The organism is Streptomyces sp. NPDC101219 (assembly GCF_044767675.1).
Lineage (GTDB): Bacteria > Actinomycetota > Actinomycetes > Streptomycetales > Streptomycetaceae > Streptomyces.
In genome coordinates, this window is sequence record NZ_JBIWOK010000006.1 from 410380 (window position 1) to 467247 (window position 56868).

Consider the following 56868-nt stretch of genomic DNA (forward strand, 5'->3'; position numbering starts at 1 on the left):
TCTCCCGGGTCGACGCCTCCCGGCACACCATGCAGGTGCGGCGGGACGGCGACCTGCTCGCCACGGTCCCGGTGACCGCCGGGGCGCCGAAGACCACCACCTACAACGGCACGATGGTCATCACCGAGATGCTCGAGGTCACCCGCATGGACAGCCGCACCGTCGGCTTCGGCGGCGAGTACGACATCCCCGACGTGCCGCACGCCATCCGCCTCACCGAGTCGGGCACCTTCCTGCACGGCAACTACTGGGCCGACCCGGACGTCTTCGGCACCACCAACGTCAGCCACGGCTGCATCGGGCTGCGCGACGTCAAGGGCGGCGGCGCGGACACCCCGGCGGGCTGGTTCTTCGACCGCAGCCTCATCGGTGACGTCGTCGAGGTGGTCAACAGCAAGGACAAGAAGGTCGCCGCCGACAACGGCCTCGGCGGCTGGAACATGGACTGGGAGGAGTGGCGCGCGGGCAGCGCGGTGAAGTGATCCCCGGCCCGCTCCCGGCCCACCCCCGCCCCGGCCCGTCCCCGGCCGCCCGGTCCCGACTGTCCCCCCGACAGTTGAAGTTGGGACTGAACGGTGACATTCGCACCCCGCCCAACGCCCCTGGCCTGGGGTTACTATGCGCCGGAGCGCGCGAGGGGCGCGCGGGGGCGCGGGTCCGGCCAGGCCCGCCGAGGGGAGAACAACGTGAACGTGGGGCCGATATCGGGGGCGTCGGTGGGCGCGGGGCGACGGGCCGGCAGAAAACTGGCCGCACTGGCACTCGGAGTGGTGCTGGCGGTCACGGCCTGCGGCGGCGGAGGCTCCGACCAGGCGGCCGGCGCGGGCGACGCGAAGGGCAAGGACTCCACCGCGGCCCGCAGCAAGCAGTCCGAGGCCGTGGTGAGCATCGCCCCCGAGGACGGTGCCGAGGACGTGAAGACCAGCGGCGCGCTGAAGGTCGGGGCCACCAAGGGCAAGCTGACGGAGGTCGTCGTCCGGGACGCCGACGGCGGCAAGATCGAGGGCGAGATATCCGCCGACGGCAGCACCTGGACGCCGTCCACCCACCTGGCCGGCTCCACCAAGTACACCGTGCACGCCGTGGCGAAGGACTCCGAGGGCCGCACCGCCGCCGAGGACGCCGACTTCACCACCCTCACGCCGAAGAACACCTTCATCGGCAACTTCACTCCCGAGGACGGCGCCAAGGTCGGCGTCGGCATGCCGTTCTCGCTGCGCTTCACCCGGGGCATCACCAACCCCGAGGACGTCGAGAAGGCCATCCGCATCACCACCGAGCCGGCCGTCGAGGTCGCGGGCCACTGGTTCGGCAACGACCGCCTCGACTTCCGTCCGGAGCACTACTGGAAGGCCGGCACCAAGGTCACCGTCGACCTCAACCTCGACGGCGTCGAAGGCCGTCCGGGGGTGTACGGCAAGCAGTCCAAGAAGGTCTCCTTCACCATCGGCCGCAGCCAGGTGTCCGTCGTCGACGCCAAGAAGCACACCATGAAGGTGAAGCGGGACGGCAAGGTCATCAAGACCATCCCCGTCACCACCGGCGCCCCCGGCACCGAGACCTGGAACGGCCAGATGGTCATCACCGAGCGGCTCAAGGTCACCCGGATGAACGGCGATACGGTCGGCTTCGGCGGCGAGTACGACATCAAGGACGTCCCGCACGCCATGCGCCTGAGCACCTCCGGCACGTTCATCCACGGCAACTACTGGGGCGGCAGCGCCTTCGGCAACTACAACGCCAGCCACGGCTGCATCGGGCTGCGCGACACCCGCGGCGGCTGGGACAAGAAGGCCCCGGGCGCCTGGTTCTACGAGAACTCGATGATCGGTGACGTGGTCGTCGTCAAGAACTCCAACGACGCCACCATCGCCCCGGACAACGGCCTCAACGGCTGGAACATGTCCTGGGAGAAGTGGAAGGCGTAGCCCGTAGCCTTCCCTCGTTCCGCGCGGCCCCGGTGCGAGCCACGGCACCGGGGCCGCGCCGTGCCGTGCGGGACACGGGCCCGGCGGGGTGTGCCCCCGGGCCAGCGGTGCCCCGGGCCCGGTGTGGCCGACCGCACCCGCCCCGGTCGCCGTTGGTCCCCGTGCTGTGCTGTCCCGGGGGCCGACCCCCGGACCCCCGGCCCGGTGTGGCCGACCGCACCCGCCCCGGTCGCCGTTGGTCCCCGTGCTGTGCTGTCCCGGGGGCCGACCCCCGGACCCCCGGCCCGGTGTGACCGACCGCACCCACCCCAGTCGCCGTTAGTCCCCGTTAACCTGCTGGCATGACCGTACATCTCGAAGTCGCGGACGGCGTCGGCACCCTGCGTCTGGACCGCCCGCCGATGAACGCGCTGGACGTGGCCACGCAGGACCGTCTGAAGGAACTCGCCGAGGAGGCCACGCGCCGCGACGACGTGCGCGCCGTGGTGATCTACGGCGGGGAGAAGGTGTTCGCGGCCGGCGCGGACATCAAGGAGATGCAGGCCATGGACCACACCGCGATGATCCTGCGCGCCCGCGGCCTGCAGGACTCCTTCACGGCCGTGGCCCGCATCCCCAAGCCGGTGGTCGCCGCGGTCACCGGCTACGCGCTGGGCGGCGGCTGCGAGCTCGCGCTCTGCGCGGACTACCGCATCGCCGGGGACAACGCCAAGCTGGGCCAGCCCGAGATCCTGCTCGGCCTCATCCCGGGCGCGGGCGGCACCCAGCGCCTCTCCCGCCTCATCGGGCCGTCCCGTGCGAAGGACCTCATCTTCACGGGCCGTCAGGTGAGGGCCGACGAGGCGCTGACGCTCGGCCTGGTGGACCGGGTGGTGCCCGCCGCCGAGGTCTACGAGCAGGCGCACGCGTGGGCTGCGAAGCTGGCCAAGGGCCCGGCGCTGGCGCTGCGTGCGGCCAAGGAGTCCGTCGACACCGGCCTGGAGACGGACATCGACACCGGCCTCGCCGTCGAACGGAACTGGTTCGCGGGCCTGTTCGCCACAGAGGACCGCGAGCGCGGCATGCGCAGCTTCGTGGAGGAGGGTCCCGGCAAGGCGAAGTTCCTGTGAAACCTCGCCCCGGGCCTTGCAATTGACACGATGTCTGATCCGGCCCCCCCGGCGGGACGGTTTGTGGGAGCCTTGGTGCACCCTAAGCCTGTCGCGTCGAGGGGGCCCGTCGATTGCCACACAGCGAGCCGTTTCCGCAGGTAGAAGCCGGTGGGAACGATCCCGAACTGCCGGTGGCATATGACGGCGGACGATTGCACTCAGGGGGCGTACGGGGGGCGTATTCCCCCGTACCGGCCCCTGGGGTGCCGGCAGGCGGCCATGATGGGGGCATGGCGGGGCTGGAGGGTCTGGGACAGCCGCGGGGAGACGGACACGCGACCGCGTCGCGCTGGTCGCCGACGGTCGAGGACGAACGAGCCCTGCGCGCACTGGAGTTGTACGGCGATCCGACGGAGTCCGAGGTGTCGCTGCCGTCGCTCCCCGAGTCCGCCGCCATCGCCCGCAGGATCACCCAGGTGGTGATCCTGCGTCACTGGGGCCTGACCGCACGCACCACCGAGGACGCCGTGTTATTGGTGTCCGAACTCGTCGGCAACGCCGTCCGCCACACCGGCGCCCGCGTGTTCGGACTGCGGATGCACCGCCGCCGAGGCCGGATCCGCGTCGAGGTGCGCGACCCCTCCCGCGGCCTGCCCTGCCTGATGCCGGTGCAGGAGCTGGACACCAGCGGGCGCGGCCTGTTCCTGGTCGACAAACTGGCCGACCGCTGGGGCGTCGACCTGCTGCCCCGCGGCAAGACCACCTGGTTCGAGATGCGGGTCGCGGAGCGCTGAGTACCGCCGTCCGCCGCCGGTACGGCACCGGTCCCCGCGGGCGCTAATCTGACCTGCGTCATCAGGACTCCGGGGGAGCCCGCGGAGCACCGAGAGAACACGACGAAGAGGGGCGGTCCGGTGGCGGACATCGAGGAAGCACGCAAGCAGTTCGAGCGGATCGACACGAACGGCGACGGGTTCATCACCGCCGCCGAGTTCAAGACGGCGCTCGCCCAGGGCGGAGACTGGAACGTCACCGAGGAGGTCGCCGAGGCGATCATCGCCTCCCGCGACCTGAACGGGGACAAGCTCCTGTCGTTCGACGAGTTCTGGATCCACCTCAGCAAGTGAGGCCCGCCGGGGCCCGGTCCACGCGCGCACCACGGCGGACCGGGCCCCGACGCGTGCCCGGACCGTGGCCCCGAACTCCGGGGCCGACGCCGGGCACCGGCCCGGCCTCCGCGGCGCCCCGCGAAGCTCAGGCCCCCTCGGCCCACTCCCTGAGGGCCGCCTCGTCGGCGAAGTCGGCGACGTTCCGGTCGAGCGGGTCGTCGGTGTACTGGTGGAAGCGCCACGCCGCCTCGACACGGGGCTCGCCCGCCGTGACGTAGTCGGCGATCCACAGGCCGTCGCCCGCCTCGGAGGTGGTGTCGACGTTGAGCCAGAAGTCCCGGTTGCAGTACAGGACGACCCGGTGGTCCGGCCCGAGCTCCTTCAGCTCGCGCAGGAAGCAGTCCTTCTCGGCGCCGCTCGCCCGGCTGCCCGCTCCCGTCGTCTCCCAGTCGACGGCCAGCACGTCACCGGGCCGCAGCGGTGCCTCGCCCAGAAAGTGCTCCGCCTGCGCGGTGAGGTCGCCGGGCCACAGGAAGTGGTAGAAGCCGACGACCAGACCGGCGTCGCGCGCCCGCTTGCTCTGGTCCGTCAGCTTCGGGCTGGTGTACGTACGGCCCTCCGTCGCCTTGACGAAGACGAAGGACAGGCCGTCGGTGTCGTAGGAGGCGGGCTGGTACGAGCTCACGTCGATGCCGTGCAGCATGCGGGCTCCCTGAGGCGTTCGTGGGGGAGGGGGAGTCCAAGGACTCCTTCCCCGCCCGGCGCCGCCGACCCGCCCCGGACGCGAAGTGACCGACTGTGACCGGGTGCGTCCGGGGATGGCCCCTCAGCATTCGATGATGTTCACCGCCAGCCCGCCCCGGGCCGTCTCCTTGTACTTGACCGACATGTCCGCGCCGGTCTCCTTCATCGTCTTGATGACCTTGTCCAGGGACACCTTGTGCGAGCCGTCGCCGCGCAGCGCCATCCGGGCCGCCGTGACCGCCTTGACCGCGGCCATGCCGTTGCGCTCGATGCACGGGATCTGCACCAGGCCGCCCACCGGGTCGCAGGTCAGGCCCAGGTTGTGCTCCATGCCGATCTCCGCCGCGTTCTCCACCTGCCACGGCGAGCCGCCCATCACCTCGGCGAGGGCGCCCGCGGCCATGGAGCAGGCGGAGCCCACCTCGCCCTGGCAGCCGACCTCGGCGCCGGAGATGGAGGCGTTCTCCTTGAAGAGCATGCCGATCGCGCCGGCCGCCAGCAGGAAGCGGACCACGCCCTCCTCGTCGGCGCCGGGCACGAAGTTGACGTAGTAGTGCAGCACGGCGGGGATGATGCCTGCCGCGCCGTTCGTCGGAGCGGTGACGACCCGGCCGCCGGCCGCGTTCTCCTCGTTCACGGCCATCGCGTAGAGGGTGATCCACTCCATGGAGAGCGCCTGCGGGTCGCCCTCCGAGCGCAGCTTGCGGGCGGTGTTCGCGGCCCGGCGGCTCACCTTCAGGCCGCCCGGCAGGATGCCCTCGCGGGACATGCCGCGCGCCACGCACGCCTGCATCACGCGCCAGATCTCCAGCAGGCCCTCGCGGATCTCCTCCTCGGTCCGCCAGGCCCGCTCGTTCTCCAGCATCAGCGCGGAGATCGACAGGCCGGTCTCCCGGGTCAGGCGCAGCAGCTCGTCACCCGTGCGGAACGGGTACTTCAGGACGGTGTCGTCCAGCTTGATGCGGTCCGCGCCGACCGCCTCCTCGTCGACGACGAAGCCGCCGCCCACCGAGTAGTACGTCTTCTCCAGCAGCGTCGCGCCCGAGGCGTCGTACGCCCACAGGGTCATGCCGTTGGCGTGGTACGGGAGCGCCTTGCGGCGGTGCAGCACCAGGTCGTCGTCGAAGGAGAAGGCGATCTCGTGCTCGCCGAGGAGGCGCAGCCGGCCGCCGTCCTTGATCTTCTCCACCCGCTCGTCGGCCGTCTCCACGTCCACCGTGCGCGGCGAGTCGCCCTCCAGGCCGAGCAGCACCGCCTTGGGCGTGCCGTGGCCGTGGCCGGTGGCGCCGAGCGAGCCGTACAGCTCGGCGCGGACGGAGGCCACCGAGCCCAGCAGGCCCTCGTTGCGCAGCCGCCGGGAGAACAGGCCGGCCGCGCGCATCGGACCGACCGTGTGCGAGCTGGACGGGCCGATGCCGATCGAGAACAGGTCGAAGACCGAGATGGCCACGGGAGGACTCCTAGGGGTTCGGCGGACGACGCTGTCCGCCGGCGGTACAGGGGGTGCGTGAGGGGCGCGTACGACGCGGGGCATCGCGCCCACCGTTTCCAGTGTGCGCGATGCCCCGGACGTTCGTACGAATCAAAGGGTACGAAACTACTTCAGACCGGGGTACAGCGGATGCTTCGCCGCGAGCGCCGTCACCCGGGCCCGCAGCGTCTCGGCGTCGTACTCGGGCTTCAGCGTCTCGGCGATCACGTCCGCGACCTCGGCGAAGTCCTCGGCGGTGAAGCCGCGGGTGGCGAGGGCGGGCGTGCCGATGCGCAGGCCGGAGGTGACCATCGGCGGACGCGGGTCGTTCGGGATCGCGTTGCGGTTGACGGTGATCCCGACCTCGTGCAGCCGGTCCTCAGCCTGCTGTCCGTCGAGCTCCGAGGCGCGCAGGTCGACCAGGACCAGGTGCACGTCCGTGCCGCCGGACAGCACGTCCACGCCGACGGCCCGGACGTCGTCCTTCACCAGGCGCTCGGCCAGGATCCGGGCGCCCTCCAGGGTGCGGCGCTGGCGGTCCTTGAACTCCTCGGAGGCGGCGACCTTGAACGCGACCGCCTTCGCGGCGACCACGTGCTCCAGCGGGCCGCCCTGCTGGCCGGGGAAGACCGCGGAGTTGATCTTCTTGGCCAGCTCGGACGTGCTGAGGATCACACCGCCGCGGGGGCCGCCGAGGGTCTTGTGGGTCGTGGTGGTGACGACGTGGGCGTGCGGCACCGGGTTGGGGTGCAGGCCCGCCGCGACCAGACCGGCGAAGTGCGCCATGTCGACCATGAGGTAGGCGCCGACCTCGTCCGCGATCCGGCGGAACGCGGCGAAGTCCAGCTGCCTCGGGTAGGCCGACCAGCCGGCCACGATCAGCTTCGGCTTCTTCTCCTTGGCGAGCCGCTCGACCTCGGCCATGTCGACGACCCCGGTGTCGTCCACGTGGTAGGCGACCACGTCGTACAGCTTGCCGGAGAAGTTGATCTTCATGCCGTGGGTCAGGTGCCCGCCGTGCGCCAGGTTCAGGCCCATGATCGTGTCACCGGGCTTGAGCAGCGCGAACATCGCGGCGGCGTTGGCCTGCGCGCCCGAGTGCGGCTGCACGTTGGCGTGCTCGGCGCCGAAGAGCTCCTTGACCCGGTCGATCGCGATCTGCTCGATCACGTCGACGTGCTCGCAGCCGCCGTAGTAGCGGCGGCCGGGGTAGCCCTCGGCGTACTTGTTGGTCAGGACGGTGCCCTGGGCCTCCATGACCGCGACCGGGGCGAAGTTCTCCGAGGCGATCATCTCGAGGGTGGACTGCTGCCGGTGCAGCTCCGCGTCGACGGCGGCGGCGACGGCCGGGTCGAGCTCGTGCAGGGGCGTGTTCAGAAGCGACATTGCGGCGACGACTCCTCAGCCCGCGATGTGGGCGTCGTACTCGGCGGCGGTCAGCAGGTCGGACGGCTCGTCGGTGATGCGCACCTTGAACAGCCAACCGCCCTCGAAGGGAGCCGAGTTGACCAGCGACGGGTCGTTCACCACGTCCTCGTTGACCGCGGTGACCTCGCCGGTGACCGGGCAGTAGAGGTCGCTGACCGACTTGGTCGACTCCAGCTCGCCGCAGGTCTCGCCCGCGGTCACCGTGTCACCGACCTCGGGGAGCTGGACGAAGACGACGTCGCCGAGCGCGTTCGCCGCGTGCTCCGTGATGCCGATCGTCGACACGCCGTCCTCGGCGTCCGACAGCCACTCGTGTTCCTTGCTGTACCGCAGGTTCTGGGGGTTGCTCATGGCCTGGATTCTCCTGTACGCGGGGGACTGCTGACGGGGGAGGGACAGCGGCGGACGCCCGTGGACGGCTGCGCGACGGCACCGGTGCGCACGCGCGGACGGCTGTCCGGAAACGCTACGACGGTGTCACTTCTGACGCTTGTAGAACGGCAGCGCCACGACCTCGTACGGCTCCTGACGGCCGCGGATGTCGACGGCGACCCCCGCGGTGCCCGGAGCGGCGTGGGCCGGGTCGACGTAGGCCATCGCGATGGGCTTGCCCAGCGTGGGCGACGGCGCACCGGAGGTGACCTCGCCGATCACCTCGTCGCCCTTGACGACCGGGTACCCGGCGCGCGGGACCCGGCGGCCCTCGGCGACCAGCCCGACCAGCACGCGGGGCGGGTTCTGCTCGGCGCGCGCGGCGGCCTCGGTCAGGGCGGCGCGGCCCACGAAGTCGCCCTCCTTCTCGAACTTCACCACCCGGCCGAACCCGGCGTCGAACGGCGTCAGCGAGCTGCTCAGCTCGTTGCCGTACAGCGGCATGCCCGCCTCCAGGCGCAGCGTGTCCCGGCAGGACAGCCCGCACGGGACCAGGCCGACGCCCTCGCCGGCCTTGGTCAGCGCCTGCCACAGTTCGACCGCGTGCTCCGGCTTCACGAACAGCTCGAAGCCGTCCTCGCCGGTGTAGCCGGTACGGGCGATCAGCGCGGGCAGACCCGCCACCGTGCCGGGCAGCCCGGAGTAGTACTTCAGGCCGTCCAGGTCGGCGTCGGTGAGGGAGGCGAGGACGGTGACGGACTCGGGGCCCTGCACGGCGAGCAGCGCGTAGGCGTCGCGGTCGTCGCGCACCTCGGCGTCGAAACCGGCCGACCGCTCCACCAGCGCGTCGAGCACCGTCTGCGCGTTGGAGGCGTTGGCGACGACCAGGTACTCCGACTCGCCGAGCCGGTAGACGATCAGGTCGTCGAGGATGCCGCCGTTCTCGTCGCAGATCATCGTGTAGCGGGCCCGGCCCTGCTTGACCGTGCCGATGTTGCCGACCAGGGCGTGGTCGAGGAGCGCGCGCGCCTGCGGACCGCTGACCGTGATCTCACCCATGTGGGAGAGGTCGAAGAGCCCGGCCCGGTTGCGGACGGCGAGGTGCTCGTCGCGTTCGGAGCCGTAGCGCAGCGGCATGTCCCAGCCGGCGAAGTCGGTCATCGTCGCGCCGAGCGCGCGATGCACGGCATCGAGCGCGGTCCGGCGGAGTTCGGTACTGCTCATCGGTAGGTCTCCCAGTGGCGATGGGGTCCCCCCGCGCCGGGGCAGCTGCTGGCGGGCCGAGGTCCTGGGGCAGCAGGACGGCGTGGGAAGGGCGAGGACGATCCTCCCCATCTGTCATCGGAACCTGAGAGGTTCGCCATGACCGCCCGCGCAGGGGACGGCGTACGGCTTGCACCTTGGGTGGAGCCACCGGAGCAGTGTCGCGGCGGCCCGCTTTTCAGATGTGCCTCGCCCGCGCGGTAACGGGGCCTGAGAGATTCAAGGGAGGGACTTGCTCCTTCGGCGCCCCGGCGTGCCACAAGTGCCGGAGACTCTCCCGCGCGGATTCAAACGGCCGGTATGCAGTTGGCGGGCTCATCATTGCACGCATTCCGGGGTCGCGGCAGGGGGACCCTTCTCAGGGGACGCGCAGGGTGCGCGCTCGGTCACAGCGAGCTGTGACCGGCCTGTTGCGGGAAACGGACGGAAACCAGTGACACCCCGCATTACCTTCTCTTCACAGCCGGCTGGGCGCGGGACTCCGGTACCCGGCCCCAGGGGAGGACACACGGTGAACAGGACCACGGCGTACGCCGGCGCGACGGGCGCCCCACCGCCCGACCGGCCGGACGTCCCGGCCCCGTCGGCCGCGGCGGGCACCACGGCCGCGGCGGGCACGACGGCCGCGGCGGTCCCGGCCCGGGTGCCCGCCCCCGCCGCCCCGCCGGCCGGGCCCGGCGGATCGCTCCCCGCGCCCGCCGTCCACGACCTGCGCGGACGCACCGGCGGCGGCCCGCACGCCCTGCTCTTCGCCCCGCGGGACGTCGTCGTGGTCACCGGACTGCCCGGCAGCGGCAAGTCCACTCTGATGCGGCGCACCGTGCGCGGGCCCCGCGTCGACTCCCAGGACACCCGCGACCGCTGGGACGCCCGGATGCCCCGCTTCCTGCCGTACGCGCTCTACCGGCCGCTGGTCCGCCTGGACCACTACGCGGGCCTGCGCCGCGCGCTGCGCACCGGCGAGGGCGTCGTCGTGCACGACTGCGGCACCCAGGCATGGGTACGCCGCTGGCTGGCCCGCGAGGCCCGCCGCCGGGGAGCACACCTGCGGCTGCTGCTCCTCGACGTCACCCCGCAACAGGCCCTGGACGGCCAGCGTGCCCGCGGCCGCGGCGTCTCGCGGTACGCCTTCCTGCGGCACCGCGCGGCGGTGGACCGGCTGCTGCGCGCGGTGCGGCGGGGCGAACCGCCCGCCGGCTGCGGCTCGGTGGTCCTGCTCGACCGGGACGCGACGGACACTCTGAGCCGGATCGGCTTCACCCGTTGACGGCGGACACCCGGCTCGACGGCGGACATCCGGCCGGACACCGGCCCGGAGTGCCGCACGGCCGGACGGCGACCGTGCGGCAGCGGTTAGCCTTTCCAGCCACAGCAGTGGTTCCAGGCAGGCGGTAGGCAGATGGACTTCCCGGCGGGCTTCTCCGCGGACTTCCCGGCACAGGCACACCCCCATCCGCACGGCGGATGGCCCGGCAACGAGCTGGAGGAGGTGCTCTCCGCCTCCCTCGGCGTCCCCTCGGCCGGCGGCCGGATCGTCGAGGTCCTGGGCCGCAGCTTCGTGTGGATACCCCTGCCGAACGGCGGCGGACCCGACAGCGGCTCCCTGGACCTGCCCACGATGGAACTCGACGGCCAGGCCTACGTGCCGGTCTTCAGCTCCGAGGAGCAGTTCCGCCAGGTGGTCGGCTCGCACATGTCGTACACCATCGCGCCCGCCGTGGAGTTCGCCCGCGGGCTGCCCCCGCAGGCCGGGATCGCCGTGAACCCGGGCGGCGTCATCGGCATCCCGCTGCCGCCCGAGGCGGTGGCCGACCTGTGCCGGAGCGGGAACACCCCGCCCGACGGCACGCCGGGCGGCGGCGGCCGGGTCCGGCTGTTCGAGCCCGACTGGCAGGACGACCCGGTGGACTTCCTCGCGGCGGCCGGCGCCGAGTTCGAGGCGCTAGGCGTGGTGCGCACCGCCCGCCGCTGCCTGGCCGCGGTCGAGACGGCCGACCCGGTGCTCTTCATCGGCGTCGAACTGACCCGGTGGGACGAGGACCCGCACACCCTGCCGACGGACGCGCTCGGCCGCGCCCTGGGTCGCACGCCGGTGAAGTGGCCGGTCAACGTGGTCCTCCTGGACGTCGCCCAGGACCCCGTCGGCGACTGGATGCGCGAGCGCGTGCGGCCCTTCTACCAGCAGCAGTAGGCCGGACCGGCCGGGACGCGCGGGTTCCGCGCCGCCCGGGCCGCGGCCCGGGCGGCCGCACGGCTGCCGGACCGCCACCGGTCCGGCCGGCACGGGGCGGCTTAAGCTAGGTTCATTGGCTGGGGCGAGGGCGTTGTACGGAGGGGCGATACAAAGTGAGCGCTGGCACCGCGGCGGCCGGACAGGTCGAGCACATGCTGCGCCAGGTGACGCCCGGGCGCTACGACGCCTACGAGGCGTTGCTGCGCGCGCTCGCCACGCCCTCCTCCGGCCAGGTCTGGATGCTGCTGTGGCACGGCCAGGCGGGCTCCCCTGACGCCCAGTACGGGAACATGGAGGTCGACGGCCACGGCTACGCGCCGTGTGTCACCTCCGCGCAGGAGCTGTCCGCCAGCGGCTGGAACCGGTCCTACGAGGTCGTCGACGGCCTCGACGTGGCCCGCGCCCTCTACCCCGACCGCTTCGGTCTCTGGCTCAACCCGCACGCGCCCGGCGGCGGCGTCGGCGTCCCGTGGCTGGACCTGCGCCGCATCGCCACGGGCCTCGACCGCCAGCCCGCGGGACCGCTCAGACTGTCCGAACCCGGCATCGAGATCCCGCAGTTCTACGCCCTGCTCGCGCAGAACGCCCACCGCACCCCGGCCGTCCGCGCCCTGCGCCGCGCCTGGGTGCAGCCCGCGCTGGGGGCGCCGTACCTCGCCATCGGCCTCGACGTGTACGACACCTCGCCGCCGTCGGTGGACGCGGTGCGCGGCATGATGCAGCAGTCGCTCGGCGCCGTCCCGGACGGATTGCCCGTCTCCACCGTCGCGATGTCCGACGAACACGACCCGGTCGCCATGTGGCTGCGCGTCAACGCCCGTCCGTTCTACGACCGCGAGGCCCACGCCCCCGCCGCCGCCCCGGCCCCCGCGGCCGGCTACGGCTACCCGCCCGCACAGCGGCACTGACCGGCACTGACCGGCTCTGACCGGCACCAACCGGACCGGATCCGCCGCCCCGGGCCCCGCACCGGGGCCCGCACCGGGGCCCGGAATCCCACCATGCGGACGCCCGGCCGCCGGCCTGCATTCGCCGACGCCGCCCGCATCCCCGCCCGCTGAATTCACGTCAGCTTGTCTCGACCACGCGACCCGTGCGCGGTGAGCTATCAGTGATCACCCGCCTGTCACCTGCGGTTTCGCGCGGCTTTCGGCCCCGGGGCGCTGTCCTGAGAGGGCTTCGGGACGACGGTGGGCGCCTCTCGCGCCCGGATTTCCCGCCCCGGGCGCCTGATGCGTCCCTTATGTCGAGCGTTCAGATCTCAGGTAGGTATCACCGCTATCCGGACTGTTCCTGACTCCCTGCGAACGTGAGTAGTGTTCGGGCGGTCATCTTGCATCCACATAGCGGACCCGGAGTGGCCCCATATGCGCATATCCAAGTCCCGAGCCGCTCGGGTGATCACGGCCGCGGTCGCGGTCGGTCTGATCGCCACGGGCTGCTCCAGCGACCGGGACAGTGACAACGAAGGCAGTGGCGACAAGGACACCTTCGTCTTCGCCGGCGCCGGTGATCCGGGTTCCCTGGACCCTGCCCTGGCCAGTGACGGTGAAACCTTCCGCGTGACCCGGCAGGCCTTCGAGGCCCTGCTCGAGCACGAGTCGGGCGGCAGCGAGCTGGTCGGCGGCCTCGCCGAGAAGTGGTCCAGCAACGACGAGGGCACCGTCTGGACCTTCAACCTCCGCAAGGGCGTGAAGTTCCACGACGGTGAGGCGTTCAACGCCGACGCGGTGTGCGCCAACTACGACCACTGGTTCAACTGGAAGGGCACCTACCAGTCGAGCGCGGTCTCCTACTACTGGCAGACCATCATGGGCGGGTTCGCGAAGAACGAGGACCCGGAGACCCCCGAGGCGAACTACAAGTCCTGCACCGCCAAGGACGAGAACACCGCCGTCATCGAGGTCAAGAACCCCTCCGCCAACCTCCCCGGCGGCTTCTCCCTCAACGCCCTCGCGATCCACTCGCCGAAGGCCATCGAGGAGTACAAGAAGCAGGACGCCTCCGCCAAGGGCGACGCCATCACGTACCCCAAGTACAGCCAGGAGGCCGGCACGGTCGCCGGTACCGGCCCGTACAAGATCACGAAGTGGAACAAGGGCAACAAGGAAGTCACCCTTGAGCGCTTCGACGACTACTGGGGCGAGAAGGCGAAGATCAAGAACCTGGTCTTCCGCACCATCGACACCGAAGAGGGCCGCCGCCAGGCGCTCCAGGCCGGTGACATCGACGGCTACGACCTGGTCGCCCCGGCCGACGTCAAGACCCTCAAGGACCAGGGCTACGGCGTCCCGACCCGTGGTGTCTTCAACCTCTTCTACGTGGGCATGAGCCAGACGGCGAACCCGGCCCTGAAGAAGAAGGACGTCCGCCAGGCGATCGCGCAGGCGATCGACAAGGAGAACCTGGTCAAGACCCAGCTGCCCGAGGGCGGCAAGGTGGCCGACCAGTTCATGCCGGACACCATCGAGGGCTACTCCAAGAACGTCACGCAGTACCCGCACGACGTGAACAAGGCGAAGGACCTGCTGAAGAAGGCCGGTGAGGAGAAGCTCGAGATCGAGTTCTGCTACCCGACCGAGGTCACCCGCCCGTACATGCCTGCCCCGCAGGACCTGTTCGAGCTGATGAAGGCCGACCTGGAGAAGGCCGGCATCACCGTCAAGCCGAAGGCCATGAAGTGGGCCCCGGAGTACCTGGACGCCACCGAGGCGGGCTCCTGCGCCCTGCACATGCTCGGCTGGACCGGTGACTTCAACGACGGCTACAACTTCATCGGCACCTGGTTCGCCGGGTTCGACAAGCAGTGGGGCTTCAAGGACAAGAAGGTCTTCGACGCGGTGAACGCCGGTTCGAAGCTGGGTGACCACGCCGAGCGTGTGGCCGCCTACACGAAGGCCAACGAGGTCATCATGGACTACCTGCCGGGTGTCCCGATCTCGTCCTCCCCGCCGGCCATCGCCTTCGCCAAGAACGTGAACCCGCCGAACGTCTCCCCGCTGACGCAGGAAGTGTTCGCCGAGGCCTCCTTCAAGTAGGCGCACGCGGCAGAAAGCACCAACGGGGGGTGTCCGCCCGGCCGTCGCAACTCGGCGGCCGGGCGGTTCCGTTCAGTAAGACATCACGCTAGAAAGGGGCATGCGGGGTGCTGCGTCTCGTCGTACGAAGACTGCTTCAGCTCATACCCACGCTGCTCGGCCTGTCGGTACTGCTCTTCCTGTGGCTCGACCGGCTGCCCGGTGGACCCGCCTCAGCGATCCTGGGGGAGAAGGCCACCGAGGCCGAAGTGGCGCGCATCAACCGTGCGCTCGGGCTGGACCAGCCCGTCTACGTTCAGTACTGGCGCTTCCTCAAGCGCATCTTCGAGCTCGACCTGGGCACCTCGGTCCAGACCGGACAGCCGGTGTGGGACGAATTCGTCCTGCGCTTCCCCGCGACGGCGGAGCTGTCCCTTTCCGCGATCCTCATCGCGGTCCTCGTCGGCGTCCCGCTCGGCTACTTCGCGGCCCGCAACCGCGGCGGCTGGCTCGACGTGACAGCGGTCTCCAGCTCTCTCGTCGGCATCTGCATCCCGGTCTTCTTCCTGGCCCTCATCCTCAAGGGCATCTTCGCCGTCCAGCTCGGGATCTTCCCCAGCTACGGGCGTCTGGACACCGGCATCAACGCCACCGAAGTGACCGGTTTCGCGGTCCTGGACGGCGTCCTCACCGGGGAGTTCGACGCCTCCTGGAACGCGATCATGCACCTGGTCCTGCCGGCCGTCGCGCTGTCCTCGATCCCGCTCGCCGTCATCGTCCGCATGACCCGCGCCAGTGTCCTGGAGGTGCAGGACGAGGACTACGTCCGCACCGCCGAGGCCAAGGGCCTCAAGCGCAGTGTCATCCGCGGCCGGCACGTGATGCGCAACGCGATGCTCCCCGTGATCACCGCGGTCGGCCTGCTCACGGGCTCCCTGCTGTCCGGCGCGGTCCTGACCGAGTCGGTGTTCGCCTTCGGCGGCATCGGCTCCTTCATCTGGACCGCGATCAACGGCCACGACTACCCCGTGCTCGTCGGCTTCATCATGTTCATCGCGCTGGTGTACGTCCTGATCAACCTGTTGGTGGACCTGGCGTACAGCCTCATCGACCCGAGAGTGCGGGTGCACTGACATGAGTGTCGCCACCAAGACAGACAAGATCCAGCGCCTCGCCGAACTGAGCGCCGTCAAGGAGAGCAGTAGCGGCGCCAGCCTGTGGCGCGAGGCGTTCCGCCGTCTCAAGCGCAGCAAGATGGCGATCATCGGCGCGCTCATCATCGCCCTGTTCCTGATCCTCGCGATCGTCGGGCCGTACATCGCGCCGTACTCCCCGACCGCCCAGACCTGGCGCAACGAGGTCTTCTCCAACCGCGGCGAGTTCGTCAACATGCGCGGCGAGAACTGGTTCGGGCTCGACCACCTCGGGCGGGACCTGTTCTCCCGGTTCCTGGTCGGTGCCCGTCAGACACTGCTCGTCGGTGTCGTCGCCACGGTGATCGGCCTGGTCATCGGCTTCCTCATCGGCGGCCTCGCGGGCGCCTTCGCCACCCTCGGCGGGGAGGCCGGCAAGCGCATCGACTCCGTGATCATGCGCTTCATCGACATCATGCTGGCGATGCCCTCGCTGCTGCTGGCCGTGTCGATCGCCGCCGTCATGGGCCAGTCCCTGACCACGGTGATGATCGCGGTGGGTGTGGTGCAGATCCCGATCTTCGCCCGGCTGCTGCGCGGCTCCATGCTGGCCCAGGGCAACTCGGACTACGTCCTCGCCGCCCAGTCCCTCGGGCTGCGCAAGCGGCGGATCGTCCTGTCGCAGATCGTGCCCAACTCGCTCAGCCCGGTGATCGTGCAGGCCACGCTCTCCCTGGCCACGGCGATCATCGAGGCGGCCGCCCTGTCCTACCTGGGCCTCGGCAACCCCGACCCGGCGATCCCCGAATGGGGCGTCATGCTGACCCAGGCGCAGCGCTTCTTCGACAACGCGCCGATGATGGCGGTCTATCCCGCCCTCGGCATCATCATCACCGCCCTCGGCTTCACCCTTCTCGGCGAGGCCATGCGGGAAGCCCTCGACCCGAAGCTGAGGGGCTGAACCACCATGTCTCTGCTCACTGTCGACGAATTGACCGTCACCTTCGGCGGCCGCGGCCGCAAGGAGACCCGGGCGGTCGACGGCGTCTCCTTCGAGGTCGACCAGGGCCAGGTCGTGGGCCTCGTCGGGGAGTCCGGCTGCGGCAAGTCGGTGACCTCCCTGGCCGTGATGGGCCTGTTGCCGCACAAGGGCGTCACGCTGGGCGGGCGTGCCGTGTTCGACGGCACGGACCTGTTCACGATGAACCCGTCCGCCCGGCGCGACCTGCGCGGCAGCGAAATGGCGATGATCTTCCAGGATCCGCTGTCCTCGCTGAACCCGGTCGTGCCGGTCGGCGTGCAGGTCACCGAGATCCTGGAGCGTCACCGCGGGATGAAGGGGGAGGCCGCCCGCAAGGAGGCCGCCCACCTGCTGGACCGGGTCGGCATCCCCGACCCGGCCCGGCGGCTCAGGGAGTACCCGCACCAGCTCTCCGGCGGCATGCGCCAGCGCGCGCTGATCGCCATGGCGGTGGCCTGCGCCCCGCGCATGCTGATCGCCGACGAGCCCACCACCGCCCTCGACGTGACCATCCAGGCGCAGATCCTGGAGCTCCTCAAGGAACTCGTGGACCAGGAGGGCACCGCCCTGCTGATGATCACCCACGACCTCGGTGTGGTGGCCGGCCTCTGCGACGAGGTCAACGTGCTCTACGCGGGCAAGGTGGTGGAGTCCGCCGGGCGCCGCGAGCTGTTCGCCCACCCCACCCACCCGTACGCGCACGGACTGCTGGGCTCCATTCCACGGCTCGACGCGCCGCGGGGCGAGGCGCTCAGCCCGATCCGCGGCTCCATCAACGACCGCATCGCCTGGGCCGACGGCTGTGCCTTCGCCCCCCGCTGCGACCGGTACGAGATGGACTGCCTGACCGGCACCCCGCAGCTCACCGAGCCCCGCGCGACCGGTCACCAGGTGCGGTGCGTCAACCCCGTACCCGACGACGCGAAGGCCGAGGAGGTCACCGCATGAGCCTGCTCGAACTGGACGGCGTCAAGGTCCACTTCCCCATCAAGAAGGGCATCTTCTTCGACCGCACGGTCGGTCACGTCTACGCCGTGGACGGGGTGTCCCTGAAGGTCGAGGCCGGCCAGACCTACGGCCTGGTCGGCGAGTCCGGCTGCGGCAAGACCACCCTCGGGCGGTCGGTGCTGCGGCTGGTCGACATCACCGAGGGGTCGGTCGTCCTCGACGGCACCGACCTGGCGAAGCTGCCGGGCGAGGAGATGCGCCGCTTCCGGCGCCGGCTCCAGATGGTCTTCCAGGACCCGCTGGGCTCCCTCAACCCGCGGCAGAACATCGAGTCGATCCTGTCCGACGGCATGGTCGCCCACGGCATCGGCAAGGACCAGGAGGAGCGCCGGGAGAAGATCAAGGCCATCCTCGACAAGGTCGGCCTGCCCTCCAACGCGCTCTCGCGCTACCCGCACGAGTTCTCCGGCGGCCAGCGCCAGCGCATCGGGATCGCGCGGGCGCTCGTCCTGGAACCCGACGTGATCATCTGCGACGAGCCGGTCTCCGCACTCGACGTCTCGGTCCAGGCCCAGGTCATCAACCTGCTGGAGGAGCTCCAGGAGGAACTCGGTCTGACCTACGTGGTGATCGCCCACGACCTCGCCGTGGTCCGGCACATCTCCGACGTGATCGGCGTGATGTACCTCGGGGCGCTGGTCGAGGAAGCGCCGAGCGACGCGCTCTACGCGGATCCGAAGCACCCGTACACCAAGGCCCTGATGTCGGCCGTGCCGGTGCCGGACCCCGAGGTGGAGGACCAGCGTGAGCGCATCCTCCTCGTCGGTGACCTGCCCTCCCCGGCGAACCCGCCGAGCGGCTGCCGCTTCCACACCCGCTGCCCGTGGGCGCAGGCCGCGCGGTGCGCGACCGAGCGGCCGGAACTGCGGGACGTCGGCGGCGGCCACCGCGTGGCATGTCACTTCGCCGAGGAGATCGCGGCCGGAACGCTGGGGCTCACCGCGGGCGAGGTCGTCTCGGCGACCCGTGAGGGTGTCGAGGACGTGCCCGAGGACGTCGAGAAGTCCCTGGTGCCCGAGGAGACGGTCAAGGCGTTGCTGCCGGAGCAGTCCGGCCCGTCGGACCAGGCCACGCCGGGCGCGGACGCGTCCGAGGCCGCCAAGGAGGGGGCCGCCCACGACGGGGCCACGGACGGCGAAGGCGAGAAGGCCGGGGAAACCGGGAGGAACGACGAGGGCGACAAGGCCATCCGGACCGGCGGCGAGGCGCCCGCCGACACCGCCGACAAGGCCATATAGCGGCTGCCCGGCTCACCCTCGCGCCCCGCACCTCAGTCCCCCGCCTTGCTTTGTAAGGCGGGGGACAGTTTTCGGGAGAGAATGCGAAGGTGCTCCAGCAACTGTTCAGCCCGTCCGTCCTGCACGCGCTCGATCTGATCGGCATCTTCGCCTTCGCGATCTCGGGTGCGCTGCTGGCCGTCCGCAAGAACTTCGACGTGTTCGGCCTCGCCGTGCTCGCCGAGGTCACCGGCCTGGGCGGCGGCCTCTTCCGGGACCTGGTGATCGGTGCCGTGCCGCCGGCCGCCTTCACCGACCTCGGCTACTTCGTCACCCCGCTGATCGCCACCGTCCTGGTGTTCTTCTTCCACCCCCACGTGGAGCGCCTGCAGAGCGGCGTCAACGTCTTCGACGCGGCGGGGCTCGGCCTGTTCTGCGTGGTCGGTACGGTCAAGGCGCACGACTACGGGCTGAACCTGGCCGCCTCCGCGGCCCTGGGCCTGGTGACCGCCGTGGGCGGCGGTGTGCTGCGCGACGTCCTCGCCAACGAGGTGCCCTCGCTGCTGCGCTGGGACCGTGACCTCTACGCGGTGCCGGCCATCGTCGGCGCCACCATGACCGTGGTGTGCCTGCGCCTCGACGTGCTGAACCCGGCCACCAGTGCCCTCTCCGCGGTCACCGCGTTCCTGATCCGGCTGCTGGCCCTGCGCTACCACTGGCGGGCGCCCCGGGCGTGGCAGCGGCGCTCCTCGGTCCGGGAGGAGTAGCGGCGGACGGCGTGGGCTCTGCCCCGAGTTCCTCGGTCAGCCAGCGGAACGCCGGGACCACCTGGGGCCGCCACAGCGCCATGGTGTGGCCGCCGGCGCTGCGGGGCAGGCGCACCACCTGCACGCTCGTCGGCGAGGTCGCCGCGCGGGCGAGGGCGGTGGCGTCCTCGTAACCGTCCTTGCGCTGACCGGAGAGGTAGAGCGAGATTTCGGGCGGGGCGACCGCTTCGCGCAGCAGCGTCAGCGGGTTGTTCGCCTCCCGCAGCACCGGGTCGCGGCCGGTGAGGGCGGTGCGCTCGGCGGCCGGGTCGTTGTAGCCGGACAGGCTCACCGCGGCCCGGTAGCGGTCCGGGTGGGCCAGGGCCAGTTTCGTGGCGCAGTGCCCGCCCGCCGAGTACCCGGCGACGGCCCAGCCCTCCGGTGCGGCCTGGGCCCGGAAGTTGTCCCGGACCATCCTCGGGACGTCGACGCTCAGCCAGCTCTCGGCGTTGACCCGGCCGGGCAGGTTGGCGCAGCCGGTGTCCGCGCCGGGCAGCAGGGAGGTGCGCGGGGCGACCAGGATGAAGGGGGCGATGCGGCCGCTGCGCATCAGCGGCAGCAGTTGCTCGTGCGCGTCGAGGGTGCCGAACCAGGCCTTGGCCGAGCCGGGGTAGCCCGGGAGCAGTTCGACGACCGGGAACGTGTGGTCGCGCCAGGCCGGGTCGTCGTACTGCGGCGGCAGCCACACGTACACCTCGGCGCGGACGCCCGAGACCCGGCCGTCGAGCCGGGTGACGCGGACCCCGCCCGCCTCCCGCATGCCGGGCCCGCCGGCCGGCCGGAAGCGCTGGCCGACCTTGGGCAGCCGCTCCACCACGATGCCGCCGGTGCCGTCGCTGCCCAGGTCGGCGGCCTCGCGCACGTGGTCGCCGGTGCCGAGCAGGTCGGCCCAGCTGTCATAGAGCTGGTTGCTGTTGTTGACCAGGGTGAAGACCAGGGCCACCGCGGTGACCTGGGCGAACAGCAGCATCAGGACCCGGGCGCCGGCGCGCACGGCGCGGGGTCCGCCGACCCGTGTCCACAGCACGAGCGGCAGCACGAGGGCGACAGCGGTGAGCACGGCCAGCGTGCACAGAAACGGGATCCCGGTGAGGCTCATGCCCTCGAAGAGGGAAGGAACGGCGCCCGGGTTCAGCACCGAACCGGGCGGCTTGGGGACATCGCCCCTCATGTCGCCCGCGCCACCCGCCCAAAGCTACCGCTTAGTAGGTGACTCTTGTACTGTTCAGCCATGCCAGATGCAGCCTCCGCCCCGGCCACCGTCCGGGCCCCGATCGGCGCCGCCGAGTTCGACCGCGACACCGCGGTCGTCCGTCGCGAGCCCGGCGTCTACGACATCGACCTCTCCGCCGGCTGGACGATCATCAACGCCGTCAACGGCGGCTATCTGCTGGCCGTCCTGGGCCGTGCGCTCGGTGACACCCTGCCGCACGCCGACCCGTTCACCATCTCCGCCCATTACCTGACCGCCTCCCAGCCGGGTCCGGCGGTCGTCCGCACGGAGACGGTGCGCACCGGGCGCAGCCTGTCGACCGGCCAGGCGTCCCTCCTCCAGTACGACGAGCAGGGCCGCGAGGTCGAGCGCATCCGCGTCCTCGCCTCCTACGGCGATCTCGGCACCCTCCCCGACGACGTGCGCACCACCGCCGAACCGCCCGCGATCCCGCCGATGGACCAGTGCTTCGGTCCCGAGGACGGTCCCGCCCCGGTCGAGGGCAGCTCCGCCATCACCGACCGGCTGATGCTCAAGCTGGACCCGTCCACCCTCGGGTGGGCCCTCGGACAGCCCTCCGGCCGGGGCGAGATGCGCGCCTGGTTCGGCCTTGCCGACGGCCGGGACCCCGACCCGCTCTCCCTGCTCCTCGCGGTGGACGCGCTGCCGCCCACCGCCTTCGAGCTCGGCCTGTCCGGCTGGGTGCCCACGGTGGAACTGACCGCGCACGTGCGCGCCCGTCCCGCCCCGGGCCCGCTGCGGGTGGCCGTCACCACCCGCAACCTCGCCGGCGGCTTCCTCGAGGAGGACGCCGAGGTGTGGGACTCCGCCGACCGCCTGGTGGCCCAGTCCCGCCAGCTCGCCCGCGTCCGGCTCGGCTGAGCCGCCGGGCCCCGCACGGCGCACGGCGACGGCCGGGACGGACCGATCCGTCCCGGCCGTTGCCGCCGTCTTGTTCCTCGCAGTGCCGCCGGTCCGGCGGGCCGCCTCAGGCGGTCACCGGCGCGTCCAGCCAGTGCCGGCGGCCGATGCCGATCAGCCGCAGGCGGCGGGAGGCCAGCCGGGTGGCCCGCTCGCGCTGCCGCGGCGCGTCCGCCGGCGTCTCCAGGAACAGCGACGCCGTGCTCAGCATCAGGTCCACGTAGATCTGGGCCAGCATCAGCAGGTCGTCCCCGCCCCAGCCCTCGGACACCGGGTCCGCGGCCAGCGCCTCGGCGACCTCCTCGGCGAACCGGGCGAGCTGGTCCCGTATCGCCTCGCGCACCGGCTGGACCCCGCCGTGCCGTTCCCGGGCGATGAAGCGCACGTGTGCGGGGTACCGGTCCACATGGCCGGCGATCAGCCCGACGGCGCGCGTGATGCGCCGGTCGGTGTCACCGGGCGTGGAGACAATGGTCCGGATCATCGGGTGCAGGCTGTCCAGTGCCTCCTCGACCAGCGCCACCCCCAGGTCGGGGATGGAGTGGAAGTGCCGGTAGAAGGCGGTCGGGGCGACCCCCGCGGCCCGGGTGACCTCGCGGAGCCCGAGGCTGCTCAGGCTCTGCTCCTCCAGCAGTTCCAGAGCCGCGTCCAGGAGGGCCCGTCGGGTCTTCAGCTTCTGGGCCTGCCGGGTGCCGAGGGTGTGACTCATGCCATGCAGTCAACAACCGTTCTCCCGGATTGCAAAGTGACGAGCCCGCTAGACTGGGTAGTCAGTGAACAAGTGTTACTACGATCGTTCACCGAATCTGGGGGATTCCGACCATGCTGTTCCTCGTCGCCGCACTCCTGCTGCTCGGAGTGGTCCTGGGCACCGTCGCCCACGCGCCGCCGGCCTTCACACTCGCCGCGGGACTCGTCATCGCCGTCTGGCTCGGCGTCTTCGCCCTGCGCGAGCGCCACGGCCGCGACCGCCGCGGCCCGGCGCACTGAGCCGCACGGGGAGCCGCCGGGCTCCGCCCGCGCACGCGCGCCCCGTGGCCACCGGGGCGAGGACCAGCAGGAGGCGTTCCGTCCCGCCCGCGCACGCGCGCCCCGTGCCGACCACCGACCGCCCGACCTCTCGTCGACCGAGGGAGCCGATCATCATGCAGCTCACCGCCGGGGCCACCGACCGCACCGGAGTCCGCGACGCCGACGGCATGGCCGTCGCGTCCTTCGTCCTGGGCCTGCTCGGCCTGCTCGTCCTCAACGTCGTCCTCGGACCGCTCGCCATCGTGCTCGCGGGCCTGGCGCTGTCGCGCGGGACCGCCCGGCGCGGGCGCGCCGCCCTGGGCCTCGGCCTCGGCATCGCCGACCTGCTGGTCCTGCTCGCCTTCATGCAGGCGGACAACACCCTGTCCTGGAGCCTGTGACGGGACGACGCGAACCCGGCCCCCCGCGGCCCGGGGCGGCTGCCCGGCGCCCCGTAGAATCGGGCCCACCATGGCATACCTCGACCACGCCGCGACCACCCCGATGCTTCCCGAGGCAGTCGAGGCACTCACCGCGCACCTCGGCGTCACCGGCAACGCCTCCTCCCTCCACGCGGCCGGCCGGCGCGCCCGCCGCACGGTCGAGGAAGCCCGGGAGACCCTCGCCGAGGCCCTCGGGGCCCGGCCCAGCGAAGTGGTGTTCACCTCCGGCGGCACCGAGGCCGACAACCTCGCCGTGAAGGGCCTGTACTGGGCCCGCAGGGACGCCGACCCGGCCCGCACCCGGATCCTCGCCAGCCCCGTCGAGCACCACGCCGTCCTGGACGCCGTCCACTGGCTCGGCGAGCACGAGGGCGCCACCGTCGAGTACCTGCCGGTCGACGGCCACGGCCGGGTGCACCCCGACGCCCTGCGCGAGGCCCTGTCCCGCAACCCCGACGACGTGGCCCTCGCCACCGTGATGTGGGCCAACAACGAGATCGGCACCGTCCTGCCGGTCCGCGAACTCGCCGAGGTCGCCGCCGAGTTCCGCATCCCGCTGCACTCGGACGCGGTCCAGGCGTTCGGCCAGGTGCCGGTCGACTTCGGCGGCTCCGGGCTCGCCGCGATGACCGTCTCCGGCCACAAGATCGGCGGCCCCTACGGCATCGGCGCGCTGGTCCTCGGCCGCGACCAGACCCCCGTGCCCGTCCTGCACGGCGGCGGACAGGAACGCCACGTCCGCTCCGGCACGCTCGACGTCCCCGCCATCGCCTCCTTCGCCGTCGCCGGGCGGCTGGCCGCCCAGCAGCAGGAGTGGTTCGCCCGCGAGATCGGCGCCCTGCGCGACGACCTGGTCGCCGCCGTCCGCGAGGCCGTCCCGGACGCCGTCCTCGGCGGCGACCCCGCGCCCGGCGGGCGGCTTCCGGCCAACGCCCACTTCACCTTCCCCGGCTGCGAGGGCGACTCGCTGCTGCTGCTCCTCGACGCCCAGGGCATCGCCTGCTCCACCGGCTCCGCCTGCACCGCCGGCGTCGCCCAGCCCAGCCACGTCCTGCTCGCCACCGGCACCGACCCCGACCTGGCCCGCGGCACCCTGCGCTTCTCCCTCGGCCACACCTCTACCGCGGCCGACGTGGAGGCCCTGGCCAAGGCCATCGGCCCGGCGGTGGAACGCGCCCGCGCGGCCGGCCTGTCCTGACCTCGGACGCCCTTCAGGGAGAGGCGGTCGCCTCCGGCGTGCTCAGTGACGTGCGGGCGCGGCGGACCAGCTTCATGTAGCGGTCCCAGTCCCAGTGCGGGCCCGGATCGGTGTGGTCGGCGCCCGGCACCTCCACGTGCCCGATGATGTGTTTCCGGTCGACGGGTATCTCGTAGCGCGCGCAGATCCGCGCCGTCAGCCGCGCCGACGCCGCGTACATCTCGTCGGTGAGGTCCTGCGGCCGGTCCACGAACGCCTCGTGCTCGATGCCGACACTGCGCTCGTTGTAGTCGCGGTTGCCCGCGTGGTACGCCACGTCCAGCTCGCGGATCATCTGCGCCACCCGGCCGTCCTGCCCCACGATGTAATGCGTCGCCGCCCGGTGCCCCGGGTCCTGGAACGCCTTCACGGCGCTGTCGAAGCTGCCCTGCGTGACATGCACGACCACCATGTCGATGCCGTAGTCGTCGGGCCGGTCCGCGCGGCGCCAGTTGGCCTCCGAGGCGGCGATCCAGCGGGCGCCCGCGAAATCGACCGCGCCCGGTGTGCGCGGCTTCTCCACCCCCGGGGCGCGCCACCACAGGCGGGCCAGCTCGTCCCGGGCCAGCACCGCGGTGCCCGCCGCGGCCGCCACCCCGCCCACGATCAGGGCCCGCCGCCCGATGCGCCGGTCCCCGTCCTCGGATGCTCGTCTCGCCCCCATGCGATCTTCAACGGATACCCGGCGGCCGTGGTTCCCGCGTCCCCGTACCCTGGAGGGGTTATGACTGACACCCCGCAGCGCTCCCGCCCCCTCCGCGTCCTGGCCGCCATGTCCGGCGGAGTCGACTCCGCCGTCGCCGCGGCCCGTGCCGCCGAGGCCGGCCACGACGTGACCGGCGTCCACCTCGCGCTCTCCGCGAACCCGCAATCGTTCCGCACCGGGGCGCGGGGCTGCTGCACCATCGAGGACTCCCGCGACGCCCGTCGCGCCGCCGACGTCATCGGCATCCCCTTCTACGTGTGGGACCTCGCCGACCGGTTCCGCGAGGACGTCGTCGAGGACTTCGTCGCCGAGTACGAGGCCGGCCGCACCCCCAACCCGTGCCTGCGCTGCAACGAGAAGATCAAGTTCGCCGCCCTGCTGGACAAGGCGCTGGCCCTCGGCTTCGACGCCGTGTGCACCGGCCACTACGCCCAGGTGATCGTCCGCGAGGACGGCACGCGTGAGCTGCACCGCGCCTCCGACATGGCCAAGGACCAGTCGTACGTCCTCGGGGTGCTCGACGACCGGCAGCTCGCCCACGCGATGTTCCCGCTCGGTGACACCGTCACCACCAAGGAGGAGATCCGCGCCGAGGCCGAGCGCCGCGGACTCGCCGTCGCCAAGAAGCCCGACTCGCACGACATCTGCTTCATCGCCGACGGCGACACCCGGGGCTTCCTCGCCGACCGCCTCGGCCGCTCCGAGGGCGACATCGTCGACGAGTCCGGCGCCAAGGTGGGCACCCACGAGGGCGCCTACGGCTTCACCATCGGCCAGCGCAAGGGCCTGCGGATCGGCACCCCCGCCCCCGACGGCAAGCCCCGCTACGTCCTCGACATCTCCCCGGTCGACAACACCGTCACCGTCGGCCCGGCGAACGCGCTCGACGTCACCGCCCTCACCGCGATCCGCCCCCGCTGGTGCGGCGCGGCCCCCGTCGGCCCCGGCACCTACACCGCCCAGCTGCGCGCCCACGGCGGCGAGACCGAGGTGACGGCGGAGCCGGCCGACGGCGGGCTGCGCGTCCGCTTCACCGAGCCGGTGCGGGGTGTCGCCCCCGGCCAGGCGATCGTGCTGTACGACGGCACGCGCGTGGTGGGCTCGGCGACGATCGCCTCGACGGTCCGCGCGACGGAGCGGGCGGCGACGGCCTGACGCCGTCCTCCGTGCGGTAGCTGCAGGGCACCGGTCAGTTCGGTGCGCTCGCCCGCAGGCGGGTGACCAGCCTCGTGAAGGTGGAGCGGCTGACCCTGACGATGTGCTCAGGACGGGTGCTGTCACGTATGGCGATGTCGTCGTCCTCGTCGTTCACGGCGACTTCCACGCAGTTGTTGTCGCCCCCGCCGCAGAACGGCGAACGCTTCCAGTCGAGTGTGGTCAACGCTCCGCCCCCCTCAGAGTTCGCGTGTGATGAACCGGATGAGCTTCCGGGACGCGTCAGCCGGCAGAGCCGTCCGCTCCATCAGGTCCAGCAGCGAACGATAGTTGGCCACTGGCGTCGGGGCATCCACGAACGTGGCCCCGAGGGCGGTATCGAGCTGAACGGTGTCCAGTTGGGGAACCGGGCCCTCCACGTAGAGGACGGACTGCCCGGCTCCGTGAAAAGCGCCGACGCTGAACGGGATCACCAGCAGGGTGATGTGGGGGAGGGTCTGATCCTCGATCTGCTGGTCGACGACTGGGGCGGATGTGCCGTCGGAGAGTCGTTGTACGGGGTGGGCGGCAAAACCGTCTGGTTCGATCTGGTCCTCGGCGGAGGTGACCCACCACCCGGAGGAGGGGCCGGTCACGGTTCCGGACCCCTGCATCCGGGCCCGCCCGTGCTCGCCGCCTGACCGGGCGGCCCACCGGGCCCTCCCGCCCGCCTCGCGGCGCCGTGAACGCCGGCTCCGGAGTGTTCACGGCTTCGCCGGAACGAAGTGCCCGCGCCGGGCTCGCGGAGAGCGCGCACGCCCGCCCGCGCACCGCGCCGTTCCGCCACCCGGGTGATCACCCGGCGCACCTCGTCCCGCACCCGTGTCCCGGACGGCAGCCGCGCCGATCACCCGGGTGTGATGCATCGGATCCCCGGCCTCTCGCGCCGCACCCGCACCCTGGCCGTCACCGGCCTCGGTGCCCTGGTACTGCTCTCCTCTCCCGCCGTCCTGCCCGCCGCCCACGCGGGCCCGGACGCCTCCGGCCCGGCCTCGCCGACGGCGCCGCGCCCGGTGACCGTCGGCGAGGCGGTCACGGCCGCTCACCTCGACGCGATCCGCCATGACCCGCGCCGGGCACGGGAGTTCTTCCGCCGCCTGCCCAAGGGCGGTGACCTGCACAACCACCTGTCCGGCGCGGTCTCCACCGAGTACCTCGTCGAACTGGCAGCCGAGGACGGGCTGTGCGTCGACACCGCGACGATGACCGCCGTCCCGCCGCCGTGCGGTGCCGGAACCCGCCCCGCCGCGGATGCCCGCACGGACCGCGCCTTCCACGACGCCCTCGTGCGCGCCTGGTCCATGCAGGACTTCCCGGCCGACGGCAATGGTCACGACCACTTCTTCGCCACCTTCGGCAGCTTCGGTGAGGTGACCTGGCGGCACCGCGGGAAACTGCTCGCCGAGGTGGCGGACGACATCGCCGAGCAGAACCAGTTCTACCTGGAGACGATGGTGACCCCGGCCTCCGACGGGGCGAAGAAGCTCGCGGCCGAGGTCGGCTGGGACCCGGACCTCGCCCGGTTGCACGGGAAGCTGACCGCCGGGGGCAAGCTGGACCGGCTGGTCACCGAGGCGAAGAAGGAGTCCGACGAGGCCGACGCCGAGTTCCGCACCGCCGCCCGCTGCGACACCGACAGCCCCCGGCCCGGCTGCCGCCTCCCGGTCCGCTGGATCTCCCAGGTCTCGCGCGGCAGCGCCCCCGAACGGGTCTTCACGCAGATGGCCCTCGGTATGCGCCTGGCCGAGCGCGACGGGCGGTTCGTCGCCGTCAACCTGGTCCAGCCCGAGGACGCGGAGGTCGCCCTGCGCGACTACAGCCTGCAGATGCGCATGCTGAAGTACCTCCGCGGTGTCTATCCCGGCGCCCATGTCACCCTGCATGCCGGTGAGTTGTGGCCCGGCCTGGTCAAGCCCGCCGACGTCGCGTTCCACATCCGGGAAGCCGTGGAGGTCGCGGGCGCCGACCGCATCGGCCACGGCGTCGACCTCGTCCACGAGGACGACTGGCAGCGCACCGCACGCACCATGGCCGCCCGCGAGACCGCCGTCGAGGTCCCCTTCACCAGCAATGCCCAGATCCTCGGGGTGCGGGGCGACGACCACCCCTTCGAGACCTACCGCGCGTACGGCGTGCCCGTCGTCCTGGCCACCGACGACCCCGGCGTCAGCCGCATCGACATCAGCCACGAGTACCGGTACGCCGCCGACACGTACGGCCTGTCCTACCCGGAGCTGAAGGACCTGGCCCGGGCCTCCCTGGAGTACGCCTTCCTCCCGGGCGCGAGCCTGTGGCGGGGCAACCCCACCCGGGACGGCTACCGTCCCGTCGCCGCCTGCCGCGGGGTCCGGCTCGGCACCCTCCGCCCCGGTGCGGACTGCCGGCGCCTGCTGGACGCCAGCCCGAAGGCCACCGCGCAGTGGGAGCAGGAGCGGGCCTTCGGCCGCTTCGAGACGGGGATCCGCACCGCCCGCTGATCCCCTGCCGGGCCGGGCCGGGTCGAACCGGGTCGGGCCGTTCCGTGCCGTCCGCCGCCGCCTCCCGCGGCGGCGGAATCCGGCCGGAGCGTTTCCGGGGCGGGGGAGGTGGAGCCTCACCGCCTGCCCAGGACGGTTCGGCGCCTGTCCAGAACGGTTCGGCGCCTGCCCAGGACGGTTCGATGCCTGCCGCGACGGCTCACCGCTGCCCGCCGGGACGGCTCACCGCCCGAAGAAGTCCGCCAGCACCGGCGCCAGGACGTCCGGCTCGACCATGTGCGTCTGGCCCTGGAGCGCGCGGTACGTGCCGCGGGGCACCGTGTCCGCGATGGCCCGCGCGGCCTCGCGCATCCAGGCCGGACTGGCGTCGCCCGCGATCGACAGCACCGGCACCGGGATGGACGCCAGCAGCTCCCGGGGGACGCTCCCGCCCCCCATCACGGCGTCGTCGTGGGCGAGGCTCCCCGCCATGGACTCCATGCCGGCCCACATGGGGGACTGCCGGGCGCCCCGGATGACCGCCTCGCCCAGCCCGGTCAGCCGCAGGAACAGCTCCACCGCGTCCCCGCGCCGACCCTCGGCCAGGGCGGCCGTCAGCTGCTCGGTGTACTCGGCGCGTTCCCTGAGGTCCTCCTCGGACAGGACGAACGGCGTCTCGTACACGGCGACATGACGCACCGGCAGCCCGCTCGCCGCGGCCCGCAGCGCCAGCGCGCCCCCGGAGGACACCCCGTACAGCGACGCCTCGCCGCCCAGCTCCTCGATCAGCGCCGCCAGGTCCTCGACCTCGCGTTCCACCGCGTACGGCTCGGTGTTCCCGCTGCCGCCGCGGCCCCGGCGGTCGTAGACCACCACCCGGAACCGCTCGGAGAGCGGCGCGGCCAGCGGTGCCACCGTCGCTCCCGTCGACATCGCACCGCTGACGAGGACGACCGTCGCACCGCGCCCGGCCGTCTCGTACGCGATCGGGGTGCCGTCGCGCGAAAGAATGTTCTTGTCCATGTCTCAGCAGACTGCCGCACGGCGCCGGATTCGTCGGTGAGGCGGGCGGCGCGTCCACCGATCGCCCCGGATTGGTGTCACGGCCGCCCGTCCTCCCGCCGCCGGGTCAGCTCACGTCGGCCTCGTAGAAGCACAGGTGGTCCCTGATCCGCTCGACTCCGGGCTTCGGGTCCGGGTAGGCCCACACCAGGTCCGCCGCGTCCGGCACCGACCAGTACGACGCGGTGCCCTTGAAGGGGCAGTGGGTGGTCGTCGCGGAGGGCGTCAGCAGGTCCAGCCGCACGTCCTCCGGCGGGATGTAGTAGCGCGGGGGACAGCCCGTCTCCCGCAGCACCAGGGCCCGGTCCGTGCGGGCCAGCTCCCGGCCGTCGCGCACCACGCGTACCTGCCGGCCGCTCTCCTCGATGCTGATGCGATGTCCTGCGGTCACGATCGGCCCTCCCGGAGGATGCGACGCCGCCGGCCGGACGGCCGGCGCGTGCCGGGTACAGCGCGCGCCGGCCGCCGGTTTCTTCCCGCCCGGGGGTATCGGAGCGAGCCGGGAGGGCCGGGCCGTACCGTGGGGCGGTGAACATCTGCGTCTTCCTCTCCGCCGCCGACCTCGACGAGCGCTACACGCGCCCCGCGCGGGAGTTCGCGCGACTGCTCGGGAAGGGCGGGCACACCCTGGTGTGGGGCGGCTCCGACGTCGGGCTGATGAAGGTGGTCGCCGACGGGGTGCAGGCGGCGGGCGGCCGGCTGGTGGGCGTCTCCGTGGACTTCCTGGCCGCCAAGGCCCGGCCCGGCGCCGACGAGATGGTCGTCGCCCGGGACCTGGGCGAGCGCAAGCGCCTGCTCCTGGAGAAGTCCGATGCCGTGGTGATCATGGTGGGCGGCACCGGCACCCTCGACGAGGCGACCGAGATCCTGGAGCTGAAGAAGCACGGGCACACCGACAAGCCCGTGGTGCTGCTGAACACCGCGGGCTTCTACGACGGCCTGAAGGAGCAGTTCCGCCGGATGGAGGCGGAGGGTTTCCTGCCCCGCCCGCTCACCGACCTGGTGTTCTTCGCCGAGGAACCGGTGGGGGCGCTGGCCCATCTGGAGGAGAGCCGGGGCATCGTCTGAGCCCGGCGTGATGCGAGCATGGCGGTCATGGCTACCCATGTGATCACCGGAGCGGGCTCCGGCATCGGCGCGGCCGTCGCCCGCCGCCTGCACGCGCGCGGCGACGACCTCGTGCTGCACGCCCGCAGTGCCGGACGGGCCAAAGAGCTCGCCGCGGAATTCCCCGGCGCCCGGACCCTCGTCGGCGACCTCGCGGACCCCGACCGGCTCAGCTGGGCCTTCTCCCACCAGTCGCTGCCCGAGCAGGTCGACTCGCTGCTGCACATCGCCGGCGTCGTCGAGCTCGGCCGGGTCGGCGAGCTGACCCCGAAGACCTGGCGGCACCAGCTCGACGTCAATCTGATCGCCCCCGCCGAACTGACCCGCCACTTCCTGCCCCAGCTCCGCGCGAGCCGCGGCCACGTGGTCTTCGTCAACTCGGGCGCGGGCCTCAACGCCCACGCCGAGTGGTCCGCCTACGCGGCCTCCAAGCACGGCCTGAAGGCCCTCGCCGACTCCCTGCGGCACGAGGAGCACGCGGCCGGCGTCCGCGTCACCTCCGTGTACCCGGGACGCACCGCCAGCCCCATGCAGGCCAAGGTGCACCAGCAGGAGGGCAAGGACTACGACCCCGGCCGCTGGATCGACCCCGAGTCGGTCGCCACCACCGTGCTGATGGCCCTCGACCTGCCGAGGGACGCCGAGGTCAACGACCTGACCGTGCGCCCGGGCCACCCGTAGCGGCCGGCGGCCGGGGACGTGAATCCCCGGCCGCCGCACTGCGTACGCTTCTCACGTGAGCGAAGAAAGCCAGATCAGGTTCGGTCCCGTGACCGGTGTCGGCTCCCTGCCGGGCACCGACGCGCGCGAAGCCGCCAAGACGGTCACCGGGAGCTTCGAGGACTTCCCGCACCTGCCCGAACTGCCCGCCCGCGGCCCCGGCGCCGACATGATCGGCCGGACCGCCGGGATGCTCGTCGAGCTGTACGCGCGCGTGGAGCCCAGCGGCTGGCGGATCGGCGACCGGCCCGGCCGCGACACCCGGCGGGCCCGCTCCTGGCTCGGCGAGGACCTGGACGCCCTGGAGGAGTTCACCCAGGACTACCGGGGCCCGCTCAAGGTGCAGGCGGTCGGTCCCTGGACGCTCGCCGCCGCCCTGGAACTGCGCAACGGCGAGGCCGCCCTGTCCGACCCCGGGGCCTGCCGCGACCTCGCCGCCTCCCTCGCCGAGGGGCTGCGCCTGCACCTCGCCGAGGTCCGGCGGCGGGTCCCGGGCGCCCGCCCGGTCCTCCAGCTCGACGAGCCGTCCCTGACCGCCGTCTTGCGCGGGCAGGTGCCGACCGCCAGCGGGTACCGCACGCACCGGGCCGTGGACCGGCAGACCGTCGAGGCGGCCCTGCGGGACATCGTCTCGGCGCACGACGGCGGCCCCGTGGTGGTGCACTCCTGCGCACCGGACGTGCCGTTCGCCCTGCTGCGCCGGGCGGGCGTGGCGGGCCTGTCCTTCGACTTCTCCCTTCTCACCGAGCGTGACGACGAGGCGATCGGTGAGGCGGTCGAGGACGGCGTCCGGCTGCTCGCCGGTGTCGTGCCCGGCACGGACGGCCCATTGTCGGACCCTGGCGGTAGCGTCATGGGTGTCAGAACGTTGTGGCGCAGGCTGGGGCTGCGGCCGGAGCTCCTCGCGGAGGCGGTCACCCTCACCCCGGCGTGCGGACTCGCGGGAGCCTCCCCGCAGTACGCGCGGTCCGCCTACGCCCACTGCGTCCGGGCCGCGAGATCCCTCGCGGACAACCCAGAGTAACGGGAGGACCCACGGTGGCCGGCGACCAGCAGGCGGAGACGACGAGCGTGCCCGCCGAGGCGCGCGAGAAGCACGTACAGCTCGCGGAGCAGATCGAGGAGCACCGCTTCCGGTACTACGTGAACGACGCGCCCGTGATCAGCGACGCCGAGTTCGACCGGCTGCTGCGCGAGCTGGAGGCCCTGGAGGAGGAGCACCCCGAGCTGCGCACGCCCGACTCGCCGACCCAGAAGGTCGCCGGGGCCTACGAGACGGAGTTCACCTCCGTCCAGCACCGCTCGCGCATGCTCTCCCTCGACAACACCTTCAACGACGAGGATCTCGCCGCCTGGACCGAGCGCATCCACCGGGAGCTGGGCGAGCAGACGTTCCACTTCCTGTGCGAGCTCAAGGTCGACGGCCTGGCCGTCAATCTCACCTACGAGCGGGGCCGCCTCACCCGCGCGGCGACCCGCGGCGACGGCCGCACCGGCGAGGACATCACGCCCAACGTCCGCACCATCGCCGAGATCCCCGACCGGCTCACCGGCGAGGAGGTGCCCGACCTGGTGGAGATCCGGGGCGAGGTCTTCTTCCCGATGGAGAAGTTCCAGGAGCTCAACGCCCGCCTGGTGGCGGCCGGCGACAAGCCCTTCGCCAACCCGCGCAACGCGGCGGCCGGTTCGCTGCGGCAGAAGGACCCGCGCGTGACGGCCACCCGTCCGCTGCACATGGTGGTCCACGGCATCGGCGCGCTGGAGGGCTTCTCCGGCCGCATCACCCGCCTGTCCGAGGCGTACGACCTGCTCAAGTCCTGGGGCCTGCCCACCTCTCCGCACAACAAGGTGGTCGACGGCATCGAGGGCGTCCGGGAGTTCATCGCGTACTACGGCGAGAACCGCCACTCCGTGGCACACGAGATCGACGGCGTCGTCGTCAAGCTGGACGAGATCCCGCTCCAGGGCCGGCTCGGCACCACCTCGCGCGCCCCGCGCTGGGCCATCGCGTATAAGTACGCGCCCGAGGAGGTCAACACCAAGCTCATCAACATCCGCGTGGGCGTGGGCCGTACGGGCCGGGTCACGCCCTACGCCCAGGTCGAGCCGGTCACCGTCGCCGGGTCGGAGGTCGAGTTCGCCACCCTGCACAACCAGGACGTCGTGAAGGCCAAAGGGGTCCTCATCGGCGACACGGTGGTGCTGCGCAAGGCCGGCGACGTCATCCCCGAGATCCTCGGCCCGGTCGCCGACCTGCGCGACGGCAGCGAGCGCGAGTTCGTCATGCCGTCCGAGTGCCCCGAGTGCGGCACGCCGCTGAAGCCGATGAAGGAGGGCGACGTCGATCTGCGCTGCCCCAACGCCCGCACCTGCCCCGCCCAGTTGCGCGAGCGGCTGTTCTACCTCGCCGGCCGCAAGGCCCTGGACATCGAGCACTTCGGCTATGTCGCCGCCGCCGCCCTCACCCGGCCGCTGGAGCCCGCCGACCCGCCGCTGCGCGACGAGGGCGACCTGTTCGACCTGACCATCGAGCAGTTGCTGCCCATCAAGGCGTACGTGCTCGACCAGGACAGCGGTCTGCCCAAGCGGGACCCGAAGACCGGCGAGGAGAAGATCGCCACCGTCTTCGCCAACCAGGAGGGCGCCCCCAAGAAGAACGCGGTGGCGATGCTGGAGAACATCGCCGCGGCCAAGGACCGCCCGCTCGCCCGCATCCTGACCGCCCTGTCGATCCGCCATGTCGGGCCGGTCGCGGCGGAGGCGCTGGCCCGCGAGTTCCGCTCCATCGAGCGCATCGAGCAGGCCTCCGAGGAGGAACTGGCCGCCACTCCCGGAGTCGGCGGGATCATCGCCGCCTCGCTCAAGCAGTGGTTCGCGGAGGACTGGCACCGCGAGATCATCCGGAAGTGGAAGGCGGCCGGGGTGCGCATGGCCGACGAGTCCTCCGGCGAGGACGAGGGCCCGCGCCCGCTCCAGGGACTCACCGTCGTGGTGACGGGCACCCTGGAGCGCTTCACCCGCGACGGGGCGAAGGAGGCCCTGCAGAACCAGGGCGCCAAGGTGACCGGATCGGTGTCCAAGAAGACGTCCTTCGTGGTCGTCGGTGACAACCCTGGTTCGAAGTACGACAAGGCGATGCAGCTCAAAGTGCCGGTCCTGAACGAGGAGGGTTTCGAGGTCCTCCTCGCGGACGGACCGGAAGCAGCCACGGAGGTCGCGCTTTCGGCCGACGGGTAACGGTTGAAGACGCCCCGATCGGCGCATACCAGATGCATACGGGTGGCCGGGGCGCATTCGGGCAACCGTCGGCGACCGGTGCCCGAGGAAGCCTTCCGCGGCCTACTGTTGGGAGGTGCACCTGCCGTGCCCAGCTGCGGTCGGGGCACCCCCGTGTGCGCAAAGGGTCCGGGGAAGGGCTTTCCATCGCGGAGCCGCTGGGAGTTGTCGGGCATCGGGCCGCGTGGCGTGGGCACCGCCGGCTGTGAGAGGGACGGGAATGGAACCGACCGAGAGCGCCGCCCCGGGCTCACGGCTGCGCCTGTGCCGCCTGGCGGCCGTCCGCCGGCGCGGTCGCGGGGACGGGCGGCCGGCGGCCCGGCCGGACGCGCGGGGGCGCACCGGAGCGGGCACCGCGGACGGACTCGGCGCCGCCCGGCCCCCCGCCGCCGGACCGCGGCCCGCACTGTCCGAGACCGAAGGCGAACGCCACCTGCCCTGGCCCGCGTTGCCCACGGCGATCGTCGCGGCCGCCGGCTTCGTCCTGGGCGCCGGATTCCTGTACGCCTTCACCGGCGGCCACGCCCTCTTCCCGTCCGGCACCGTCGGCTGGTCCCTCGCCGTGCTCACCGGCGTCATCGTCGGCCACCTGGTCATGCTGGGCCGCTCCCGCTGGTGGGGCGGCACCGGCTCGGGCGCCGCGCTCACCCTCGCCGTGCTGCTCCTCTACGGCTGGGTGCCGGCCGGCATGGTCAGCCTCACCGTCGTCGTGCTGGTCGGCGCCGCCCGCCGGGGCCGCTGGCGGCAGGGCGTCCTGCACGGCGCGGTCGACCTGCTCGGGATCGGCGCCGGCGCGCTGGTGCTGGCCGCCTCCGGCTCCGTGCCGTCCGTCGAGTCCCCGTCCGCCACGGGCAGCTGGTCCTTCGCCACCGCCTTCGAGGTGGTGCTCGTCGCCGCCGCCTACCTCGCCGTCACCCGCACCCTCTTCTGGTACCTGCACACCCCGCGCGCCGGGCTGCCCACCGTCGCCCGCACCGCCCTCGTCCGGCAGGCCCTGGTCGCCGTCGCCCTGCTCGGGATAGCCCCGCTGATCTGCGTGGTCGCGGACGCCAAGCCGCTGCTGCTCCCGCTGTTCGCCATTCCGCTGATCGCGCTCGACTCCACCCTGTGGATAGCCCGGGCGCGCGCGGAGGAGCAGCTGCGCGACCCGCTGACCGGCCTGCCGAACCGGCAGTGGCTGCTGGAGCGGATCTGGACCGCCCTCGACGACGCGGAGCGCATCGAGGCCCGCTCCGCTCTCATGCTGATCGACCTCGACCGGTTCCGTTCGGTCAACGACACCCTCGGTCATCTCGCCGGTGACCGGCTGCTGCTGCAGATCGCCGACCGGCTGAGAGCCGCCCTGCCGCGCGGTGCCGAGGCGGCCCGGCTCGGCGGCGACGAGTTCGCCGTTTTACTGCCCGTCGCCGACTCCACCACGTCCGCGACCCGCGTCGCCCGCAGCCTGGTCGCGGCCCTCAGCTCGCCGCTCGACCTCGACGGACTCACCCTCGTCCTGGAGGCCAGCGCGGGCGTCGCCGTCTTCCCCGACCACGCGCTCGACGCGGAAGGGCTGCTGCGGCGGGCGGACGTCGCGATGTACCAGGCCAAGCGGGACCGCACCGGCGTCGAGGTCTACGAGTCCAAGCGGGACTCCAACACCCCCGACCGGCTGGGACTGCTGGGCGACCTGCGCCGCGCCCTGGACGCCCACGAGGTCCAGCTGCACTACCAGCCCAAAGTCCGCTTCGACGGCCAGGTGTCCGGCCTGGAGGCCCTGGTGCGGTGGGTGCACCCGGAGCGCGGCCGGGTCCCCCCGGACGAGTTCATCGCGATCGCCGAGTCCTCCGGACTCATGCCGCACCTCACCGAGTACGTCCTGGAGACCGCCCTCGAACAGGTCGCCGCCTGGCGCGCCCAGGGCCTGTTCGTGCCGGTCGCGGTCAACGTCTCCCCACGCGACGTGCACACCCCCGGCTTCGCCGGCTCCGTCGCCGCCCGGCTCGCCCGGCACGGCGTGCCCGCCGGGGCGCTCCAGCTGGAGATCACCGAGCACGTCCTGCTGGAGGACCCGCAGCGCGCCGCCGACACCCTCAACGCCCTGACCGGCCACGGCGTGAAGATGTCCCTCGACGACTTCGGCACCGGCTACTCCTCACTCGTGCACCTGCGGCGGCTGCCGGTCAGCGAACTCAAGATCGACCGGTCCTTCGTGGCCCGGCTCGCCGTCGACACCGAGGACGCCGAGATCGTGCGCTGCACGATCGACCTCGCCCACTCCCTCGGCCTGCTCGTCGTCGCCGAGGGCGTCGAGGACGACGAGACCTGGGAGCGCCTGCGCGACCTGCGCTGCGACGCCGTCCAGGGCTGGCTCGTGGCGGCCGCGATGCCGCCCGACGAGACCACCGCCTGGCTCCTGGCCCGCGGTTCCCGCGGCTGGCAGCGCCCGGCGGCGGCCCTCCCCGCCGCCGCGGGCGACGACTCGGGCCGGGTCGGCTGACGAGAGGCCCTGGGCGTACGGTTCCCCCACCGGCCCGCACACCGTTCACGGCCACGGTCGCGGGCCCCATAGGATTGGCCCCAAACACACACACTCACCCCAGAGGAACGCTGCATGCCTGGCATCACGCGCGAGGAGGTCGCCCACCTCGCCCGGCTGGCGCGTCTGGAGCTGAAGCCCGAAGAGCTCGACCACTTCGCAGGCCAGCTCGACGACATCATCGGCGCGGTGGCCCGCGTCAGTGAGGTCGCCGACCAAGACGTCCCGCCGACCTCGCACCCCCTTCCGCTGACGAACGTCATGCGGCCGGACGAGGTCCGTCCCTCGCTCACCCCCGAGCAGGCGCTGTCCGGCGCCCCGGCCCAGGAGCAGCAGCGTTTCAAGGTGCCGCAGATCCTGGGGGAGGAGTAACCGCCATGAGCGACCACATCATCAGGCTCACCGCGGCCGAGACCGCGGCGAAGATCGCCTCCGGCGAACTCACCGCCGTGGAGGTCACCGAGGCCCACCTGGCCCGCATCGACGCCGTCGACGAGAAGGTGCATGCCTTCCTGCACGTCGACCGCGAGGGCGCTCTCGCGCAGGCCCGTGCCGTCGACGAGAAGCGGGCCAAGGGGGAGAAGCTCGGCCCGCTGGCCGGTGTCCCCCTCGCCCTGAAGGACATCTTCACCACCGAGGGCATCCCGACCACCGTCGGCTCCAGGATGCTCGAGGGCTGGATCCCGCCGTACGACGCGACGCTCACCAAGCGCCTCAAGGACGCCGACGTCGTCATCCTCGGCAAGACCAACATGGACGAGTTCGCCATGGGGTCCTCCACCGAGAACAGCGCCTACGGCCCGACCGGCAACCCCTGGGACCTCACCCGGATCCCCGGCGGCTCCGGCGGCGGCTCGTCGGCCGCGCTCGCCTCCTTCCAGGCGCCGCTCGCCATCGGCACCGACACCGGCGGTTCCATCCGCCAGCCGGCCTCCGTCACCGGCACCGTCGGCGTCAAGCCGACGTACGGCGCGGTGTCCCGCTACGGCATGGTGGCGTTCTCCTCCTCCCTCGACCAGGGCGGCCCCTGCGCCCGCACGGTCCTGGACGCGGCCCTGCTGCACGAGGTGATCGCCGGCCACGACCCGATGGACTCCACCTCCATCGACGAGCCGGTCCCGCCGGTCGTGGAGGCCGCCCGCAACGGCAGCGTCCAGGGCATGCGCGTGGGCGTCGTCAAGCAGTTCCGCGGCGAGGGTTACCAGGCCGGTGTCGTCCAGCGGTTCGACGAGGCCGTGGAACTCCTCAAGGGGCTCGGCGCCGAGATCGTCGAGCTGGACTGCCCGTCCTTCGACCTCGCGCTGTCGGCGTACTACCTGATCGCGCCCTCCGAGTGCTCCTCCAACCTCGCCCGGTTCGACGGCCTGCGCTACGGCCTGCGCACCGGCGACGACGGCAGCCACTCCGCCGAGGAGGTCACCTCGCTGACCCGCGAGGCGGGCTTCGGCGACGAGGTCAAGCGCCGCATCATGCTCGGCACCTACGCGCTCAGCTCCGGCTACTACGACGCGTACTACGGCAGCGCCCAGAAGGTCCGCACGCTGATCAAGCGGGACTTCGACGCGGCGTTCGAGCAGGTCGACGTGATCGTCTCCCCGACGACCCCGACCACCGCCTTCCCGATCGGCGAGCGCGCCGACGACCCGATGGCGATGTACCTCGCCGACCTGTGCACCATCCCGACCAACCTGGCGGGCAACGCGGCCATGTCGCTGCCCTGCGGCCTCGCACCCGAGGACAACCTGCCGGTCGGACTGCAGATCATCGCCCCGGTCATGAAGGACGACCGCCTCTACAAGGTGGGTGCCGCCGTCGAGGCCGCCTTCGTGGAAAAGTGGGGCCACCCGCTGCTCGAGGAGGCTCCGTCGCTGTGAGTGCACTGACCAAGGCCAAGGGCTTCAAGAAGTCCAGGTCCGGTACGTACCTGTCCATGGCCGCCACCGCGTTCGGCGCGGTCGGCGTCGCCAAGCGCGTCAAGAAGGCCCGGCTGGAGAAGGACACCCTGGTCCTGATCGACGCCACCGTGTCCGCCGCCGCCATCGTCACCGGCCTCGCCATCCTCTACCGCGAGCTGAAGCGGCTGGGCGACGACGACGTCCTGCTGGGCTGAGAGGGAAGTTTCACCGTGACCACCACGACCGACCTGGTGTCGTACGAGGACGCGCTGGCGTCGTACGACCCCGTCATGGGCCTTGAGGTCCATGTCGAACTCGGCACCCGCACCAAGATGTTCTGCGGCTGCGCGACCGCCCTGGGCGCCGAGCCGAACACCCAGACCTGCCCGGTCTGCCTCGGCCTGCCCGGAGCGCTCCCGGTCGTCAACGCGACCGGCGTCGAGTCGGCGATCAGGATCGGTCTCGCACTGCACTGCGAGATCGCCGAATGGTGCCGCTTCGCCCGGAAGAACTACTTCTATCCGGACATGCCGAAGAACTTCCAGACCTCCCAGTACGACGAGCCGATCGCCTTCGACGGCTACCTCGACGTGCAGCTGGAGGACGGGGAGACCTTCCGCGTCGAGATCGAGCGCGCCCACATGGAGGAGGACACCGGCAAGTCGACCCACGTCGGCGGCGCCACCGGCCGCATCCACGGCGCGTCCCACTCCCTGCTCGACTACAACCGGGCCGGCATCCCGCTCATCGAGATCGTCACCAAGCCGATCGTGGGCGCCGGTGAGCGCGCCCCCGAGGTCGCGCGGGCCTACGTCCGTGAGCTGCGCGAACTCATCCGGGCGCTCGGTGTGTCCGACGCCCGCATGGAGATGGGCCAGATGCGCTGCGACGTCAACCTGTCGCTGATGCCGAAGGGCGCCGAGAAGTTCGGCACCCGCAGCGAGACCAAGAACGTCAACTCGCTGCGCTCCGTCGAGCGGGCCGCCCGCTTCGAGATCCAGCGGCACGCGGCCGTGCTGAACTCGGGCGGCACCATCGTCCAGGAGACCCGCCACTTCCACGAGGACACGGGGTCCACGACCTCCGGCCGCGTGAAGGAGGAGGCCGAGGACTACCGGTACTTCCCGGAGCCCGACCTGGTCCCCGTCGCCCCGTCCCGCGAGTGGGTCGAGAAGCTGCGCGCCGAACTGCCCGAGCTGCCGCTGGTGCGGCGCAACCGGCTCCGCGAGGAGTGGGGGATCTCCGGCACCGACATGCAGGCGATCCTCAACGCCGGTGCGCTGGACCCGATCGTCGCCACCATCGAGGCCGGCGCCGACGCGGCCTCCGCCCGCAAGTGGTGGATGGGCGAGCTGGCCCGCAGCGCCAACGAGTCGGGCAAGGCGCTGGACGAGCTGGCCATCACGCCCGCGCAGGTCGCCCGGGTCGCCGAGCTGGTGACCTCCGGCGACCTCAACGACAAGCTGGCCCGCCAGGTCATCGAGGGCGTCCTCGCGGGCGAGGGCACCCCCGACGAGGTCGTGGAGAAGCGCGGCCTGAAGGTCGTCTCCGACGAGGGCGCGCTCACCGCCGCCGTCGAGGAGGCCATCGCCGGCAACCCGGGCGTCGCGGACAAGATCCGCGGCGGCAAGGTGGCGGCGGTCGGCGCCCTGGTCGGCGCGGTCATGAAGGCCACGCGCGGGCAGGCCGACGCGGCCCGGGTGAAGGAACTGATCCTGGAGAAGCTGGGCGTCTGACGGCGCTCATCCGCAGGAGGTCAGGAGGGGCGCAACGGTCCGCCGGTGCGCCCCTCGCTCCGTGTCGGCACGCGTCCGGCTCAGCGGCGGCGGCCCACCACGCGGGCGAAGCCCAGCGTGCGGCCCTCGTCGGCGCGCAGCATCCGCGCGCTCTCCCGGCTCATCCGCACGTGGAAGTCGTCGCCGCTCTCCTCGGCGACCACGTCGCACCACAGCAGCCAGTCGCGCCAGCCGTCCGGCTGCCAGTCGGCGGCCGTCACGGACACCGCCCCGCTGCGGGTCCAGTGCCGCCGCCACCAGGCGGGGGAGTGGAAGCACCAGAAGGCCGGCTCCCAGAACGGCTCCAGGTGCTCCGGCGGTTCGGTCCCATCGATCTCCTCCCGCAGCGCGGGCACCACGACGCCGACGGTGCCCCCCGGCTTCAGCAGCCGGGTCAGCGTGGGCAGGTACAGGTCGTCGGTGCCGAAGTACTGGTACGCGTCGACGGAGACGATCGCGTCGAACGTCTCCTCGCCGAAGGGCAGGTCGTGCGCCTCGGCACGGACCGGCAGCACCCGGTCGGCGACCCCGGCGTCGGCGATGCGCCGCGCGTTGTCCCCGGGCTCGGTCCACAGGTCGGCGGCGGTGACCCGGACGTCGTACTCGCGGGCCAGGAAGACGGACGTCATGGCCCGCCCGCAGCCCAGGTCGAGCACCCGGGCACCGGGCCGCAGGACGTCGGGCCCCAGGGCCCCGGCCAGCCACTCCAGCAGCCACAGCGCGTGTGGGCCCATCTGGTTCTCGATCGTCCAGCGGGCGTCGTAGGCAGCACTGCGGGGGTATCGGGGGAGGGTCAGACGGGCGGCCAGGGCGTCATCGGCCGGGGTGCGGCCGGCCGGGGAGTCGGGGCGGTTCGGAAGGCGGTCCGGCATGGGGCAACGGGCTCCTCGCTGAGGTGAGTGACCCCTGCATCGTGTCGGACAACCGCCCGGGACGGCACGGCCCGCTCCGGCCCGGGCACGGGGTGTCGCGCGCCCGGCGCTCGGTGAGCGGCCCGCGCACGGGCCTCGGGAACACGGGCGCCGGGACCCGCACATCGGCAAGGGCCGCACCCGGCCGGACCCCGCCCCCGGTGCCGGGACACCGGCCGCTACGCTCCCGGGCCATGAGTGGACGCGCCGATTCCGACACGCACCCGGACACGCGTCCGGAGCCGGACGAGGCACCCCGGGACCCCGCCGGCCCGGACGCCCCCGCCCCGGCCCCGGACGACGACCGGGAGACCCTGCCGCCCGGCGGGGCGGGTGAGCGGCCGGAGCCGGAGGAGGACACCGACGCCGACGGCTCCCGGGCGCGCCGGGCCCGGTTCGTCGCGGCCGGCACCGGCGCCGTGCTCTCCGTGGCGGGACTGGCCGCCGCGCTGCTCCGCCTCGCCGGTCCCGCGCCCGCGCCGGTCCCCGCCGCGTACGCCGGCGGCGCCGCGGTCTGCGTCCTCGCGGCGGTGCTCGGCTCCCGCGGCAGGACCCGGCGGGCCCTGTGGCTGCTGGTCGCCGGGCTCATGGTGATGGCGCTGGGCGACCAGTTCGACTGACGTCGCCGGCCCGGGACCCGCCGGAGAGTTCCCTTCCCGCGGGGGCGATCCGGTGAGACATCTCACGCGGTTCGGCACAGCCGGCGGGATTGTCGTGTGAGCCCTCTCGCATTCCTGTGAACAAGCCCACGAATATCACAATTGATCATCGTTGCCTGCAAGAGTGACAGGGCATTGCTCATGCGTTCTTTGCGGGCGGTTCATTCCATGAACGTCTGTTCCCGGTCAAAGATCCACACACAGAGTCATTCCGGGAGCACATTCGTGGCAGCCCTCGCACGCTGGTGTGTCCAACGCCGTCCGCTCGTCGTCCTGCTGTGGCTCCTCGCCCTGGGCGGGGTCGCCGCGGGTGCCGCCGTCGCGGGCTCCGCCTACTCGAACGACTACGAGGTCCCGGGCACCGAGTCGGGCCGCGCCGTCGAGCTGCTGCACGAGGGTTTCCCGGATCTCGGCGGCGACAGCGACACCGTCGTGTGGCACACCGGATCCGGTGGCGTCCGTGACGCCGCGGTCGAGCAGAGCATGACCCGCACCCTGGAACGCATCGCGGCGCTGCCCGGTGTCACCTCCGTGACCGGCCCCTACGACGACGCGGCGGGCGCCGGACGGATCAGCGAGGACGGCCGCACCGCCTACGCCACCGTCACCTTCGCCGACCAGGCCAAGGACATCGACGCCCGGCAGGCCGCGGCCGTGGTCGAGACGGCCAAGAGCGCCGAGACGGACGGGCTGCAGGTCGAACTCAGCGGCAGCGCCGTCGGCCTGACCGAGGCCCCCGAGGGGCACGTCGCGGAGGCGGTCGGCGTGCTCGTCGCCGCCGTCGTGCTGTTCCTCGCCTTCGGCTCCCTCGCCGCCTCCCTGCTGCCCATCGCCACCGCACTGGTCGGGGTCGGCACGGCGTACGCGGGCATCTCCCTGCTCGGGCACGTGATGACCGTCGCCGACTTCGCGCCCATGCTCGGGCTGCTGATCGGGCTCGGCGTCGGCATCGACTACGCGCTGTTCATCGTGACCAGACACCGGCGCGGACTCAAGCGCGGGCTGTCCGTGCCCGAGGCCGCCGCCGAGGCCGTCGCCACCACCGGACGCGCGGTCGTGTTCGCGGGTGCCACCGTTTGCATCGCCCTGCTGGGCATGCTGATCCTCCGGCTGAGCTTCCTCAACGGCGTCGCCGTCGCGGCCTCGCTCACCGTGGTCCTGACGGTCGCCGCGTCCGTCACCCTGCTGCCCGCCCTGCTGTCGTTCATCGGCATGCGCGCGCTCAGCCGCCGCGAGCGCCGCAGGCTCGCCGCATTCGGCCCCCAGCCCGAGCTGCCGACCGGGTGGGCGGCCCGCTGGTCGGCGTTCGTGGAGCGGCACCCCAAGCTGCTCGGCGTCGTCGCCCTGGTCGTCATGGCGGTCCTCGCGCTGCCCACCCTCTCGCTGCACCTGGGCACGTCCGACCAGGGCAACAACCCCAGGACGTCCACCACCCGCCAGGCCTACGACCTCCTCGCCGACGGCTTCGGCCCCGGCGTGAACGGCCCGCTCACCGTCGTCACCCGGGTCGACGGGGCCCAGGACCGGCTGGCCCTCGGCGACCTCGACGCCACCCTGCGCGACACCCAGGGCGTCGCCTCCGTCTCACCGGTCACCTACGGCACGGCCGGCGACACCGCGTACCTCACCGTCGTGCCCGAGTCCTCCCCGCAGGCGGAGCGGACCAGCGACCTCGTCGACCGGCTGCGCGAGGACGTTCTGCCGCGTGCGGAGGCGGGCACCTCGCTCGACCTGCTGGTCGGCGGCACGACGGCCGGCTACGACGACTTCGCCGACGTCATCGTCGGCAAGCTGCCCGTCTTCGTCGGTGTCGTCGTCGCCCTCGGCTGTCTGCTGCTCCTGCTCGCCTTCCGCTCCATCGGCATACCGCTCAAGGCCGCCGCGATGAACGTGGCCGCGGTGGCCGGCGCCTTCGGGGTCGTCGTGGCGATCTTCCAGTGGGGCTGGGGCAGCGAACTGCTCGGTCTGGGGCGGGCGGGGCCCATCGAGCCCTTCCTCCCCGTGATCATGGTGTCCGTGCTCTTCGGCCTCTCCATGGACTACCAGGTCTTCCTGGTCAGCCGGATGTACGAGGAGTGGCTGGAGACCGGTGACAACCGGCGCGCGGTCCGGGTCGGCCTCGCCGAGACCAGCCGGGTGATCAACTCCGCGGCCGTGATCATGATCTCGGTGTTCCTCGCCTTCGTCCTCAGCGGGGACCGTGTGATCGCCATGTTCGGCATCGCGCTCGCCGCCGCCGTCGCCCTGGACGCCTTCGTCCTGCGCACGCTCCTCGTCCCGGCCCTCATGCACATGCTCGGCGGCGCCAACTGGTGGCTGCTCCGACCGCTCGACCGGATCCTGCCGCGCATCAGCATCGAGCCGCCCGAGGTCCGCGCCACCCACGAGCGGCTGGACGAGGTCACCGACGCCGAGGTAGCCGGGGTGCTCGCCGCGGAACGGGCCCGGCACGACGCCGGCGACACGGCCGGCTGATCCGCCGGATCTCTGAGGGGTCTCAGGGACGTCCTGAGGCACCTTACGGACGTCCCCGGGGCCCCTCACACCCGTCTAAGGCCCCCGGTGCCGCGGAAGATGCGGAAGTCTCCCGATGTGGCGGACCCCCCTGGGAGACGAAGGTGGAGGCATCGCAGACAGCGAGATCCACCGACACACCGTCCGAGGGGCCACACCATGTTCGAGTACGAGTTCCAGAAGCTCCGTCAGCAGGAACTGATCGGCGCGGCCGAGGAGCAGCGCCGCGTCCGGGAGGCCGTCCGGGTCCGCCGTGCCGCCCGCCGCGATGCCGGCGCACGGGGCGCCGCCGACGAGAGCCATAGCCGCCGCACCCGCCGGTACCGGTTCGCCCGAGCGGCATGAACCGGACGCCGGGCAGCGGCGGCCGCACGGGGGTCGGCCGCCGCACGCCGGACCCGGCCGCCACCGGCGCGGCTCCGGCGTCCGGACCGGACCCCGCCGCCGGCCCCGCCCGCCCCGCGGCAGCCGCCGCCACCGCCCCGCCGACAGCGGGCCTCCCGGCCGAAGATCCCGGCGGGCGGTGGCCGGCGGCTTCTGCCGTGGGGAAAACCGGTGCCGCCCTGTCGGTGGTGCGTGCGATGCTCGGGGCCGTGGAGACCAGGTCCGTCAGTCCCGTGTTCGTCGGCCGCAGCGGCGAACTGGGCGCGTTGAACGACGCGCTCGCCGGTGCCGCCGCGGGTGAACCGCAGGCGCTGCTGATCGCGGGCGAGGCGGGCGTCGGCAAGACCCGCCTCGTCGAGGAGTTCGCCACCGCGGCCCGGAGCCGGGGCGCCGTCGTGGCACTCGGCGGCTGCGTCGAGATAGGCGCCGACGGACTGCCCTTCGCCCCCCTGTCCACCGCCCTGCGCCAACTGCGCCGCGAACTGCCCGACGAACTCGCGGCCGCCGCCGAGGGCCAGGAGGAGGAACTGGCCCGGCTGCTGCCCGAACTCGGCACCGAGGCCGCCCGCGAGGCCCGCCGCGACGAGCACGGCATGGCCCGCCTCTTCGAGCTCACCGCCCGCCTGCTCGAACGCGTCGCCGCCGGACACACCGTGATCCTCGCCCTGGAGGACCTGCACTGGGCGGACGCCTCCACCCGGCACCTGCTCGCCTACCTGCTGCGCACCCTGCGCACCGGACGCCTCGTCGTGCTGGCCACCTACCGCTCCGACGACATCCACCGCCGGCACCCGCTGCGCCCCCTGCTCGCCGAACTCGACCGGCTCCGCACCGTCCGGCGCCTCGAACTGGGCCGCTTCACCCGCGAGGAGGTCGGCTGCCAGATGGCCGGCATCCTCGCCCGGGAACCCGACCCCGCCCACGTGGACGAGATCTTCGAACGCTCCGACGGCAACGCCTTCTTCGTCGAGGAACTCGCCGTCGCCGGACCCGCGAGCTGCCGCACCGGCCTCACCGACTCGCTGCGCGATCTCCTGCTGGTCCGCGTGGAGGGGCTGCCGGAGAGCGCCCAGCAGGTCGCCCGGATCGTCGCCGAGGGCGGCTCCACCGTCGAGTACCGGCTGCTGGCCGCCGTCGCCGGGCTCGCCGAGGACGACCTCCTCGCGGCCCTGCGCGCCGCCGTGAACAGCAACATCCTCACCCCCGCACCCGACCGCGACGGCTACCGCTTCCGCCACTCCCTCGTCCGCGAGGCGGTCAGCGACGACCTGCTGCCCGGCGAACGCTCCCGCCTCAACCGGCAGTACGCCGAGGCCCTGGAGGCCGACCCCACCCTCGTGCCCGCCGACGAGCGGGTCACCCGGCTGGCCAGCTACTGGTACCAGGCCCGCGACCCAACCAAGGCACTGCCCGCCGTTCTCGACGCCTCGGCCGAGGCCCGCCGCCGCCACGCGCACTCCGAACAACTGCGCCTGCTGGAACGGGCGATGGAACTGTGGGACTCCGTCCCCGACACGGTCCGTTCCACCCTGCGCCCCGCCGACTACACCGAGGTCTACCCTCCTTGCGGCTGCGACCCGGAGACGACCCCGCTGCGCTACCTCGACCTCATGGCCGAGGCCGCCGTCGCCGGACGGCTCAGCAGCGAACGCGAACGCGCCCTGAAGATCACCAAACGCGCCCTGCGGCTGCTGGAGGAGGACCCCGACCCCCTGCGCGCCGCCTGGTTCTGGGTCCAGCGCTCCCGGCTCACCCAGTCCCTCGCGCGCGGCGACGGCTGGAAGGAACTCGGCACCGCCCAGGAGCTGGTACGCGGACTGCCGCCGTCCGAGGTGCACGCCGAGGTGCTCGCCTCCGCCGCCGCCTGGTCGATGCTGCACCGCCCCGGACCGGACGCCATGGCCGCCGCCGAACGGGCCGTCGAGTACGCGCGCATGGTCGGCGCCCAGGACATCGAACTCAACGCCCGCCTCACCCTCGGCGGCCTCATGGTCGACGCGGGCGACATCGACGCCGGCCTCGCCGCCATGTACGAGGTCAAGGACCGGGCCACCGCGCTGGGCGTGGAGCCGGTCGTGGGCCGCAGCCACATCAACCTGCCGTCGTCGCTGGAGGGCGTCGGCCGGTCGGAGGAGGCGGTGGCCCTGCTGCGCGACGGCGTGCGGGTCACCCGCGCGCTCGGCCTGCTGGACTCGGAGGACTGGGTGTGGGGCAACCTGGCCGAGTCCCTGCACTCCCTGGGACGGTGGGACGAGGCGGCCGAGGCCGCGGGCAACGCCCTGCGTGTGGAGCGCGGCGCGAGACCCCGGGCCGGAGCCCTGATGCGCCTCGCCCACCTGGCCCTGGACCGCGGGGACCTCGCCGAGGCGTCCCGGCACCTGACCGCCGCCCGCGCCTCCCTCGGCACCCACGACCCGATGCCGCAGTACGCCCTGCCGCTGACCTGTGTCGCCCTGGGCATCGCCGCGGGGGAGGGCCGCCTGCCCGACGCCCGCGCCGAGCTGTTCGACGCCCTCGACACCGGATTCCCGACCGGCACCCAGCGCTACGGCTGGCCGCTGCTGGTCGCCGCCGCCGGCGCCGAGGCCGACGCCCTCGGTGCACCCGCCACCGACTCCGGCCGCCCCGAGGTCCTCGACCGTCTGCGCACGGCGGCCAAAACCCTCGCCACGGGTGTGCCCGTCTGGGAGGCCCACGACGCCTGGCTGCGCGCCGAACTGCGGCGGGCCGAGGGCCGGCCGGCTCCGGAGGAGTGGAGCGCGGCCGTCGCCGCCCTGGAACCCCTCCAGCGGCCCTACGACCTCGCCCGCGCGCGGCTCCGGCTCGCCGAGGCACTGCTCGCCTCCGGCGCGGAGGACGACGAGCGGGCCCGGGCCACCGACCTGCTCCGGCTCTCCGCGAGCGTCGCCGAACACCTCGGGGCCCGGCCCCTGGCGCGGTCCGCCACCCTGCTGGCGCAGCGCGCCCGCCTGACGCTGCACTCCGTCCCCCGGCAGCAGACCGCCGGCCCCGCCGACCCGGCCGACGCCCTGGGCCTCACCGGCCGGGAGCGCGACGTGCTGCGGCTGGTGGCCGCCGGACACACCAACCGCCGCATCGCGGAGGAGCTGTTCATCTCCCCCAAGACGGCCAGCGTCCACGTCTCCAACATCCTCGCCAAGCTGGGGGTCTCCGGCCGGGGCGAGGCCGCCGCCGTGGCCCACCGGCTGGGCCTGTTCCCGGCGGAGGCCGGTACCGGGCCGATGGCGGGATAATGGTGTAACGCCCACGCGGCCCTGGAAAGGGGAGCGATGTTCAACGCCCTCGAGGAACTGTTCGCACCCGGTCGCAAGCACACCCGCGACGAACAGAAACGGCTGGAGCTCAGCCGGGTGGACGTCGGCGACGCCGACCCGGGGCGCGGGCCGATAGACCTGGCCTCCGGGAAGGTCGTCGTCCGCCCGGCGGCAGGGGACCCGGAGGACCGGGACGGAGCGGCCGGCGGGCCGGACGACGGCGACAGCGCCGACGACGCCCCGGAGGGCGCGGGACCGGGCGCCGCCGCGGGACCCGCCTCGTCCTGATCGTCCTGACCCACCACGCCCCGCCGGCCCCGCGAGCACCGCGCCTCGCCGCGATGTCGTCGGTCGTCAGGGCTCCGCCCTGACGCCCTCGTCCGCCTTGCGAGCCTCCCCCACTGCCTGGACGGCGTGGGAGGTACCCCCATCACCGGACCCCGCTCCCAGGTCCGGCCTGATCCAGACGAAAGACCTCAGCTCACCTCCAGCTCCAGGATGCGGTCGTCGCCGTCCTTCGGCTGGAGCCGCCCGTCCGTGTTGCTGGTGACCACCCACAGACGGTCGCCGCCCGCCGGGGCCACCGTGCGCAGCCGCCCGTACTCCTCCTCCAGGAAGGCCTGCGGCTCGGCCGACGTCTTCGTGCCCTCCAGCGGGACGCGCCACAGGCGCTGACCGCGCAGGCCCGCCATCCAGACCGAGCCCTCCGCGTACGCGATGCCGCTGGGGGACGCCTCGGCCGTGCCCCATTGGTGGACCGGGTCGTGGAAGTCCCCGTCGGAGTCGCCCTCCGCCTCCGGCCAGCCGTAGTTGTCGCCCGGCTTGATCGCGTTGAGCTCGTCCCAGGTGTTCTGGCCGAACTCCGAGGCGAACAGGCGCTGCTCACGGTCCCAGGCCAGACCCTGCACATTGCGGTGGCCGTAGGAGTACACGGGGGAGTCGGGGAAGGGGTTGCCCGGCGCGGGCTCGCCCTCCGGGGTCAGCCGCAGGATCTTGCCGCCCAGGGACTCCTTGTCCTGGGACAGACCGGTGTCGCCCCGCTCGCCGGTGCCCACGTAGAGCATCCCGTCGGGGCCGAAGGCGATGCGGCCGCCGTTGTGGATCACGCCCTTGGGGATGCCGCGCAGGACGGTGTCGGGGGCTCCGAGCTGCTGGCCGGCGGGCTTCTTCTCGTTGTAGACCATGCGGACCACGCGGTTGTCGGACGCCGAGGTGAAGTAGGCGTAGATCATGTGGTCCGAGGCGTACTCCGGGGAGAGCGCGATGCCGAGCAGGCCGCCCTCGCCGGCCGGGGAGACCCCCGGTACCTCGCCGAGCTCCGTCTTCCTGCCGGTGTCCGCGGCGACCCGGGTGATCGTCGCGTCGTCCCGGGAGGAGACCAGCAGGTCGCCGTCGTCGAGCGGGGCCAGGCCCCAGGGGGTGCTCAGGCCCGTGGTGACCGTGCGCAGCACCTTCACCGAGCCCTTGGCGGGCGGGGTCCGGGCGTCCGTGCCGGTGGCGGGCGGGGACTGCGCGGCCGTACCGCTCGGGGAGGCGCTGCCGCTGCCCCGGCCGGCGGTCCCTCCGTCGTCCGAGGAGCATCCGGCCGTCAGCAGGAGCGCGGCGGCGGCCAGCACGGCCGTCACGGCTCGTCGTTGCACGATCTCGTCCCTTCGACGCGGGCAGGTTCCAGTCTTCATACACCGCTCGCGCCTGCCAGGTTCCCGATCGCCCGATCCCGAACCCCGCCGGCCGCCCCGGAGGACCGCCCGCAGGGCCCGCGCGGGTCAGTCCCAGGAACCCTGCGCCGGGGGCAGCCGCGCTATCTCCGCCAGGTCCCGTCCGGTCAGCCGCAGCCGTGCCGCCGCCGCGTTCTCGGCCACCCACCGGGCGTGCTTGGTGCCCGGCACCGGTATCACCTGCCGCCCCCGGGACAGCACCCACGCCAGGGCCACCTGCGCAGGCGTGACGTCCCCGCCGTGCCGCCGGGCGACGCGGCGCAGACCGGCCACGATCGGCTGGTTCGCCGCCATCATCTCGGCCGTGAACCGGGGATGCCGGGCCCGCGGGTCGTCCGCCTCGAACCCCCCGCCCGGGGTGAGCGTGCCGGTCAGGAACCCATTGCCCAGCGGCATCGCCGCCAGGAAGCCCACCCCGCGCGTCTCGCACCAGGGCAGCAGCGTGCGCAGCGCCTCCGGCGACCACACCGACAGCTCGGCCTGCACCGCGCTGACCGGGAACACCTGCTGCACCCGCTCCAGCTGGCGGATCGTGCCGTCGTGCAGCCGCGCCCCCGGCCGCCGCCCCGGCCGGGCCCCGACCGCGCACAGCCCCAACGCGCGTACCTTGCCCGCGCGGACGAGTTCGGCCATCGCGCCCCAGGTCTCCTCCACCGGGACCTCCGGGTCCGCGCGGTGCAGCTGGTACAGGTCGATGACGTCGGTCTGCAGCCGCCGCAGCGACGCGTCGCAGGCCCGTTTCACGTACCCGGGGCGGCCGTTGGCGACGATGTGCTGGTCGCCCACCAGCAGGCCGACCTTCGTCGACACGAAGGCGTCCGCGCGCCGCTCCCTCAACACCCGGCCCATTAGCAGCTCGTTGGTGAACGGGCCGTACATGTCCGCGGTGTCGAGCAGGGTCGAGCCCAGGTCGAGCGCCCGGTGCACCGCCCTCAGCGACTCCTCGCCGCGCTGCCGCGACGTGCTGTAGGCCCAGCTCATCGGCATGCACCCGAGTCCGACGGCCCCCACCGCGAGCGCCCCCGCGCCGATCGTCCTGCGCTCCACCTGGTCGTGACCCTCCCTCTGCGAGCCCCCAACCTAACCTCTGGCGTTCCGCCGCCCTGACATAGCCTCCGGAGCATGACTGCTGACGTGTGGCTTCCCTTCCGCCCGGACGAGATCGACGGCCTCCCCGAGGGGCCGGACTACCACTTCTGGGACGGCGCCGAGGACTTCCCCGCCGACCCGGCCGACTGCGTCTTCTACGTCGTGCCGTATCTCAAGCCGGGCGGTGTCGGCGTGCGGCCGATGCCGCTGATGCGCTCCGTGCGGGTCGTGCAGACCCTGTCCGCCGGCGTCGACCACGTGGAGCCGGGACTGCAGCACCTCGGCCCGGGCGTCCGGCTGTGCAACGCGCGCGGGGTCCACGAGGCGAGCACCGCCGAGCTCGCGCTCGCCCTGATCCTGGCGTCGCTGCGCGGCCTGCCCGACTTCGTGCGGGCCCAGGACAGGGGGGAGTGGCAGGGAGGATTCCGCCCCGCGCTCGCGGACCGGAGCGTCCTCGTCGTCGGGTACGGATCCATCGGTTCCGCCATCGAGGACCGGCTCGTTCCGTTCGAGGTCGCGCGGGTGGCGCGCGTCGCGCGCTCCGCACGCGCCACGGCACGCGGTCCGGTGCACCCGCTCACCGAACTGCCCTCCCTGCTCCCGGAGGCGGACGTCGTCGTCCTCACCACTCCGCTGACCGCCGGGACCCGCCACCTCGTGGACGCGGACTTCCTGGCCCGGATGAAGGACGGCGCCCTGCTGGTGAACATGGCCCGCGGACCCGTCGTGGACACCAAGGCCCTGCTCACGGAGCTGGAGACCGGCCGGATCACCGCCGCCCTCGACGTCACCGACCCCGAACCGCTGCCCGCCGACCACCCCTTGTGGCGGGCGCCCGGCGTGCTCGTCAGCCCGCACGCGGGCGGGCCGACCTCCGCCTTCCGGCCGCGCGCCGAGCGGTTGCTCGTGGACCAGTTGCACCGTTTCCTGAACCAGGAGGAGTTGCGGAACGTGATCCTGGAGACAGGGGCGGAAAGCGCGTAGTCCGCTTCGAGTACCGTCCGCTTCTCCCCGGAAGCGGTGGGTACTCATATATCTGCTGATCGTCACGGAGAGTAGAGAGACTATGTCCCTGAGTGACGAGACTGGTGTATCGTCCCGACAGGGGCAGCGCCGCTGACCGATCGGCGCCGGGGACGGACTTGCAGACTGTGAGGGGGGCGACGGGCGATGCACGGCCTATGGACGAGCGATCCGACGCGGCGGAGCCGCCGACGGCGACCCTGGCGCGCGACCGCGCGCGACCGCTGTCGGCACAATGGCCCCCCTCTCCCACCCGGCCGTCCCAGCGGTCACCGTCCGCGACCGCTGGGGGCCGACGGCCCCGGGCGGCACAGGCCCCCGGTGCTCCGCGACCCACGGGACCCGGGAGCGGCGCGGACCGGGAGGGAGCGGTGAGCGCGCCGACCGCCACCTCGACGCTCGAGGCGGCGGCCCGGCAGCAGCCCGCCCCCGGGGTGCCACCGCCACGCTCCCCGGTCACCGGGCAGCGCCCCGGCCTCGTCCCCCAACTCGTCCTCGCCCTGGTCTGCGCGGCCTACGCCGTCGGTGCCGCGCTCGGCTGGGGATCGGACCGACTCGCACTGATCATGGGCGACTTCGGGCTGAGCGCCGCCGCCGGGGCCGCGGCCGTGTCCTGCTTCGTCTGCGCCCGCCGCCGGCGCACCCGCTTCCGGCCGGCCTGGCTGCTGTTCGGCCTGTCCTCGACCATGGCCGCCCTCGGCAATCTCGTCTGGGGCTGGTACGAGGTGGTCCTCGACCGGCCCGTGCCCAGCCCCAGCTACGCCGACCTGTTCTTCCTGTGCTTCGCCCCGCCCGCCATCGTGGGCCTGCTGGTGCTCGCCAAACGGCCCGTGACCAAGGCCGGGTGGATCTGCCTCGCCCTGGACGCCTCCCTCATCGGGGGCTCGCTGCTCACCCTGGCGTGGAGCCTGGCTCTCGCCCAGGCCGCCCAGGCCGAGGGCGAGAGCGTGGCGCACACCGCGCTGTCCCTCGCCTACCCGCTGCTGGACATCGCGCTCGTCAGCCTGGTGCTCGCGCTGCACTTCCGGCGCTCCGCGGTGAACCGCTCCGCCGTCAACACCGCGATCGGGGCGCTCGCCCTCACCGTGATGTGCGACGCCCTGTTCACCTCCCCGCTGCTGCACAACGACTACCGCTCCGGCCAGTTGCTCGACGCGGGCTGGTTCGCCGGCTCCCTGCTCCTCGCGTACGCCCCCTGGACCCCGCGCCGCGGCGGCGGGTCCGAGGACACGGGTCACACGCGCGTGGTCCGCGGGCACCACCCCGGCCGGCGCGGCGGCCCGCCCCCGCCGGTGCCCGCGGGCGGCCGGTTCCCGGGGGCGCGGCCCATCGCGGGCTCCCTCGCCGCCCTCACGCCCTACCTCGCCGCGGCCGTGTGCACCCTGGGCATCCTCTACAACGTCCTCAACGGCCGCAGCGTGGACCGCGTGGTGCTCTTCACCGGCGGCACGGTGGTGCTGGCGCTCGTCGTGCGCCAGGGCATCATGCTGCTCGACAACATCACCCTCACCCAGGAACTCGCCCAGCAGGAGAACCACTTCCGCTCCCTGGTGCAGGGCTCCAGCGACGTCATCATGATCGCCGCGCCCAGCGGCATCCTCCGCTACGTCTCCCCGGCCGCCGCGGGCGTCTACGGCCGCCCCGCCGAGGACCTGGTGGGCACGGAGCTGGCCCACCTCATCCACCCCGAGGACCTGGGCTGCGTGGTCCACGAGATCCGCCGGTTCCTCGCCGCCGATCCCGCCGAGGAACCCACCACGCGCATCGAGTGCCGGTTCCGCTCCGGCGGCCGGGGCACCCGCTCGGGAGAGACCGCGAGCGGGGGCGGCTGGCTCAATGTGGAGTCGACCGTCAACCGGCATCACGGCGGCCTCATCTTCAACAGCCGTGACGTGACCGAGCGGGTCCGGCTGCAGGCCCAGCTCCAGCACAACGCCGAGCACGACCCGCTCACCGACCTGCCCAACCGCGCGCTGTTCACCCGGCGCGTCCAGCAGGCGCTGTCCGGCCGCCGGGTCTCGGACCGGGACGCCGCCCTGCGCGGCACCGCCGTCCTCTTCATCGACCTCGACGGCTTCAAGGGCGTCAACGACACCATCGGCCACCAGGCCGGGGACGAGCTGCTGGTGCAGGCCGCCCGCAGACTCCACGACGCCGTCCGCAAGGGCGACACCGCGGCCCGGCTCGGCGGCGACGAGTTCGCGGCCCTGATCGTCGGCGACGGCGCCCGGGACCACCAGGCCCGCGAGCGCCACCTCATGGAGCTCGCCGACCGCCTCAGAACCACCCTCTCCCAGCCCTACCTCATCGACGGCAACGATGTCCGGGTCAACGCCTCCATCGGCGTCGCCTTTGCCGAACCGGGCCTCGGCGCGGGCGAGTTGCTGCGCAACGCCGACCTGGCCATGTACCGGGCCAAGGCGGGTGGCAAAGGCCGGGTGGAGCTCTACCGGCCCCAGATGCAGCAGGACGTGGTCCGCCGCGCCGAACTGGCCGGCCGGCTGCGCGCCGCGCTGCACGACGGCGAGTTCGCGCTGCTCCACCAGCCGGTGGTGTGCCTGGCGGACGGCCGGATCACCTCCGTCTGCGCGCAGGCGCGCTGGCGCTCCTCGCAGGGCGTGCTCTTCACGCCCGCCGAGTTCCTGCGCGTCGCCGAGGACGGCGAGAAGACCGCCGAGCTGGGCCGCTGGATCCTGGAGGAGGCCATCGAGCGGGCCGCCGAGCGGCAGGCGACCGGCCTCGCGGTCCCTGTGGCCGTCCGGCTGGGCGCCCACCGCCTGGTGGACCGCTCGATGCCGCTCGGCCGCATCGAGACGCTGCTGACCCGGCACGGGCTGCCCTCCGGCTCCCTCGTCGTCGAACTGGCCGATACCGACCCCCGGGTCTGCCTCGACGAGCTGGAGCGCCGGCTGACCGCCCTGAAGCGGGCCGGCGTCCGCATCGCCCTTGACGGTTTCGGCAGCGGCCAGGCGGCGATCGCGGCCCTGCGGAGACTCCCGGTCGACATACTCAAGCTGGACCGCACCCTGGTCGAGGGAGTCGTGGAGTCGGCGAGGCTGCACAAGATCACCGGCGGGCTGCTGCAGATCGCCCGGGACCTCGGGATCGAGTCCGTGGCCGACGGGGTGGACCTGCCGGAGCAGGTCACCGCCCTGCGCGCGATGGGCTGCACCCACGGACAGGGCATGGCCTTCGCCGGGCCGCTGGACGAGTACCGGCTGCGCCGGGCGCTCACCACCGGTCGCTGCCCGGTGCCGGACGGACCGGCCGAACCCGCGTTCGCGGGTGGTCCCGGCGGCGGGTTCGCGACGGGTGTGGGTGTCGTCCTCCGTGGTGGGACGGCTCTCCGTTCACATAATGAGACCCCAGTCCCACCCACTTGACAGTACGTGCGTGCCGGGGGGAGGGTCAGTTCCATGCGCACCCGAATTCTCGTACTTGGACAGCGCGTCGGCTGACGCTGAGCCCTGAAGGCTCGGCTACCCGCACCGGCGCGCTCCCCTCGCTTGCCTTTTGGCACGAGGGGTTTTTTGTTGCACCAATGTCGTCGCACAACCCGCGTACACCGCGCAAACCTCGCAAAAACCCTCAGCATCGAGAAGAGAATGCCGATGACCGAGCAGGCCACCGGGGCCCACCCGCAGCCGCGGCCCCGATCCGGACAGCCGTCCGCCCCCGAGCAGGTGACGGGCGCGCAGTCCCTCATCCGCTCTCTCGAGGAGGTCGGCGCCGACACGGTATTCGGCATTCCCGGCGGTGCGATCCTTCCGGCCTACGACCCGCTGATGGACTCGCGCCGGGTGCGCCACGTCCTGGTCCGGCACGAGCAGGGAGCCGGTCACGCGGCCACCGGCTACGCGCAGGCCACCGGCAAGGTCGGCGTCTGCATGGCGACGTCCGGGCCCGGCGCCACCAACCTG

At 72.6% G+C, this 56868-nt stretch carries 52 protein-coding genes and 1 riboswitch (2 of these 53 cut by a window edge); of the genes, 37 read left to right on the plus strand and 15 right to left on the minus strand.

Translation table 11 applies throughout. The features are described 5' to 3' along the window. From ACIRPP_RS14845 to ACIRPP_RS14865, 5 genes are all read left to right on the plus strand, one after another. A protein-coding gene (locus ACIRPP_RS14845) for an Ig-like domain-containing protein (protein ID WP_403641995.1) crosses the window boundary here: on the plus strand, positions 1-482 show its final stretch. It extends 739 nt beyond the left edge of the window; only the last 482 of its 1221 coding nucleotides appear in the window; its start codon lies off the left edge, out of view; the stop codon is at positions 480-482. 204 nt (positions 483-686) lie between these two features. After that, positions 687-1928 carry an Ig-like domain-containing protein gene (locus ACIRPP_RS14850; RefSeq protein ID WP_403641998.1) on the plus strand — a complete coding sequence of 414 codons (1242 nt, stop codon included), beginning with the start codon at positions 687-689 and terminating at the stop codon, positions 1926-1928. Positions 1929-2269: 341 nt separating this feature from the next. Continuing rightward, positions 2270-3037 carry an enoyl-CoA hydratase/isomerase family protein gene (locus ACIRPP_RS14855; protein WP_403642001.1) on the plus strand — a complete coding sequence of 256 codons (768 nt, stop codon included), beginning with the start codon at positions 2270-2272 and terminating at the stop codon, positions 3035-3037. 167 nt (positions 3038-3204) lie between these two features. Continuing rightward, positions 3205-3813: an ATP-binding protein gene (locus ACIRPP_RS14860; RefSeq protein ID WP_403642191.1), complete on the plus strand. Its 609-nt coding sequence runs from the start codon at positions 3205-3207 to the stop codon at positions 3811-3813. Positions 3814-3933: 120 nt separating this feature from the next. Next, the gene (locus ACIRPP_RS14865) at positions 3934-4146 is read left to right on the plus strand and encodes an EF-hand domain-containing protein (protein WP_164332847.1); all 213 of its coding nucleotides are present in this window, start codon (positions 3934-3936) and stop codon (positions 4144-4146) included. 127 nt (positions 4147-4273) lie between these two features. On the opposite strand, the gene ACIRPP_RS14870 is transcribed toward ACIRPP_RS14865, so the two are convergent. From ACIRPP_RS14870 to gcvT, 5 genes are all read right to left on the minus strand, one after another. Continuing rightward, positions 4274-4831, minus strand: a complete 558-nt coding sequence (locus ACIRPP_RS14870; RefSeq protein ID WP_403642004.1) for a GH25 family lysozyme — start codon at positions 4829-4831, stop codon at positions 4274-4276. A 123-nt stretch (positions 4832-4954) separates the two neighbouring features. Then, entirely contained in the window at positions 4955-6322 is a 1368-nt protein-coding gene (locus tag ACIRPP_RS14875; RefSeq protein WP_403642007.1) for an L-serine ammonia-lyase, read from the minus strand. A 147-nt stretch (positions 6323-6469) separates the two neighbouring features. Then, on the minus strand, positions 6470-7729 hold the full coding sequence (glyA, locus tag ACIRPP_RS14880; RefSeq protein WP_403642010.1) for a serine hydroxymethyltransferase: 1260 nt from the start codon (positions 7727-7729) through the stop codon (positions 6470-6472). Positions 7730-7744: 15 nt separating this feature from the next. Further along, the gene (gene gcvH, locus ACIRPP_RS14885) at positions 7745-8122 is read right to left on the minus strand and encodes a glycine cleavage system protein GcvH (protein ID WP_164332843.1); all 378 of its coding nucleotides are present in this window, start codon (positions 8120-8122) and stop codon (positions 7745-7747) included. A gap of 126 nt (positions 8123-8248) precedes the next feature. Beyond that, on the minus strand, positions 8249-9367 hold the full coding sequence (gene gcvT / locus ACIRPP_RS14890; RefSeq protein WP_403642013.1) for a glycine cleavage system aminomethyltransferase GcvT: 1119 nt from the start codon (positions 9365-9367) through the stop codon (positions 8249-8251). 227 nt (positions 9368-9594) lie between these two features. Next, a riboswitch (glycine riboswitch) is annotated at positions 9595-9696 on the minus strand. A gap of 221 nt (positions 9697-9917) precedes the next feature. Here gcvT and ACIRPP_RS14895 point away from each other — a divergent pair. The 9 genes from ACIRPP_RS14895 (at position 9918) to ACIRPP_RS14935 (ending at position 19802) form a co-directional block, all read left to right on the plus strand. Next, the gene (locus ACIRPP_RS14895; RefSeq protein ID WP_403642016.1) at positions 9918-10673 is read left to right on the plus strand and encodes an AAA family ATPase; all 756 of its coding nucleotides are present in this window, start codon (positions 9918-9920) and stop codon (positions 10671-10673) included. A 132-nt stretch (positions 10674-10805) separates the two neighbouring features. Beyond that, positions 10806-11597: an enhanced serine sensitivity protein SseB gene (locus ACIRPP_RS14900; RefSeq protein WP_403642019.1), complete on the plus strand. Its 792-nt coding sequence runs from the start codon at positions 10806-10808 to the stop codon at positions 11595-11597. A 155-nt stretch (positions 11598-11752) separates the two neighbouring features. Further along, on the plus strand, positions 11753-12547 hold the full coding sequence (locus ACIRPP_RS14905; RefSeq protein ID WP_403642021.1) for an enhanced serine sensitivity protein SseB C-terminal domain-containing protein: 795 nt from the start codon (positions 11753-11755) through the stop codon (positions 12545-12547). A 459-nt stretch (positions 12548-13006) separates the two neighbouring features. Next, the gene (locus tag ACIRPP_RS14910; RefSeq protein WP_403642024.1) at positions 13007-14677 is read left to right on the plus strand and encodes an ABC transporter substrate-binding protein; all 1671 of its coding nucleotides are present in this window, start codon (positions 13007-13009) and stop codon (positions 14675-14677) included. Positions 14678-14784: 107 nt separating this feature from the next. Next, a complete protein-coding gene (locus ACIRPP_RS14915) occupies positions 14785-15789 on the plus strand; it encodes an ABC transporter permease (protein ID WP_164342910.1) in 1005 nt (334 codons plus the stop codon). 1 nt (position 15790) lies between these two features. After that, the gene (locus ACIRPP_RS14920) at positions 15791-16750 is read left to right on the plus strand and encodes an ABC transporter permease (RefSeq protein WP_403642027.1); all 960 of its coding nucleotides are present in this window, start codon (positions 15791-15793) and stop codon (positions 16748-16750) included. Positions 16751-16756: 6 nt separating this feature from the next. Next, on the plus strand, positions 16757-17758 hold the full coding sequence (locus ACIRPP_RS14925) for an ABC transporter ATP-binding protein (RefSeq protein ID WP_403642030.1): 1002 nt from the start codon (positions 16757-16759) through the stop codon (positions 17756-17758). Beyond that, a complete protein-coding gene (locus ACIRPP_RS14930) occupies positions 17755-19056 on the plus strand; it encodes an ABC transporter ATP-binding protein (protein WP_403642033.1) in 1302 nt (433 codons plus the stop codon). The genes ACIRPP_RS14925 and ACIRPP_RS14930 overlap by 4 nt, the downstream gene beginning before the upstream one ends. Before the next feature lie 89 nt (positions 19057-19145). After that, entirely contained in the window at positions 19146-19802 is a 657-nt protein-coding gene (locus ACIRPP_RS14935; RefSeq protein WP_164342918.1) for a trimeric intracellular cation channel family protein, read from the plus strand. Here ACIRPP_RS14935 and ACIRPP_RS14940 read toward each other — a convergent pair. Next, positions 19711-20940: an alpha/beta hydrolase gene (locus ACIRPP_RS14940; RefSeq protein ID WP_403642194.1), complete on the minus strand. Its 1230-nt coding sequence runs from the start codon at positions 20938-20940 to the stop codon at positions 19711-19713. The genes ACIRPP_RS14935 and ACIRPP_RS14940 overlap by 92 nt on opposite strands. Positions 20941-21072: 132 nt before the next feature. Here ACIRPP_RS14940 and ACIRPP_RS14945 point away from each other — a divergent pair, with 132 nt between their 5' ends. Further along, a complete protein-coding gene (locus tag ACIRPP_RS14945; RefSeq protein WP_403642040.1) occupies positions 21073-21936 on the plus strand; it encodes a thioesterase family protein in 864 nt (287 codons plus the stop codon). A gap of 106 nt (positions 21937-22042) precedes the next feature. Here the strand turns inward: ACIRPP_RS14945 and ACIRPP_RS14950 are convergent, their stop codons facing one another. Next, complete coding sequence (locus ACIRPP_RS14950) at positions 22043-22684, minus strand: TetR family transcriptional regulator (RefSeq protein ID WP_403642043.1); 642 nt, start codon at positions 22682-22684, stop codon at positions 22043-22045. A gap of 113 nt (positions 22685-22797) precedes the next feature. Between ACIRPP_RS14950 and ACIRPP_RS14955 the strand changes: the two genes are divergently transcribed. The 3 genes from ACIRPP_RS14955 (at position 22798) to ACIRPP_RS14965 (ending at position 24627) form a co-directional block, all read left to right on the plus strand. Further along, positions 22798-22965 carry a hypothetical protein gene (locus ACIRPP_RS14955; RefSeq protein WP_403642046.1) on the plus strand — a complete coding sequence of 56 codons (168 nt, stop codon included), beginning with the start codon at positions 22798-22800 and terminating at the stop codon, positions 22963-22965. 155 nt (positions 22966-23120) lie between these two features. Next, a complete protein-coding gene (locus ACIRPP_RS14960; RefSeq protein ID WP_164342924.1) occupies positions 23121-23387 on the plus strand; it encodes a DUF4190 domain-containing protein in 267 nt (88 codons plus the stop codon). Positions 23388-23457: 70 nt separating this feature from the next. Beyond that, complete coding sequence (locus ACIRPP_RS14965) at positions 23458-24627, plus strand: cysteine desulfurase family protein (RefSeq protein ID WP_403642049.1); 1170 nt, start codon at positions 23458-23460, stop codon at positions 24625-24627. 13 nt (positions 24628-24640) lie between these two features. On the opposite strand, the gene ACIRPP_RS14970 is transcribed toward ACIRPP_RS14965, so the two are convergent. Continuing rightward, positions 24641-25330 carry an N-acetylmuramoyl-L-alanine amidase gene (locus ACIRPP_RS14970; protein WP_403642052.1) on the minus strand — a complete coding sequence of 230 codons (690 nt, stop codon included), beginning with the start codon at positions 25328-25330 and terminating at the stop codon, positions 24641-24643. A gap of 60 nt (positions 25331-25390) precedes the next feature. Here ACIRPP_RS14970 and mnmA point away from each other — a divergent pair, with 60 nt between their 5' ends. Continuing rightward, positions 25391-26527: a tRNA 2-thiouridine(34) synthase MnmA gene (mnmA, locus tag ACIRPP_RS14975; protein ID WP_403642055.1), complete on the plus strand. Its 1137-nt coding sequence runs from the start codon at positions 25391-25393 to the stop codon at positions 26525-26527. A gap of 34 nt (positions 26528-26561) precedes the next feature. Here the strand turns inward: mnmA and ACIRPP_RS14980 are convergent, their stop codons facing one another. Both ACIRPP_RS14980 and ACIRPP_RS14985 read right to left on the minus strand, forming a co-directional pair. After that, a complete protein-coding gene (locus ACIRPP_RS14980) occupies positions 26562-26753 on the minus strand; it encodes a DUF397 domain-containing protein (RefSeq protein WP_403642058.1) in 192 nt (63 codons plus the stop codon). 13 nt (positions 26754-26766) lie between these two features. Then, the gene (locus tag ACIRPP_RS14985) at positions 26767-27162 is read right to left on the minus strand and encodes a Scr1 family TA system antitoxin-like transcriptional regulator (RefSeq protein ID WP_403642061.1); all 396 of its coding nucleotides are present in this window, start codon (positions 27160-27162) and stop codon (positions 26767-26769) included. A 264-nt stretch (positions 27163-27426) separates the two neighbouring features. On the opposite strand from ACIRPP_RS14985, the gene ACIRPP_RS14990 reads away from it, so the two are divergent. Next, the gene (locus ACIRPP_RS14990; protein ID WP_403642064.1) at positions 27427-29043 is read left to right on the plus strand and encodes an adenosine deaminase; all 1617 of its coding nucleotides are present in this window, start codon (positions 27427-27429) and stop codon (positions 29041-29043) included. Positions 29044-29265: 222 nt separating this feature from the next. Here ACIRPP_RS14990 and ACIRPP_RS14995 read toward each other — a convergent pair whose 3' ends face one another. Further along, the gene (locus ACIRPP_RS14995; RefSeq protein WP_403642066.1) at positions 29266-30045 is read right to left on the minus strand and encodes an alpha/beta fold hydrolase; all 780 of its coding nucleotides are present in this window, start codon (positions 30043-30045) and stop codon (positions 29266-29268) included. A 106-nt stretch (positions 30046-30151) separates the two neighbouring features. Beyond that, positions 30152-30475, minus strand: a complete 324-nt coding sequence (locus ACIRPP_RS15000; protein ID WP_164338230.1) for a DUF427 domain-containing protein — start codon at positions 30473-30475, stop codon at positions 30152-30154. Positions 30476-30612: 137 nt separating this feature from the next. Here ACIRPP_RS15000 and ACIRPP_RS15005 point away from each other — a divergent pair, with 137 nt between their 5' ends. The 9 genes from ACIRPP_RS15005 (at position 30613) to gatB (ending at position 41336) form a co-directional block, all read left to right on the plus strand. Continuing rightward, the gene (locus ACIRPP_RS15005) at positions 30613-31152 is read left to right on the plus strand and encodes a TIGR00730 family Rossman fold protein (protein ID WP_403642069.1); all 540 of its coding nucleotides are present in this window, start codon (positions 30613-30615) and stop codon (positions 31150-31152) included. Between the two features lie 18 nt (positions 31153-31170). After that, on the plus strand, positions 31171-31872 hold the full coding sequence (locus ACIRPP_RS15010; protein WP_403642072.1) for an SDR family oxidoreductase: 702 nt from the start codon (positions 31171-31173) through the stop codon (positions 31870-31872). Between the two features lie 55 nt (positions 31873-31927). Next, positions 31928-32935 (plus strand): methionine synthase, encoded by a 1008-nt coding sequence (locus ACIRPP_RS15015; protein ID WP_403642075.1) that lies wholly within the window; start codon positions 31928-31930, stop codon positions 32933-32935. A gap of 14 nt (positions 32936-32949) precedes the next feature. Further along, the gene (gene ligA / locus ACIRPP_RS15020; protein WP_403642078.1) at positions 32950-35148 is read left to right on the plus strand and encodes an NAD-dependent DNA ligase LigA; all 2199 of its coding nucleotides are present in this window, start codon (positions 32950-32952) and stop codon (positions 35146-35148) included. A 259-nt stretch (positions 35149-35407) separates the two neighbouring features. Next, on the plus strand, positions 35408-37666 hold the full coding sequence (locus tag ACIRPP_RS15025; RefSeq protein ID WP_403642081.1) for a putative bifunctional diguanylate cyclase/phosphodiesterase: 2259 nt from the start codon (positions 35408-35410) through the stop codon (positions 37664-37666). Between the two features lie 114 nt (positions 37667-37780). Further along, a complete protein-coding gene (gene gatC / locus ACIRPP_RS15030) occupies positions 37781-38077 on the plus strand; it encodes an Asp-tRNA(Asn)/Glu-tRNA(Gln) amidotransferase subunit GatC (RefSeq protein ID WP_004925108.1) in 297 nt (98 codons plus the stop codon). A 5-nt stretch (positions 38078-38082) separates the two neighbouring features. Further along, positions 38083-39579: an Asp-tRNA(Asn)/Glu-tRNA(Gln) amidotransferase subunit GatA gene (gene gatA, locus ACIRPP_RS15035; protein WP_403642085.1), complete on the plus strand. Its 1497-nt coding sequence runs from the start codon at positions 38083-38085 to the stop codon at positions 39577-39579. Then, positions 39576-39815, plus strand: coding sequence for a hypothetical protein (locus tag ACIRPP_RS15040; RefSeq protein WP_164334242.1), 240 nt, complete (start codon positions 39576-39578; stop codon positions 39813-39815). Before gatA ends, ACIRPP_RS15040 begins: the two co-directional genes overlap by 4 nt. A 15-nt stretch (positions 39816-39830) precedes the next feature. Beyond that, entirely contained in the window at positions 39831-41336 is a 1506-nt protein-coding gene (gene gatB, locus ACIRPP_RS15045; RefSeq protein WP_403642088.1) for an Asp-tRNA(Asn)/Glu-tRNA(Gln) amidotransferase subunit GatB, read from the plus strand. Between the two features lie 80 nt (positions 41337-41416). On the opposite strand, the gene ACIRPP_RS15050 is transcribed toward gatB, so the two are convergent. Further along, positions 41417-42247, minus strand: coding sequence for an SAM-dependent methyltransferase (locus ACIRPP_RS15050; protein WP_403642091.1), 831 nt, complete (start codon positions 42245-42247; stop codon positions 41417-41419). Between the two features lie 233 nt (positions 42248-42480). Between ACIRPP_RS15050 and ACIRPP_RS15055 the strand changes: the two genes are divergently transcribed. The 5 genes from ACIRPP_RS15055 to ACIRPP_RS15075 all read left to right on the plus strand — a co-directional run bounded on the left by ACIRPP_RS15055 (position 42481) and on the right by ACIRPP_RS15075 (position 49406). Continuing rightward, entirely contained in the window at positions 42481-42906 is a 426-nt protein-coding gene (locus ACIRPP_RS15055; RefSeq protein ID WP_403642094.1) for a hypothetical protein, read from the plus strand. A gap of 264 nt (positions 42907-43170) precedes the next feature. After that, positions 43171-45420 carry an MMPL family transporter gene (locus tag ACIRPP_RS15060; RefSeq protein WP_403642096.1) on the plus strand — a complete coding sequence of 750 codons (2250 nt, stop codon included), beginning with the start codon at positions 43171-43173 and terminating at the stop codon, positions 45418-45420. 198 nt (positions 45421-45618) lie between these two features. Continuing rightward, positions 45619-45804 (plus strand): hypothetical protein, encoded by a 186-nt coding sequence (locus ACIRPP_RS15065; protein ID WP_403642099.1) that lies wholly within the window; start codon positions 45619-45621, stop codon positions 45802-45804. A 236-nt stretch (positions 45805-46040) separates the two neighbouring features. Continuing rightward, on the plus strand, positions 46041-49097 hold the full coding sequence (locus ACIRPP_RS15070; protein WP_403642197.1) for an AAA family ATPase: 3057 nt from the start codon (positions 46041-46043) through the stop codon (positions 49095-49097). Positions 49098-49133: 36 nt separating this feature from the next. After that, on the plus strand, positions 49134-49406 hold the full coding sequence (locus tag ACIRPP_RS15075) for a DUF6191 domain-containing protein (protein WP_403642102.1): 273 nt from the start codon (positions 49134-49136) through the stop codon (positions 49404-49406). Between the two features lie 188 nt (positions 49407-49594). Here the strand turns inward: ACIRPP_RS15075 and ACIRPP_RS15080 are convergent, their stop codons facing one another. Continuing rightward, a complete protein-coding gene (locus ACIRPP_RS15080; RefSeq protein ID WP_403642104.1) occupies positions 49595-50797 on the minus strand; it encodes a PQQ-dependent sugar dehydrogenase in 1203 nt (400 codons plus the stop codon). Between the two features lie 87 nt (positions 50798-50884). Then, positions 50885-51883, minus strand: a complete 999-nt coding sequence (locus ACIRPP_RS15085; protein ID WP_403642107.1) for an aldo/keto reductase — start codon at positions 51881-51883, stop codon at positions 50885-50887. A 75-nt stretch (positions 51884-51958) separates the two neighbouring features. Here ACIRPP_RS15085 and ACIRPP_RS15090 point away from each other — a divergent pair, with 75 nt between their 5' ends. The 3 genes from ACIRPP_RS15090 to ACIRPP_RS15100 form a co-directional block, all read left to right on the plus strand. Beyond that, positions 51959-52909, plus strand: coding sequence for a 2-hydroxyacid dehydrogenase (locus ACIRPP_RS15090; RefSeq protein ID WP_403642109.1), 951 nt, complete (start codon positions 51959-51961; stop codon positions 52907-52909). 410 nt (positions 52910-53319) lie between these two features. After that, entirely contained in the window at positions 53320-56331 is a 3012-nt protein-coding gene (locus tag ACIRPP_RS15095; protein ID WP_403642112.1) for a putative bifunctional diguanylate cyclase/phosphodiesterase, read from the plus strand. 222 nt (positions 56332-56553) lie between these two features. Further along, positions 56554-56868 carry the beginning of an acetolactate synthase large subunit gene (locus ACIRPP_RS15100; protein ID WP_403642114.1) on the plus strand. The gene runs 1533 nt beyond the window's last position, so the window shows 315 of its 1848 coding nt (coding positions 1-315); it begins with the start codon at positions 56554-56556; its stop codon lies beyond the right edge, outside the window.

Excerpts from the sequence above, each read along its gene's own strand:
- ACIRPP_RS14945 (WP_403642040.1), top strand. The coding sequence starts at position 21,073 with ATGCCAGATGCAGCCTCCGCCCCGGCCACCGTCCGGGCCCCGATCGGC.
- ACIRPP_RS15075 (WP_403642102.1), top strand. The coding sequence starts at position 49,134 with ATGTTCAACGCCCTCGAGGAACTGTTCGCACCCGGTCGCAAGCACACC.
- ACIRPP_RS14920 (WP_403642027.1), top strand. The coding sequence starts at position 15,791 with ATGAGTGTCGCCACCAAGACAGACAAGATCCAGCGCCTCGCCGAACTG.
- ACIRPP_RS14965 (WP_403642049.1), top strand. The coding sequence starts at position 23,458 with ATGGCATACCTCGACCACGCCGCGACCACCCCGATGCTTCCCGAGGCA.
- ACIRPP_RS14910 (WP_403642024.1), top strand. The coding sequence starts at position 13,007 with ATGCGCATATCCAAGTCCCGAGCCGCTCGGGTGATCACGGCCGCGGTC.
- ACIRPP_RS15025 (WP_403642081.1), top strand. The coding sequence starts at position 35,408 with ATGGAACCGACCGAGAGCGCCGCCCCGGGCTCACGGCTGCGCCTGTGC.
- ACIRPP_RS15050 (WP_403642091.1), bottom strand. The coding sequence starts at position 42,247 with ATGCCGGACCGCCTTCCGAACCGCCCCGACTCCCCGGCCGGCCGCACC.
- mnmA (WP_403642055.1), top strand. The coding sequence starts at position 25,391 with ATGACTGACACCCCGCAGCGCTCCCGCCCCCTCCGCGTCCTGGCCGCC.
- gcvT (WP_403642013.1), bottom strand. The coding sequence starts at position 9,367 with ATGAGCAGTACCGAACTCCGCCGGACCGCGCTCGATGCCGTGCATCGC.
- ACIRPP_RS14955 (WP_403642046.1), top strand. The coding sequence starts at position 22,798 with ATGCTGTTCCTCGTCGCCGCACTCCTGCTGCTCGGAGTGGTCCTGGGC.
- gatC (WP_004925108.1), top strand. The coding sequence starts at position 37,781 with ATGCCTGGCATCACGCGCGAGGAGGTCGCCCACCTCGCCCGGCTGGCG.
- ACIRPP_RS14995 (WP_403642066.1), bottom strand. The coding sequence starts at position 30,045 with ATGGACAAGAACATTCTTTCGCGCGACGGCACCCCGATCGCGTACGAG.
- ACIRPP_RS15010 (WP_403642072.1), top strand. The coding sequence starts at position 31,171 with ATGGCGGTCATGGCTACCCATGTGATCACCGGAGCGGGCTCCGGCATC.
- ACIRPP_RS15065 (WP_403642099.1), top strand. The coding sequence starts at position 45,619 with ATGTTCGAGTACGAGTTCCAGAAGCTCCGTCAGCAGGAACTGATCGGC.
- ACIRPP_RS15080 (WP_403642104.1), bottom strand. The coding sequence starts at position 50,797 with ATGAAGACTGGAACCTGCCCGCGTCGAAGGGACGAGATCGTGCAACGA.
- gatA (WP_403642085.1), top strand. The coding sequence starts at position 38,083 with ATGAGCGACCACATCATCAGGCTCACCGCGGCCGAGACCGCGGCGAAG.
- ACIRPP_RS15090 (WP_403642109.1), top strand. The coding sequence starts at position 51,959 with ATGACTGCTGACGTGTGGCTTCCCTTCCGCCCGGACGAGATCGACGGC.
- ACIRPP_RS14870 (WP_403642004.1), bottom strand. The coding sequence starts at position 4,831 with ATGCTGCACGGCATCGACGTGAGCTCGTACCAGCCCGCCTCCTACGAC.
- ACIRPP_RS14930 (WP_403642033.1), top strand. The coding sequence starts at position 17,755 with ATGAGCCTGCTCGAACTGGACGGCGTCAAGGTCCACTTCCCCATCAAG.
- ACIRPP_RS14990 (WP_403642064.1), top strand. The coding sequence starts at position 27,427 with ATGCATCGGATCCCCGGCCTCTCGCGCCGCACCCGCACCCTGGCCGTC.
- ACIRPP_RS14925 (WP_403642030.1), top strand. The coding sequence starts at position 16,757 with ATGTCTCTGCTCACTGTCGACGAATTGACCGTCACCTTCGGCGGCCGC.
- ACIRPP_RS15070 (WP_403642197.1), top strand. The coding sequence starts at position 46,041 with ATGCTCGGGGCCGTGGAGACCAGGTCCGTCAGTCCCGTGTTCGTCGGC.
- ACIRPP_RS14960 (WP_164342924.1), top strand. The coding sequence starts at position 23,121 with ATGCAGCTCACCGCCGGGGCCACCGACCGCACCGGAGTCCGCGACGCC.
- ACIRPP_RS14900 (WP_403642019.1), top strand. The coding sequence starts at position 10,806 with ATGGACTTCCCGGCGGGCTTCTCCGCGGACTTCCCGGCACAGGCACAC.
- ACIRPP_RS14940 (WP_403642194.1), bottom strand. The coding sequence starts at position 20,940 with ATGAGCCTCACCGGGATCCCGTTTCTGTGCACGCTGGCCGTGCTCACC.
- ACIRPP_RS15055 (WP_403642094.1), top strand. The coding sequence starts at position 42,481 with ATGAGTGGACGCGCCGATTCCGACACGCACCCGGACACGCGTCCGGAG.
- ACIRPP_RS14950 (WP_403642043.1), bottom strand. The coding sequence starts at position 22,684 with ATGAGTCACACCCTCGGCACCCGGCAGGCCCAGAAGCTGAAGACCCGA.
- gcvH (WP_164332843.1), bottom strand. The coding sequence starts at position 8,122 with ATGAGCAACCCCCAGAACCTGCGGTACAGCAAGGAACACGAGTGGCTG.
- ACIRPP_RS14855 (WP_403642001.1), top strand. The coding sequence starts at position 2,270 with ATGACCGTACATCTCGAAGTCGCGGACGGCGTCGGCACCCTGCGTCTG.
- glyA (WP_403642010.1), bottom strand. The coding sequence starts at position 7,729 with ATGTCGCTTCTGAACACGCCCCTGCACGAGCTCGACCCGGCCGTCGCC.
- ACIRPP_RS14970 (WP_403642052.1), bottom strand. The coding sequence starts at position 25,330 with ATGGGGGCGAGACGAGCATCCGAGGACGGGGACCGGCGCATCGGGCGG.